Below are 56532 nucleotides of genomic sequence, written 5' to 3' on the forward strand. Positions count from 1 at the left end.
ATCGACGTGCCCGAGCACACCAGATCAAACAACCGCCAGCGCAGCGCCCGCGCAGCCGGATACCCAGTCGGCATTGCAACCTCCAAAATCAGGAAATGTTGCACTGACCGTATGAATCCGCCCGAGTGGGGGCGTCGGTAGTTACAGTCTCGCGGTAGTGAGTCACGATCGGCTCGAGTTCGTCGGGTGTGGCGCCGTGCATGATGACCGCGTCGGCGCCGTAGTCGAATTCCTTGCGGATGCGGTCCACGCACTCACTCGCCGACCCGGTCGCCGAGGGCTCCAGCCATTCGTCGGGAATCAGCGTCGCGATGTGCTCGATCTGCTCGGCCGTGCCCTTGTGGTCGATACCGCCCGCGATCGACATCACCACCGGGTCTTCGCGGAACCGTTGCAGCACGGCGGGATCCCAGTCATTGGTTTCGACCAACAGGTCACCGTAGCCCTGCAGATACGTGGCCAGCCGGGCGACCGTCTTCTTCAGCCGCAGCTCTTCGGGCAGATGGTCACCGACCGTCGCGAAGCACGACCACACCCGCACGCTGTCGGGGTCGCGGCCCGCCTTCTCGGCGGCGGCCTTCACGGTTTTGACGCTGCGCTGCAGGGTCTCGGGAGTGAAGTACGTGTGCAGGATGACGTCGTCGAACACGCGTCCCCCGAGCGCGAGCGTGTTGGGGCCGAACGCCACCAGCGCCAGCCGGATGTCTTCGTCGAAGTCCGGATCGAGAAACAGGATGGGGTACTTGCCCATCGGGCCGTCGTGATTGAAGATCAGCTCGCCGTGCCACAGCCGGCGCATCACCTGGGCCCAATCCTCCATCTGCGCCGTCGTCACCGCCGGTATGCCGAAGGCCCCGTAGATGGCGGCGATGCCCCGGCCGATGCCCAGGGTGAAGCGGCCGCCGGAGAGGCGATGCATCGTGGTCGCCCACGATCCCGTGATCAGCGGGTGGCGGGTGTTGTGATTGGTTGCGGCGGTGGCGATCTGCATCCGGTTGGTCACCGCACATGCCGCCCCGACCAGAGACGACGCCTCCTTGACGTTCCACCGCTCGGAGATGAAGGCGGTGCCGAAGCCGAGTTCCTCGCCGCGGCGGGCCTCGTCCATCAATGTCGCCGGGCCCTCGCCGCCGGCCCCGGCCAGCAGGTAGAAGCCCAATTCATCAAGCGCACGGTCACTCAATTCCAAACCCCTTGCTGGTAGCCGCAGTTCCAAACCTCGGTAATCTTGCCATCGACAACGCGGAACACCTCGATGCTGGCGATGTTGGTTTCGGTGCCGTCCTTGGTCTTTATCGTCGAGTCGTAGACGATCGCCACGTGTTCGCCGTCGTCGCCCTCGATGACGACGTTGAGGTCGAAGTGTAACGATTCGGCCACCTGCCACATGTCCACCACCCGTTGGACCGCTTCGGCGTGCGTCAGGGTGCGCGCCGCACCGACCTCGTGTCGAACGACGGTGTCGCCCAACAACTCCTCGGCCAACTCGATGTTGCGTTCGTTCCACACGACGAGGTTGTAAAGTTCGACCACCGAACGCGCCGTCCACGTCGACGTCATCAGCCGGGTTCCTTATCGTCGGCGGGTTGACCGACCGCGTCGCGCAGGAACCGGTCGGTGATTCGCTGCACGCGCCGGGAGAAAATGTGCCCGACGTGGCTGCCGTCGTACCAGTACAACTGGCCGGCCCAGCGTTCCTGCAACGAATCCGTGGGCTCGCGCATCGCCATCCGGTCGTGCCATGCCCCGACGATGAGCCGGCGCTGCGGCGGCGGCGACGGCGTGACCGCCAAGGGATCGATCACCGAGGTCAGCTGGGTGACCACGGGAGATTCCAGCAACTCGCGGAATCCGTCGCGCGATGGCCCCCAACGCTGTAGGTGTCGCGCAATCATCGCGTTGAGCCCCAGGATGGGCGTGTACAACGCCACCGCATCGATCTGCTTCTCCAGGTGCGAAACCAGCGCGGCCACCGGGGTGCCCATCGAAATCCCGGCCACCACAACGGCGGTGCCTTGCGACCGCGCCCAGCGCACCACGGCGCGCACCTCCGACACGACGCGCATCATTCCCGCGACGTTGCCGAGCGGATCCATGTCGGGATACGCCGGCCATTGCCGGCGCCGAACCCCGTGACCCGGCTGTACCGGCATCGCGATGTTGAACCCCAGCTTGCGGTGTATTCGGCCGATGCCGGACATCAGCAGGTCTTCGGTGCCGCCCTGTCCGGCGCCGTGCACCCAGACCAGCCACGGCCTGGGCCCGCCGCGGTGCCGGCACACGTGCACCACCGCCCGCGCCGGCCCGCCCAGACCCTCGGCCTCCAGGGTCGGCGGCAAGGCCGGGTCGTGTTCGAAAGTCATCCGTTCGTATGCCAGGCCCGCGATACGGCGCCGGCGTATCGAGGTTGCCCGCAACGGGTTCGGCTCGGCATGCGCGCGGTCGATGCCGAGTGTCGAGAGCTCCTCGGCGGCCGCGGTGCACGCATCCGGCGGGCGCATCGCCGCGGGGTTGCCGCCCAGCAACGAAAAGCCACTCAGCACAAGCTCGTCGAGCATGACCTCACCGAACTGGCGCGCACCGCGCGGCGACAGCGGAGTCCAGCCGGTCGACTCCTGCAGGCCGGCCACCGTACGCGGCACCAGCATCCCGAGTTCCCGGGCCACATCCTTGGCCAGGCTCAGCCCGCTCAATGCCTTCGCCATGTCGTTCACCTTCAGCAGCTAAGCCAGTTTGAAACCGGTGTATCCGCCGGCCGCGATTTCGTCGCAGCGGCGCCGGTATTCGGGGATTCCGCCGGTATAGCCCATATACATCCGTTTCTTGCCGGGCACGTTGCCACCGTTGTACCAGGAGTTGCACGACGGGTGGACCAGAACCGTCGGCGCAACCAGCGCCGTAGCGTGGTCGATCCACTCCTGCTGCGCGGTGCTCAGCGCCTCGATGGTACGGATGTCGTTGGCGCGTAAATACGCGAGGCAATCACCGATCCACTCCACGTGCTGTTCGAGAGCGGCGACGAAGTTCGTCGCGGCGCTCGGGCTGCCCGGTCCTTGAACCGTGAACAGGTTCGGGAACCCGGCGACCGCCAGACCCAGATACGACAGCGGACCTTCGGTGGCCCAGAATTCGCCGAGTGAGACGCCCCCGCGGCCGCGGACGTCGATCCGGCTGAGCGCGCCGGTCATGGCGTCAAACCCGGTGGCGTAGACGAGGACATCGAGTTCGTGCGATTGGTCCCCGGTGCGGATACCGGCCGGCGTGATCTCACGGATGGGCGACTTCCGCAGGTCGACCAGGGTGACGTTGTCCCGGTTGAAGGTCTCGTAGTAGCCCTGGTCGATGATCGGGCGCTTACAGGCGAAGGGATGCACGGGCACGAGGGACGCGGCGGTGTCCGGGTTCTTGACGATGCGGGCCACCGCCTCGCCGTACAGTTTGGCGGCCATCCGGTTGGCGTCGATGTCGAAGAAGATGTCGCCCCAGTTCAAGGCGCCCATGACGCCGTTCTCCTCGATGGCGCGCAGCTGTTCCTCGCGCGTCGCCGACTTCAACGGCGGCCGGCCGAGCATCTCGAGCAGGACGGAGAAGGCGCTGAGCCGCGCCGCGCCGATCGGGTGGGCGCGTTGGGCCGCACGGATTTCACCGTAACGGGCCTTCATGTCGTCGAGCTCACCCGGTTCGAACCGGTGCACCCGCCAGGGCAGGGTGTAGGCGGGTGAACGCTGAAACACCGTAAGATGCAGGGCTTCTCGGGCGACCACGGGGATGAGCTGGACGCCGGTCGAGCCGGTACCGATCACGCCGACACGCTTGCCGGCGAGGTCGACGCCGCGCTCGGGCCAGCGGCTGGTGAACAGCGACGCCCCGGCGAAGGTGTCCATGCCCGGGATGTCGGGTTCCAACGGTACCGACAGGATGCCCGAGGCGGCGACCACGAACGGAACCCGGAACGTTTCGCCGGCTTCGGTGCGCACCGACCACATCGCCGCTTCTTCGTCGAACGTCATCGCGACGACCCTGGTGCAGAATTGGATGTCGCGTCGCAGGTCGAGCCGGTCGGCCACGAAGTTCAGGTAGGCCTCGATCTCGGGCTGGGCCGGCATCGACTCCGTCCACTCCCACTCCTGCTGAATCTCCTCGGAGAAGCTGTAGGAGTATTCGATGCTCTCGATGTCGCAGCGGGCGCCCGGGTACCGATTGAAAAGCCAGGTGCCACCCACGTTTTCGGCCATCTCCAGGACTTGGGTGCGTAGCCCGAGTTGCCGCAGCCGGTGCAGCATGTACAGCCCGGAGAATCCGGCGCCGATGACGAGAACGTCGAACGAGGTATCAGCGTCAGCCATCGTCACCGCCGGTCATCTTCAGGATGGTTCGGGTCAGGTGCAGGGACTTGATCTGCCAGCGACCGTCCCGCTTCTCGTAGGTCTCGTGGTAGTGGCCGGCCCCGTACAACTCGCGACCGTCACCGAAGATCAGCAGGTCCTCCATCGCCCAGATGCCGGTCGCGGTGGTGGCCGAGGTGAGCGCGATCTCGGGGGTATGACAGTGATGCTTGGTTGCCACGTTCTCGAGGCCACCCAACACCATCGGAACGAAGCTTTCCACCCCCTCGATCGGTGGCGCGGTCTGAGGGTCGGCACCCGCGGTGGACACCGCCATGTCCAGGGTGACCACGACGTCCGTGGTGAACACGTCGCGCCAGGACTCGAGGACCTTGGTATCCAGGAAACGGCAGTAGCGCGCCTTCAGTTGCCGGATGGCTTCCAGCTCGTCAGCCGCTGTCGTCATGTCACTCCCTTGCCGCGCGCGGGCCGGACTGCTGAAATCTATACTGTAACGGATTTAGTATCAACGATCACGAGAGGCGCTGGCTGTGAAAGTTCCCTTCACCTGGAAGGTCACCGGATGGTTCATGGTCGGCTGGTCCCCGGAGTTTCCCGTCGGCGAGGTCCGGCCGCTGCACTATTTCGGCGAGGACCTGGTGGCCTACCGCGACGAGTCCGGTGAGTTGCACGTCCTGGAAGCGCACTGCAAGCACCTCGGCGCGCACATCGGCCACGGCGGCAAGGTCGTCGGCGACTGCGTGGAGTGCCCGTTCCACGGCTGGCGCTGGGGTCCGGACGGCTGCAACAAGTACATCCCCTACCAGCCGGATCGGCCCAACCGCGCGCTGCGGCTGCGGGTATATCCGGTCCGCGAGCAATACGATTGCGTGTTCATCTGGCACCACCCGGACGGCAAAGAACCGCAGTGGGAGATGCCCGATATTTTCCGCAAGTTCCCGCAAGTCGAAACCGATCCGGCGCAGTACTACCGGGCGTACCCGGAGTTTTCCCGACGGGCGGAGCGCGAGCCGGTGCATCCGCAGATCGTGGCCGAGAACGCCCCCGACAGCGCCCATTTCGAGTACGTGCACCACGCCACCGTGACGCCCCGGGTGTTGGACTGGAAGATCGTCGACCAGGAGTGGCAGTTCATCGCGGGCTGGCCGGACGCGCGCAGCGACAACCCCGACGATCTCGCGTTGCGGTTCCACAGCCACCTGTTCGGGCTCGGCGGGGCGATCAGCGTCTTCGAGGGCGCACAGAATCATCGGCTGATCTTCACCTGCACACCGGTCGACGACGAATGTTCGGACCTGTTCTACTCGATCTGGTGGCCGCGAACCCCCGGCGATGATTCCCCCGTGCCGGAGGGCAAGCTGCGGGAGGTCATCGAGAACCAGTTCTTGTCCACCGTGTTCGACGACCTGCAGATCTGGCGCTACCAGAAATATGTGGAACACCCCGCACTGTCGAAGACCGACGCGAAAGGCTATATGGCGCTGAGGAAGTGGGCGACGCAGTTCTATGACGTCGCGCCGGTGGGCGCCCCCGCATGAGCGACCGATTGGCCGCACTGGCCGCGCCCGAGCACACCGCGATCGTCACCCAAGAGTGCCAGGGCGCGGTGATGGGGCCCGACGCCGGACTGGCGATGCTCGCCGAGGAAGCCCGCCGCGAGGCGCTGCCCAACATCGCGCGGCTGTTGCCCGCAGCTCGGGCGGCCGGAGCGCGCGTCGTGCACTGTCTGGTGCAGCGGCGACCCGACGGGCTCGGCTCCAACCACAACGCGAAGATCTTCGCGATGGGCGGTGGCAACCAGGTGGACATCACGCCCGGCACGCCGGGCGCGGAACTGCTGCCCGAATTGGGGCCGGAGCCTTCGGATTTGGTGCTGCGCCGCTGGCACGGCGTGGGACCGATGGGCGGCACCGATCTGGACGCGGTGTTACGCAATCTCGGTGTGTCGACCGTTGTCGTGGTGGGTGTTTCGCTGAACATCGCGATCCCCAACCTCGTCATGGACGCCGTCAATGCCGCGTACCGGGTGATCCTCCCCCGCGACGCGGTCGCCGGCATACCCGCCGACTATGGTGCAGCGATGATCGCCAACACGCTGTCGCTGCTGGCCACCATCACCAGCACCGACGATCTGCTCGGGGCATGGGGCGAAGGGACGCGATGACCGACACAGCGCCGGAAGTTCGCGGCGGGTTCCCCGACGTCAAACCCGTCGAGGATGCTCCCGCGGAGCTGGGGCCGTTCGTCGCCGCGCTGCGCCGCCTGCAGGACCTGACCGTGTCCACCAAGCCGGACCCCGCGCTGTGGGCCGCCGCGACCGCGCACCTGGAGAACGCCTGCGCGCTGTTGGATGGCCACCAGGTCCCGGAGACCGAGGCGGTGGCCGGCCGGGTGCTGAACCTGCCCGGGTTGGCCCATCCCCTGATGCCGCCCTGGATGGTGACCGAGTCCGGTCCCGACGGCGTCAGGATGGCCGGTCATTTCACCACCTCGCACGTCGGCGGGAACCACGCCGTGCACGGCGGCATGATCCCGCTGTTCTACGACTGGCTGTTCGGCATGGTGGTCTCCACCGCGAACTGTCCACCCACCCGCACGGCGTTTCTGCACGTGGATTACCGCAACATCACCCCGATCGACCAGCCGCTGACGGCCCGCGGCCGCATCACCAAAGCCGACGGCAGGAAGATTTTCATTGACGCTACTATGACAGACGCCGACGGCACGTTGCTCAGCGAAGCCAACGGCCTGATGGTTCGCCTGCTACCCCACCAGCCGTGAGAGGCATGATGTCCGACACCACAACAACATTCACGGTGCCGGCGGTCGCGAAGGCCGTCGCGGCCGCCATCCCCGATCGCGAGCTCATCATCCAAGGGGATCGCCGGTACACCTACGCGCAGGTGATCGACCGCTCGAACCGGCTCGCCGCGTACCTGCACTCGCGGGGGCTGGGATGCCACGCCGAGCGCTCCGCGCTGGCGGGCCACGAAGTGGGCCAAGACCTGCTGGGCCTCTATGCCTACAACGGGAACGAATTCGTCGAGGCGCTGCTGGGCGCCTTCCAGGCGCGGGTCGCCCCATTCAACGTCAACTTCCGCTACGTGAAAAGCGAGCTCCAATATCTGCTGGCGGACTCGGGAGCAACCGCACTGCTCTATCACGCCGCGTTCGCGCCGCGCGTGGCCGAAATCCTCGCGGACCTACCACAGCTGCGCGTGCTGATCCAGATCGCCGACGACTCGGGAAATGAATTGCTGGAGGGCGCAGTCGATTACGAGGCCGCCCTGGCGTCCGTGTCCCCGGAGCCGCCGCCGGTGCAGCACTCCGCCGACGACCTGTACGTCCTGTACACCGGGGGCACCACGGGAATGCCGAAGGGCGTGCTGTGGCGCCAGCACGACATCTTCATGACGTCCTTCGGCGGGCGCAATCTCATGACGGGCGAGCCCTCGGCGTCTCTCGACGAGATCGTGGAACGGGCCGCCGCGGGCCCGGGCACCAATTTGATGATTCTGCCGCCGCTGATCCACGGTGCGGCCCAATGGAGCGTGATGACCGCGATCACGACGGGGCAATCCGTCGTGTTTCCCACGGTCGTCGATCATCTGGACGCCGAGGACGTGGTGCGCACCATCGAGCGGGAAAAAGTCATGGTGGTCACAGTGGTCGGCGATGCGATGGCGCGCCCCTTGGTCGCCGCCATCGAGACGGGGATCGCCGATGTGTCGTCGCTCGCGGTCGTCGCCAACGGCGGTGCCCTGCTGACCCCGTACGTCAAGCAACGCGTGATCGAGGTGTTGCCGAACGCCGTGGTCGTCGACGGTGTCGGCTCGTCGGAGACGGGCGCGCAGATGCATCACATGTCGACCTCGGGGGCGGTGGCGACCGGCACGTTCAACGCCGGACCGGACACGTTCGTGGCCGCCGAGGACCTGACGGCCATCCTGCAACCCGGCCATGACGGGATGGGCTGGCTGGCCCAACGAGGCTACGTTCCACTGGGCTACAAGGGCGATGCGGCCAAGACGGCCAAGACTTTTCCGGTGATCGACGGCGTGAGGTACGCCGTCCCCGGTGACCGCGCACGCCACGGCGCCGACGGCTCCGTCGAGCTGCTCGGCCGCGACTCGGTGACCATCAACTCCGGGGGTGAGAAGATCTTCGTCGAGGAGGTCGAGACGGCCATCGCGTCGCATCCCGCGGTGGCCGACGTGGTGGTCGCCGGGCGGCCCAGCGAACGCTGGGGCCAGGAGGTTGTCGCGGTCGTGGCGCTCGCCGAGGGCGCCACTGTCGAGGTCGACGAGCTGGTCGCCCACGCCTCAAGGTCTTTGGCGCGCTACAAACTTCCCAAGGCGGTCGTCTTCCGTCCGGTCATCGAGCGCAGCCCGTCGGGCAAGGCCGACTACCGGTGGGCGCGCAAGCAAGCGGTGAACGGCTGAGGATGCCTCCGCTCGGAAAAGGCGAGACTCTAACGGCATCGACCGAAGTGCGAGCCTCGGCAGAACGGGTTTACGCGGTCATCTCCGACGTCACTCGAATTCCCGACTGGAGCCCGGAAACCGTACGCGCCGAATGGCTGTCGTCAGAACGCTTCCAGGCCTGGAACCGCAGGGGGCTGGGCCGGTGGCGCACCGTGGCGAACGTCGTCGACGCCGCACCGGGACAGAGATTTTCCTTCGTCGTTCAGGCGATGGGTGGGGACTGGACGCAGTGGACGTACGTCGTCGAGCCCGGTTCGACCGCCGGCACGACGCGTCTCACCGAAGAGTTCCGGATGTGCGTTCGGCTCCCCTTTGGCGTCGTGGTGTTCGAGCACCTGTTCCTGTTCGTCCGGGATCGTCGCCAGGATCTGCAAAAGAACCTTGACCTTTCGGTGGGCCGGATCAAAGCGATTGTGGAAGCAGGGAATTCATGAAGTACCAGCAGCGTATCGCCGTGGTCACCGGCGCGGGCTCCGGCATCGGCCGCGCGTTGACGCGGGCGCTCACCGCGGGCGGGACGCATGTCGCGGCGTCCGACATCGACGAAAATGGCCTGGCCGAGACCCGGCAGTCCTGCGGGCCCGGCCAGGTCACGCCCTACCGGGTCGACGTGGCGGACCGGGACGCGGTGCTGGGCTTCGCCGAGGACGTGCGCGGGCAACTCGGGCCCGCCTCGATGCTGTTCAACAATGCCGGCGTTGACCTGTTCGCGAGCGTGGCAGACATGTCGTGGACCGATTTCGATTGGCTCATCGGCATCAACGTCGGCGGCGTCGTCAATGGGACCAAGGCGTTCCTGCCGCAGCTGATCGAGTCCGGCACTTCGGAGCGCCCCGCGCGATTGGTGAACCTGTCCAGTGCCTTCGGGCTGATCGCGGTGCCGTATCAAGGTGCCTACAGCACGGCGAAGTTCGCGGTCCGAGGTTTCACCGAGGCGCTGCGCCAGGAGATGATCATCGAACGCCATCCGGTGACCGTGCACTGCGTGCACCCCGGTGTCGTGCGAACCAACTTCGGGACCAACATGCGCGCCGCCGACACCGAGGATCCCGACATGGCCGCGAAACTCTTCGCGCGCGCGGCCCTCACCTCGCCCGAGAAGGCGGCGCGCCTCATCCTCCGTGGCGCCGAGAAGAACCGGGCCAGAATCCTCATCGGGCCCGACGGGCGCGCGATGGCGGCGATGCCCCGGCTGCTAGGCGCGCACTACGCCACTTTGCAGGCCTATGCCGCGAGGATGACGAACGCCCGCTCGGGGCGCGCCGGCCGCTGATTACGGCAGCGCCCGCGCCGGGGAGGGTCTTTTCGCCGCCTCCTTCAACCTGCGGTGCGTGCGCGCCCGCGCGATCCGCAGTGCGGTGTTGGCGTAGAACCGCAGCGACCTGCCGAACGGCGGCGCCGCGGTTCCCGTGATGCTGAACGGCAGGTCGTTGCCGACCACGGTGCGGTAATGACTGAAGGTGTCGAAACCGGCCTTGCCGTGGTAGGCGCCCATCCCGCTGCGCCCGACTCCCCCGAACGGTGCCGCGGACGGAATCATCTGGGCAGCAAAATCATTGCGAGCGACGCCGCCACTGCGGGTGTTGCGGACGAAGGTGCGGAAATCGTCGTCTTCTGGGCCGTACCAGTAGGCCACCAGCGGCGCGGGCCGCCGGTTGATGTAGTCGACCGCCTCGCCTAGGCGCGAATACCCCATCACGGCCAGCACGGGGCCGAAGATCTCCTCGTCGGCGATCCGCATGCGGTCGTCGATGTCGCGGACAATGGTGGGCGCGATCTTGCGGCTGCTGCGGTCGGGCAATGACTCCCCCACGGGAGCAACGGTTTCCACGCGGGCACCGTGCGCGCGCGCATCATCGATCAGCCGCACCACCCGATCGAAATTGGCCTGGTTGACGCTGGAGCAGTAGTCCGCGTTGGCGATGACCGTCGGGAACATGCCGCGCAAGGTTTCGCGCGCGGTGTCGACGAATGCGTCGATGTGGTCGTCGGGCACCATCACGTAATCCGGACAGACACACACCTGGCCACCGTTGACCATGCGGCCCCGGGCGATACGGGTCGCCGACCGCGCGATGTCGGCGCTCGGTGCGACGACCACCGGGTTCTTGCCGCCAAGCTCCAGTGTCACCGGTACGAGATTCTGGGCCGCCGCCTGCTGCACCAACGCACCCACCGACGGCGAGCCGGTGAAAAACAGGTGATCGAACGGCAGCGCCGAGAACGCGGCCGCGACGTCGGCGCCACCGGTGACCACGTCGAGCTCGGTCGGGTCGAAGTATTTGGGTGCGGTGGCCTTCATCAATGCGGCGGTGTGCGCGGTGATTTCGGACATCTTGATCATCACCCGGTTTCCGGCCGCGAACGCGGCCGCCGCGGGCAGCACCACAAGATTGACCGGGAAGTTCCACGGACCGATCACGCCGACGACGCCGAGCGGGGTGGGCTGGACTTCGGCCCGCAGGCCGCACAGCCGCGCGGCGGGCATCAGTTTTGTCGGACGCATCCACCGCGCCACATGGGATCTGGTGTGTTCGACCACCGAGGTGATCCCGATAATCTCGGTGAACAGCGATGCCGCCTTGGACCTGGTGCCGTAGTCGACGGCCATGGCGTCGACGAAGGCGTCGCTGTTGTCCAGCAGCAGCGCCATAAGCCGATCGATGCGGCTTCGCCGTACGGCCGCGCCGGGCGGCCCCTCGGCGAGGAATGCCCGTCGCTGACGTTCGAGGATGGTTTGCAGCGCCGCCCGCTGGTCTTCCGCGGCGCCGTCAACTCGTTCGCCGGTTGCGCTCATCGGGATCACCCTACGCGATGTTCCCCGGCCATACTGGCATATCTACTGTTAGTATTACCGGATGGTTTTCCAGGTGGCGGCCTACGGTGGTACCGGCGCGGGCAGGGTGGCACGATGACCGTCGCCGAGCTGGTATTCGACCCGTTTTCGGCGGATTTCTTCAACGGACCGTATGAGACCTATCGCCGGATGCGTGCGGAAGCCCCGGTTTACTACAGCAAGCAGTACGACTTTTATGCGCTCAGTCGTCATGCCGATGTCGCGGCCGCGTTCAAGGACTTCGAGACGTATTCATCGGCGTACGGGGTGGATCTGGGGATGGTGCGGACGGGGCAGAAGGTTCCGGCGAAGATGATCATCTCGCTGGATCCGCCCGAGCATCGGCACATGCGCAGCCTGGTCAACAAGGTGTTCACGCCGCGGGCGATCACGGCGCTCAAGGCGATGGTGACCGAACAGATCGAGCGCTATCTGGCGGCGGTCGATCGCGACGAATTCGATGTCGTTCAAGACTTCTCGGCGTTGTTCCCGGTGGAAGTGATCACCCGGATGTTGGGAGTGCCTGCCGACTACCGACAGAAGGTCAGGCTCTGGATTGACGAGTTGCTGCACCGCGAACCGGGCCAGATCGAGATGTCCGATGCCGGCAACCAGGCGATGGCCAATTCCTGGGTGATGTACTACGAGCTCATCCAGCAGCGGCGCGCGCAGCCGCAAGACGACATGATCTCCAGCCTGATCGCGGCCGAGATCGAACGCGAAGACGGTGAAACGACCCGGCTCAAAGGGTCCGAGATCGCCGGGTTTGCAACGCTGTTGGGCGGTGCGGGCGCTGAAACGGTGACCAAGCTGATCGGCAACGCGGCGACCGTCTTCGCCCGCCACCCCGAGCAATGGCAGAAGCTGCTCGACGACCGCAGCAAGGTCCCCGCCGCCGTCGAAGAGCTGTTGCGTTACGAGGCGCCGGCACAGTACAACGTGCGCCGCTCGATGAAGGACGTACACCTGCACGGGGTAATCATCCCGGCGGGCAGGCCCGTCTTCCTCATCGGCGGTTCGGCGAATCGCGATCCCGACGCATGGACCGACGCCGACGTCTTCGACATCGACCGTGACCGCGCCGAGGCGCAGAACCTCGGCTTCGGCTACGGCATCCACAGCTGCCTCGGGGCGGCGCTGGCCCGGATGGAGAGCGTGATCGCCCTGGAGAAGTTGCTCGAGCACATGCCGCGTTACGAGGTGCTCTGGGATCGCTGCGAACGGGTGGCCATGCAAAACGTGGCCGGGTGGTCCCGTGTCCCGGTGCGGGTGCTGAGATGACTGACGGCGGCGCTACGTGAGCACACCACCGGCGAGCCACGACATCCACGCGGAACCACCGACCGCCCTGGGCGTCGTCGACGGGGCCGACCTCACCGGCAAGAACTGCGTGATTACCGGGGCGTCCTCGGGCCTCGGCCGGGAATCGGCCAGAGCCCTGGCTGCCGCCGGGGCGCGGGTGATATTGGCGGCGCGCAACCGCGACGCGCTGGCCGAGACCCAGACATGGGTTCACACCGCATATCCGGATGCCCGGATCGCCGCCGTCCAACTGGATCTGACTTCGCTGAGCAGCATTCGAGCGGCGGCCGCGGCGATCCAAGACCTTGCCTCGTCGATCCATGTCTTGATGAACAATGCCGGGGTGATGTTCACGCCGTTCGATCGAACGGTAGATGGCTTCGAAATGCAGTTTGGCACTAACCATCTCGGGCACTTCGAACTCACGCGACTGCTCATCCCGCAACTCGTCGCCGCGTCCGGCGCTCGCGTGGTCATCCTGTCGTCCGATGGCCACCGCATGAGTGACCTTGATTTCGACGACCCCAACTGGGAGCGGCGTGACTACGACAAGTTCCTGGCGTACGGCGCCTCGAAGACCGCAAATATCTTGCACATGGTCGAACTCGATCGACGGTTTCGCGACGACGGGATCGGCTCCTACGCCGTGCACCCGGGCATCGTGGCAACCGGCCTGGCCCGACACATGGGCAAGAAGGATTTCGCGCACCTTGCCGATCGCGCCGCGGCAGAACGGAAACGGGACGCACCCGCCGTCGACGTCACGCGCGACTTTGTGCTGCCCGACCGCGGGGCGGCGACCCAGGTATGGGCCGCCGTCGCGCCCGAGCTCGACGATGTCGGGTCGGCGTACCTCGCCGACTGTCGCATCCGCACCGACGTCGCGCCGTACGCCCTCGATGAACAGCGCGCCGCTCGGCTCTGGTCCTTGTCGGAGACGCTTTGCGACGACCGTTGAGGCGAATGCCCCTGCGACGAGCCCACGCGGATGCCTCATCCCGGGCCCGCCTGGATAGTATACTGTAATCTTTACAGTACGACCGTCTACCCGAGCCGGAGAGCAGCCGTGGAAAGTCAGCTTGAGGATGCCGTCACCGCCGCCTTGCCGACCGGCTACCTGCGTGACCCTTACCCCTACTTCGCCCGGATGCGCAGCGAGGGCGGGGTGTTTCGCGGCACGGTCATGGACTACTCCAAGACGCCCGCGTCGCTGCGGCCCGAAGAGTCGTTCGCCGCCATGTCGTTCGACGCGGTGAACAAGGTGTTTCGCGACGGCCAGGTGTTCAGTTCGAAGTTCTATGACAACACCATCGGCCTGTTCATGGGTCCGACCATCCTCGCCATGGAGGGCAAGACCCACCGCGACCATCGCAACCTGGTCTCCGCGGCCTTCAAGTCCAAGAATCTCGCGCTCTGGGAGCCCACGGTCGTGCGGCCGATCTGCGATGCCCTCATCGACGAGTTCATCGACGCCGGCAGCGCCGATCTGGTCCGGCAGTTCACCTTCGAGTTCCCCACCCGGGTGATCGCCACGCTGTTGGGCCTGCCGGCGCAGGACCTGCCGACGTTCCGCCGGCGCGCGGTGCAGTTGATCAGCTACGCGGTCAACTACGAACGCGCCTTCGAGGCGTCGGCGGCGTTGAAGGACTATTTCCTCGAACACATCGAGCAGCGCAGGGCGCAGCCGAAAGAGGACATCATCGGTGATCTGGTCACGGCGGAGATCGATGGCGAAAAGCTCAGCGACGAAGCCATCTATTCGTTTCTCCGGCTGCTGCTGCCCGCGGGGCTGGAAACCACCTACCGGTCGTCGGGCAATCTGCTGTATCTGTTGCTCACCCATCCCGAGCAGTTCGCCGCGGTACAGGCCGATCGCGAGCTGATCCCCAAGGCGATCGAGGAGGGTCTGCGCGTCGAGACGCCGCTGACCACGGTGCAGCGTTTCACCGCCGAGGACACCGAACTGGAAGGCGTCAAGATCCCGGCACGGTCGGTGATCGACGTGTGCATCGGCTCGGCGAACCGCGACGGACACCGCTGGGAGCGCCCGGAAGAGTTCGACATCTTCCGCGCGCACATGCCGCACATCTCGTTTGCCGCCGGCGAGCACACCTGCCTGGGTCTGCACCTCGCGCGCATGGAGACCCGCGTCGCGCTCGAATGTCTGTTGGACCGGGTGACCAACATCGAGCTTGTCACCGATGACGACCCGCATATCCACGGTCAGCCGTTCCGTTCGCCGACCGCACTTCCGGTTACGTTCGACGCGAAGTAGGGTCCCGGGAATGGTGAAGGTAATGCAGGGCTTTCGGGTCCTCGAGGTTGCGCAGTTCACGTTCGTCCCAGCGGCCGGTGCCATCCTCGCCGACTGGGGCGCCGACGTCATCAAGGTCGAACACCCGGCCCGCGGGGACACCCAGCGCGGCTTCATCAACATGGGTGGCTTCCAGCTCGATCCCGACCGGCATCCGCTGATGGAACATCCCAACCGCGGCAAGCGCAGCGTCGGGATCGACGTCTCCACGCCGGGCGGTCAAGAAGTGATCTACGAACTGGCCAAGACCGCCGATGTGTTCCTGACCAACTACATGCCCGCGCAGCGGCAGAAGCACAAGTTCGACGTGGAGCACATTCGCGCGGTGAACCCGAACATCGTGTACGCACGCGGTTCGGCTTACGGCGACAAGGGAGCCGAGCGTGACGTCGGCGGCTACGACGGAACCGCGTTCTGGACGCGCAGCGGCATCGGGTATGCCCTGACCCCTGAGGAGCTGGGCGGCGCACTGGGACAGGGCATTCCCGCTTTCGGCGATTCGATCGGGGGCATGTTCATTGCCGGCGGCATCTCGGCCGCGTTGCTGCATCGTGAGCGCACCGGCGAGGCCGTCGAGCTCGACGTGTCGCTGCTGAGCACGGCCTGGTGGGCGGCGGGTGCGAGCGTGACTCAGGGCATGGAGACCGGCGAGGTCATGCGCACGCCAATGCCGGGTTCGGGCGCACCGTCGGTGAATCCCTTCATGGGCAACTACGAAACCTCCGACGGCGGCACCATCAACCTGTGCATCATCAGCCCGACCGGGTTGATCCGCGACACGTTCGAACACCTCGGCATCCCCGAAGCGGCCGACGACCCTCGCTTCTCCGACGTACTCCCGTTGATCCAGAACGCCGACGCGGCCTCCGAGCTGATCTCAAAGGCATTCGCCGGCAAGCCCTTTGACTACTGGCGCCAGCACCTCAAGACGATGAAGGGCCAGTGGGCGCCGTTCCAGAGTCTCATGGATCTGGTCGACGACGAGCAGGCTCTCGCCAACGACATGATCAGCGAGGTCGAGCTCGCCAGCGGCGGCGCACCGTTCAAGGTCGTCCGCGGTCCGGTGCAGTTCAACCACGAACCGCTCGTCACCTCCCGGGCCCCGCAGGCGTCCGAGCACACCGAAATCGTCCTGATGGAACTCGGGATGGACTGGGACCGCATCGCCGAACTCAAAGAGTCAGGAGCCATCGCTTGACCAGCAGTAATAATGACGTCGCGATCATCGGCGTGGGTCTGCACCCATTCGGTCGTTTCGAGGGCAAGTCCGCGATGGAGATGGGCGTCGACGCCATCCGGCTCGCGGTCAACGACGCGGGCATCGAGTGGAAGGACATCCAGGCCGCCACCGGTGGCAGCTGGACGGTCGCCAATCCCGACGCGATCGTCGCCATGGTCGGGCTCTCTGGCATCCCCTTCACCAACGTGTTCAACGCCTGCGCGACCGCGGCCAGCGCCGCCAAGGCCTGCGCCGACGGAATCCGGCTGGGCGACTACGACATCGGGATCGCCATCGGCCTCGACAAACATCCGCGTGGTGCCTTCACCGAGGACCCGGCTTTGGTGGGGATGCCGCGCTGGTACGCCGAGAACGGGCAGTACCTCACCACCCAATTCTTCGGCATGAAAGCCAACCGTTACCTGCACGAGCATGGCATCTCCCAGCGGACGCTGGCCAAGGTGGCCGCCAAGAACTTCCGCAACGGCGTGCAGAACCCGAACGCGTTTCGGCGCAAACCGATTCCGGAAGACGAGATCCTCAACTCGACGATGCTGAACTATCCGCTCACCCAGTACATGTTCTGCGCACCGGACGAGGGCGCGGCAGCCGTGGTCATGTGCCGCGCCGACATCGCGCACCGCTACGCCGCCAAGCCGATCTTTTTGCGGGCGGTCGAGGTGCGTACTCGCCGCTACGGGGCCTACGAGGTGAACACCACCTTCGCCCCGGTCGACGAGGATGTCGCGCCGACCGTGTATGCGGCCAAAGCCGCGTTCGAAAGGGCCGGTGTGGCACCGGAAGACGTCGACGTCATTCAGCTGCAGGACACCGACGCCGGCGCTGAGATCATCCACATGGCCGAATGCGGCTTCTGCGCCGACGGCGAGCAGGAGAAGCTGCTGGCCGACGGCGCCACCGAGATCAGCGGTTCGATGCCGATCAACACCGACGGCGGGCTGATCGCCAACGGCGAACCGATCGGGGCGTCCGGCCTGCGCCAGATCCATGAGCTGGTGCGCCAGCTCCGCGGCGAAGCGGGCGATCGTCAGGTGGCCGGTGAACCGCGCGTCGGGTTCGCTCAGCTCTACGGTGCGCCCGGCACCGCCGCGGCCACGATCCTCACCACCTGAACTCAGCGAGCAGACGCGACGGCACCAACGAAATGGTGCCAACAGCGCGGGTGCGCCGAGTGTGAATCGATGGCGTTGAGTGGGATTCCTGGGCGACGACACGCCGACAAGCCACGCCGTCAGCTCACACTCAAAGCCCTAGATTCACAGCGGTTTTCGCCAGTGCGGCTCGCACCCGGCGGAGGATGTTGGCCGTCGGTCACGAGGCCTTCTGCGCGACCGGCGCGTAAGCCGGCTTGCCCAGGCCCAGCATGTACTGCGCGATCATGTTGCGGAACACCTCGAGGGTGCCGCCGTAAATCCCGACCAGCGGCGCGAACCGGAATACGTACTCCGACGCACCGTCGTCGGCCGCCCCGTCGGTGCCGATCGGCAACGTGGATGCCGTGCCGAGGATGTCCATCAGCTCCGGAGAGATGTCGCGCATCGTCTGCGCGAGGGCGACGCGCCCGAAAATGCCGGGCGCGCTCAGCGCCGCTTCCATCCGCGCGGCGCTGCGTCCCAATCGGTAGGCCACCGCCGCATCGTCAATGAGTCTGCGCCCATTAGGATCCCGCTGCGATGCTTTGCCCCCGGCCTTGTCTAGGGCGTCGGCCATGAAGCCCGCCTGGTGCATCATGATGGACACGTCCTGCAGCCCGTCGGGGGCGGCCGCCACCGCGCCGTGCTCGACGTTGAGCGGCTCGCGCAGCACCGTCCAGCCGGCGTTCACGTCGCCCAGCCGGTACTTGTCGTCGACGCGCACGTCGCTGTAGTAGACGATGTTGGTGCGGTCGCCGTCGACCGTACGGATGCCCTGGATTTCGATGCCCGGGGAGTCCAGCGGAACCAGGAACATGGTCAGGCTCTTGTGCTTCGGGGCGTTCGGGTCGGTGTTGGTGATCAGGAAGACGTACCGGCAGTTGTGCGCTCCGGTGGTGAACATCTTGGAGCCATTGATAATCCAGCTCGACCCATCCGCCTCCCGCACCGCCCGCGTCTTGCAGGTGGCGATGTCGGATCCGCCCTCGGGTTCGGTGTAGCCCAGGCACAGCCGAACGTGTCCGGTGAAGACACCCGGCAGCACTTCGTCCCGCAATTCGCTCGACCCGAACCTCGCGACCGAACGGGCCACCATGGCGGTGGTGCCCCACGTCACCCAGGGCACGTGCGCGCGCCGCTTCTCGAGTTCCCAGATGCGGCGATGCACCCGGCTGAAGCCGCCATCGGCCTCCGGCTTCCATTCCCGTTCCAGGTAGCCGGCGGCCCCCAGCGCCAGGTGCACCCCTTCGTCGAAGTTGTCGCCCGTTTCGCGGTCGCGGCGCTTGACGTCGTCGGTCACATGGGTGCGCAGAAAATCGCGTGCTTCGTCCAGGAAACGCTGATCGTCGTCGGACAGCGTGACACGTGAGAAATCCACTATGCGCCCTTTCTTGAGTTGCCTTCGCGCGCTGCTACGAGCTCGCCGATGTACTTCGCGCTGGCGCCGGGGTCCCCACCGGCCAGGGCCCAACCGCGGGCACGCACCAGGTATGCCGTCGCGGCCGCCTCCGCCGAAACACCAAGTCCGCCTTGCACATGCACCGCCATGGTCGCGGCCTTCGCCGCTTCCTCCGCCATGAACACGAACGCCGAGGGCGCCAACTCGGGGCGCTCGTCGGGCTCGTTGTCCAGGAACCAGGCCGCGCGCCGCGCCAGATTGCGACCACCCTGCACGGTGATCGCGATGTTGGCCAGCGGATGAGAGATGCCCTGCAGCGTCGAGATCGGCACTCCGAGCGTGTAGCGGGTCTTGGCGAACTCCGCCGCGATCGTCATGGTCTCCTCCACCAGGCCCACCAATGCCGAGGCGTTCAGTACCCGCCACTCATCCAGCGCCCGTTGATATTCCGTCATCGCCTCGGATCCGCTGGCCAGCACGGTACGGGTGTCGGCGGTCGCCGGATCCACCCAGGCCATCGGCAACCGGCCGATGTTGTCGACCTTGGTCGGGCGCGTGCCGAACGTCAGCGCGACGACGTCGTCACCGTCGCGCACGATGATCTGGTCGGCGATCGACCCGGTCGGCAGCAGCCGTGCCCCGGAGACACTGTCGTGCTGCGGATCGAATGCGACGAGTCGCTTGCCCTGGACGACATCGGGTTCCGCCGCGCCGAGTCGAGCCAGCAGACGTGCCGCGCAGACCTGGTCGATCCACGGCACCGGTGCCAGTGACCGGCCGATCTCCTCGACCACCAACGTCAGGTCGACGAGCGTCGCGCCGTCGCCGCCCACGGATTCCGGTAGCGCCATGGTCGTTGCGCCCATGGCGCACAACCGCTCCCACAGGTTCTTGTCGAAGCCGGTTTCCTCCGCGGCGCGCACGGTCTCGATCGGGCAGTGCGTCTTGAAGAAATCGCGGTACGCGGCCTGCAACGCCTCGTGATCCGAGGTCAGACTGTAGTCAAGCCTGCGTAGTTCGTAACGGTCCATACTCAGCGTTCCTCCTGGCCACCGAAGAAGAATTCTTGCGCATTGTTATAGAGATAGTTTTCGAGCACGTCGGCGGGCAGATCCAGCGCTGCCGCCTCGGGCACGACGCGGTGCATTTTCAGTACCGGCCAGTCGGAAGCGAAGATCACCTTGCCCTGTCCGCGGGTCCGCATGTAGTGCAGCAGGCTGTCCGGCAACCGCTTGGGCGACCACGCCGACGTCATCAGGCGCAGGTTGGCGTATTTGATCAACAATCTGATCGCGATGTCCCACCAGGGATCCGCGCCGTGGATCATGCACAATTTCAGCTCCGGGAATCGCACGCAGACCCGGTCGAGGTGGATCGGATTCTGCACCTCCCCGGGGATGGGCGGCCCGGGAATGCCGGTGTTGATACACAGCGGAAGCTCGAGCTCGGCGCATTTGGTGTAGAGCGGGTAATAGACGGCGTCGCTGGCCGGGTACTGGCCGTCGCCCCAAAAGCTGGGCCCCACAGCCGCATACGCGACGGGCAGGTCGTTGACGACGGCAGCGAGTTCCCGCAGGGAGGGCATCGGACGCAGTAGGTTCACCCCGCCCATCGCCAGGGCGAACCGCTCGGGCTTCTCCTCGACGAATTTCCGCGCGGTCACCGACGGCTTGGCGAGGTTGTCCATCAGGATGGCTTTGCGCACACCCTGGGCGTCCATTTCATCGAGCAGCGCGGACAACTCGACGGGCTCGAACATGGACTGGGGGCCCTTGAAGTAGTCGTCCCGCACCTTGAGCATCCAGACCGGTTGCTTCTCGGTCTCGCCGAAGTGCACGTTGACCAGGCAATCGATCGCTTTCATCTGGCGGCCGCCGCCCTTCCGGTAGCGTGACGTTTCGCCCAACGGTAATCGGCCTTGCCGTTGCCCAAACGTTGGACGTGCTCGACGAAAAGGAACTCCTTGGGCGCCTTGAACCGCGCCAATTGCGTGGTGCAGTGCGTGTGCAGTTCATCACCCGTGGCGGCGGCTTCCGCACGGAGTTCGACGAGGGCGACGACTTCTTGTCCCCAGCGCTCGCTGGGGCGCCCGACCACCAGCGCGTCGGCGATCGCCGAGTGGGCGCGCAGCACTTCTTCGACTTCCTCGACGAAGACCTTCTCCCCGCCGGTATTGACCACCAGCGAGTCACGGCCGAACAGCCGCAACGTGCCGTCGGGCTCCAACCTGGCGCGGTCGCCCGATATCACCACCCGCTTGCCGTCGATCTCGGGAAACGTCTTGCGGGTGGCGTCGGGATCGTCGAAGTACCCCAACGGGATCCGCCCTTCCCTGGCGACCCAGCCCACCTCGGGCTCACCGGGAGAGAGGAAATGGCTGTAGTCCTCGGAGAGAATCAGCCCACCCTCCCGCAGGGTGAACGTGTCGGATTGCGTATCGCGCCGGCTATGGCCGAATCCCATGTTTCCGGTCTCCGACGAGCCGTAGCCGTTGATCACCGTGACCTGGGGGATCAACTCAACAAGGGCGCGTTGGTATTTCGGGTTCGTGGCGGCGCCCCCGGTGCCGATGGCGTACAGCGACGACAAATCGTAAGAACCGCGGCGCAGTTCGGCCACCAGCGGCGCGGCGTAGGCGTCGCCGACCATCGTCATCAAGCCGACCTTCTCGCGCTGCGCCGTTTCCAACACCGATCGCGGGTCGAGCTTTTTGCCGGTGTCGTACATCACCACGGGCGTCCCGGCCATGATCGCCGAGAACGCTGTCCACATGCCGGCCGCGTGCATCAGCGGCGACACCGCGAACCACGGTGCCCCGGCCGCGCCTCGCACCTTGTCGTGGATCTCCTGAGCGCAGGCATGGTCTGCCCCCACCATCGACGACACATAGATGTCGGACTGCCGCCACAGCACACCCTTGGGTCGGCCGGTGGTACCGCCGGTGCAGATCATCAGCAGATCATCCGGCGACGGGATCACGTGCTGGTCGGTATCCCCTTGCACCAGAGCATCTTCCAGAGTCACTGCACCCGGTAGCTGCGGGGCATCACTGCCGTCGTCGACCGCAATCAACAAGTCGCCGCCATCACGGTTGAGGACGTCGGCGAACTTCGCGCCCAGCGCGCGGTGGTAGATGACCGCCCGGGGCTTGACGTAATCGAGAAGTTCACCGACCTCGCGCGGCGTGTAGTAATAGTTGATGTTCACCGGGACGGTTCGGGCCTTGAGGCACCCGATGACCATGTCGGGGTACAGGTCGTTGTGCATCACCAGCGCAATCCGGTCCTGCCCGCATTCCCAGTTCTGCAGGTCCGCCCGCTCCCGATGAGCGCCGAATCCCTTGCTCGTCAGGAAGTTCGCCAGCCGCCGGGTGCGGTCCGCCGACTCGGCGAAGGTGCTGCGACGCTCGCCGCACACCGTCATCGTCCGGTCGCCGATGACGCCGGCGATTTCGTCAAGAACCGCCCCGATGGTCCATTCGCTCACGGAAGTAACCGGGTCCCGACCATCAAGCGGCCGAGCCGACTTGGACACCCAAGAGGTCCAGGGCGTTGTCTCGCATGATCTTTCGAATATCGGACTCGCCGAATCCCTTCAGCTCCTCCACAAACGACACCGGCGATTCGAGGCCTTCGCCGTGCGGCCAGTCGGAACCGAACAGGATCTTGTCGACACCGATGACTTCGGCCAGCTCCGGTAGATCGTCCTCGTAGTAGGGCGCGATCCACACGTTGTTGCGCAGCTGCTCCACCGGGTCCTCGGGGAAATGCTGGGGTTGCGTGTTGGCCGCCTTCTTCAGGCGTTTGACCAGCCGATGCACGAAATAAGAACCGTTTTCGATGCTGACCGCCTTGAGCTTCGGATGCCGGGTGAACACCCCATGCACGATCATCGAGGCCATCGTGTCGTGAATGGCACGGTCGTCGAGGAGCACCTGATCCAGCGGATCTTTCGCGCCGAACCCCTCGAACGTCGACTTGCCGCCCCACATCGCCGCGATGTGCAGATAACCGCTGTCGGACAGGTGAAATCCCACCGGCACCCCCGCCTCGGCCAGCCTGGCCCACACCGGGTCGTGGCTGGGATCGCCCAGCGACCGCGGCTTGACGAGGCCGGGCACCGGCGCCGGCCGCACCAGCACCAGTTTGGCGCCGCGCGCCAACACGAACTCGACCTCTTCGATGGCTTTCGCCGGATCGGCCAGCGAGACGATCGGCGCCGCGATGATTCGGCGATCGGGACGGTCGAATCCCCAGTCCTCGTCGAGCCACAGGTTGAACGCATGCACCGACGCCATCGTCGCCTCGATGTCGTGCTTGAGCGCCTCCTCGACGCCGCAGCCGAACGTCGGCAGCATGAACACCGTCTCGATGTCCTGGGTGTCCATCACCGCAATCCGGGCATCGCGGTTCTGATATTCGGGGTGACTGGCCAGCCGTTCGACTTTCATCAGCGAGGCTGGGTCGACGTCTTCGGGAATCTCGCCGCGGAACAACAGGTCGAGGCAACCCGGCACGATGATCGGGTCGAAGGTGGGGTTGGGGATGAAGTGGTTGACGCGGTCCCCGATCACGGCCCAGGTCCGCTTGCCCTCGTTGACCATCTGGACTCCGCGCCGTTTGAACCGCTTGTCCAAGTGACGGGTGAACGAGTCCAGCGGCTCGTAGTAGTGGTTGTCGACGTCGATCGGTCGATAGTTCAGGGTGGTCATGATGATCCTTTCCGGCTGGTTAGGGCGCCAGTGGCGGGAACCGCGGTGGCCGCTTCTCCAGGAAGCTCGTGATGCCTTCGACAACGTCGGGCCGCAGCAGCGACTCGTGCATGAGTGTTTCGGCGCGGGCGCTGACATCGGCGACATCGCGCAGCGCGTCGCCATAGGCCTGCCGCTTGATCACCGCCAGCGACGCCGGTGAACAGTTGCGGGCGATGTCTTCGGCGTACGCCATGGCGCGGGGCATCAACTCGTCGGGTGTGACCGCCTCCTTGACCAGCCCGAGTTCCGCGGCCTCCTCGGCGAAGAACGTGCGCCCGCTCAACAGCAAGTCCATCGCCGCGCCCCAACCGGCGAGCCTCGGCAAAATCCAGGAGATCCCATACTCGGCGATCAATCCCCGGCGGGTGAAGGCGGTGGCGAATTTGGCTCCGGCGGCAGCGAACCGGACGTCACACATCAGGGCGTGCGTCAGGCCGATGCCCACGCACGCCCCGTTGACCGCGGCGATGATCGGCTTGCGCAGCTCGGTAAGGAAGTACGGGTGGCGGTCGCCGACCAGCTTGGTGACGTCGGTGTCGCCATCGCCCAGCTTGTCGTCGATCGATCCCGCGCCACCCAGATCCGCGCCGGCGCAGAACCCCCTGCCGGCACCGGTCAACACGATCACCCGGACCTCGGGGTCGGCTTCGGCACGGTCGATGCTCGCGTAGAAGCACCTCGAGATGTCGGGGCCCCAGGCGTTGAGCCGCTCGGGGCGGTTGAAGGTCACGACCGCAACACCGGTTTCAGTGGTCCCATACAGCACCGCCTCATCGGTGACCACACGGTCGGCGGCGCTCATAAAACCGTCCCCTCATAGCTGATCAACTGGCGAGTTTGTACCCATACTGTATACCTATCGGTACCGCATTCCACAACTGCGGCCACGCCCCCGTGAACCGGGACTTAACTGCGATTTTCGGTCGTCGGCCCGCCGCTGCGAGCACCCCCCGAATCGACGGCCGGCGGCTGTTGTGGTGATCGACACGTCGGCGCCATGTTTGCCTCCACCGCGTGACCGGGAATGCGTAGAAGAGCCAATCATCCACTTGGGGGAAGGAGACGCAATGGTTGACACCAAGAGCGGCCCGGTCGAGTTCGTTCGGGGCATCGTGGAAGAGGTCCTCGGGAAGACCAAACAGGTCGTCGGCATCATCATCGGCCACAATGACCTGATCGAAGAGGGCAAGGCTCAACAGGACAAGGCGGACGCGCAGCGCAGCGCTGGGAAGAAGGAAGCCGCCGCCGAGAAGGCCCGTGGCAAGGCCAAGGCGTACGAGGAGCGTGAGCGGGCCGAGCAACAGTAAACGGCCGGCTGACGGAGCGGGCCCGGTTACCCACCGGGCCCGCTTCGCTATGTAATCCGTTCTACTGCAACACCGTTTGGATCAAACCCAGCCGTTGGTAGGCGTTCTCGATCTGGGCCCTTGCCTCGGCGGGCAGCTCGGCTTGCGGGGGGCGAGAGTGCGGATACGCGCCGATCGGCAGCCCCAGCAACGAGGCGGCGTACTTGAAGGCGCCACCCCAGTGGGTGAAGTAGTCCGCCCGTCCCGGGTAGCACGTCCACCACGATCCGACGTCGAGGTCGAACTGATCGAGCCCGGACTCGCGCCCGTAGTCCATGGCCTCGACGAGCTTGTCGCTGAGCACCAAATCCCAGTACTCGGAGAACAATCGGCGCTCCGGCGTCTCGAACAGGTAGCCCGCGGTACCCAGTTGCGCCGGGCACACGATCCCGTCGCGCAGCCATCCGGCCCGATACACCGTCCTGTCGCATTCCCACACCGCAAGACCGGGTGCCAGCTCATGCAGCATGCGGCTGCTCGCCGGCCGGAAGGCGCCCTCCTTGGTGGCGCACACCGCGGGCACCTCGTTATAGACCCGTGCGCTCTCGGCCGGGGTCAACACGTAGCCCGACGACGGCGAATTGAACATGCCCAAAGCGATGTTCGTGCGCGCAGCCACGTATTGGAAAAAGCGCAGCACGCCTTCGCCGCCGTGGGCCTCCATCATCGGCGTTTGGATGTAAACGATGTCAGCGCCGGCCCCCTGGGCGTGCAACGTCAAATCCACACAGTCCTTCGCCGACATGGCCGCCGTGCATGCCTGCACCACCACACCGGGGTTGATGCCGCGCGCCTCCTCGACCGCCACCTCCAGCAGGCGTTTGCGCTCGTCGAGGGTCAGCGACCAGAACTCGGCGATGCCACTGGTGCACCACAACATCGGGTGCCCGAGATCGCCGACGCAGTAGCGCACCAGCACCCGGTAGGCGTCCCAGTCGATGTCGTCGCCGTCGGTGCCGCAGAACGGGGTGTAGAGGGAATCACCGATCCCCCGCAATGCGCCGGGCGCCCACGCGCGCGCCTCTGCTGCCGTAGCCACAGTCGACTCCTTCTGTCTGCCAATCGATTTCTTCGGCCTGTCCTCAGGTGAAGTCCGAACCGCCGTCGACGTTGATGTTGGCTCCGGTCATGTAGGAGTTGCGCCGCGAGGCGAGGAACGCCGCGACCGGGCCGATTTCTTCCGGAAGGCCCGCGCGCGGCATGTGCGCGGGATGACCGAAATGCTTACCGATGGCCTCCATCAGGGCATAGGGATCGTGGCCGTCGACGCCCACCGAATCCGCCCAGCCGACCAGTGATTCCGACGCAATGCTGCCTGGGGATACCACGTTGACCAAGATCTCGTCCTTGGCCAGCAACAGGGACAGGTTCTTTGAAACGCTCGTCAGCATCGATTTCGCCGCCGTGTAGGCGGGCAGCATGACACTTTGCCGCTGAGTCGAGTGCGCCGAGAAGTTGACGATCCGCGCCCATTGCGCCTTGCGCAGCAGCGGAAGCGCCGCACGCACGCAGCGCACCATGCCCAGCACCCCGTCTTCGACGGATTGACGCCATTGGTCGTCGGTCAGATCCTCGAAAGTGCCCGCAGCGCCCGGCCCCACCGTGATGACCAGAGCGTTGAGTTCGCCGTCCCAGCGCCGGGAAAGCTCGCCGAACACCTCGTCGACCGCGGCGTCGTCCCCGATGTCAGCCGCGAGTCCGAGTGCGTCCGGGCTACCACGCTGGGTGAGATCGGTCACCGCGGAGTCGAGCGCGTCGCGGCTACGGCCGACCACCGCGACTCGGGCGCCCTCATCGGCAAGGCAGCGGGCGGTGGCCAAGCCCATACCGCGACTGCCGCCGACCACCAGCGCGGTGGCATTCGCCAGCCCTAGATCCATTGCGTAATCCGTAGCCCTAACCTGGTCATTTTCGCCTGTCCAGCCGATTTACCAAAAAGCCTACGATAGGTATTACAGTAGCAGAGGGAAAATACGACACGTAAGCGTATACGCAGGTCAGAACAGAAGAGCCGGTAAATTCGACTTTACCGGCAGTAAGGCTGCCAGACCGCATGCACGAAACTGATTTTGATGGAGGTGCCCGTAGTGGCAAAACAGGCAACCGCCGATAAACGCCAGCGACGCGAACGCGGGTCCATCAATCCCGACGACATCATCAGCGGCGCATTCGAACTCGCGGAGCAGGTGTCGATCGACAACTTGAGCATGCCGTTGCTCGGCAAACATCTCGGCGTCGGTGTGACGAGCATCTACTGGTACTTCCGCAAGAAGGACGACCTGCTCAACGCGATGACCGACCGCGCGCTGAGCAAGTACGTGTTCGCCACCCCCTATGTCGAAGCCAGCGACTGGCGAGAGACCCTGCGCAACCACGCGCGCTTGATGCGTAAGACGTTCATGGGTAACCCCATTCTGTGCGACCTGATTCTGATTCGGGCGGCCCTGTCCCCGAAGGCGGCGCGGATGGGCGCACAGGAGATGGAAGCGGCGGTTTCCAATCTGGTGCAGGCCGGCCTGTCGCCGGAGGATGCGTTCGACACCTATTCGGCGGTTTCGGTTCACGTCCGTGGATCCGTGGTGCTGCAACGGCTTTACGAAAAGAACCAATCGTCGGATCTGGGCCCCCGCGCCATCGAGGACGCCGTGGCCATCGATCCCGAAAAGACCCCGCTCCTTGCGCAAGTGACCCGCATAGGACATCGGATCGGGGCGCCGGACGAAACCAACTTCGAGTACGGGCTCACCTGCATCCTCGATCACGCCAGCCGGCTGATCGACGAGAGCAACGGGGCGAAAGGCAAGGCGGGGGCAAGCCGGCAGCGCAAGACGTCGACCGCGCGAGGGCGGTCCAAGGCGCCGGCGAATCGCTAGCCGTATCCGAAACGCTTGTCACACCTCGGGTTCCGGTACGTGGAAGTGCTCATCGCGTAGCCGGAAGGCCTCCTTGGCGCCGTGCTGTGCGCGGGTTTTGACGAAGTTGAACTCACCCGGCCCGAATTGCAGGTTGGTGCCGTAGGCGTGGAACAGATAGCTGGCGACCTCCTCGCCCTGGTACGCCTGGCTCTGCTCGACAAGCCGGAATGCCTCTTTGGCGATGACGACCCCGTCGGCCGGCATCTTCGCCGCCTTCTCGGCCCAGTAGCGCGCCCGAGCCGTCACCGAGCCGGGATCGCAGGTGTCCGTGAAGATTCCGAGGTGTTCGATCTCGCCCGCTTCGATGATGTCACCGGTCAACAGCAGGCGCCGGGCCAGCACCGGCCCGAGCCGGTGAAAGAACATGTGCAAGCTGCCCAGGGCCGGGCCGAGGAAGCGGGTCGCCGGCATGCCGATCCGGGTGTCGCGCGCGATGACCGAGATGTCGGTCATCAACGCCATCTCGAAGCCGCCGCCGAGCGCGTAGCCGGCGATCTCCCCCACCGTCACCTTCGGGAAGCCCATGAGGTTGTGATAGAAGCCAAAAGACTTGCGGTCCACGGTGAGTCGCCGACGCTGACTCGGACGGCGTTTGGCGGCCGCGTCATCGGACGCCGTGGCCCTGTCGCCGTACCACCCGTAGGCATTGTTCATGTCGGCGCCGGTGGAAAAGACCCCCTCGGCTCCGCGCAGTAACACCACCGTGATGTCGTCGTCTTCGGCGACCCGATCCAGACAACGGGCGACGGCCTCGCGCATGGTGGCGTCGTAGGAGTTGCGTTGTTGGGGATTGTTCAGCGTGATGGTCGCGATGCGTCGCTCGGGATCGATGTCAAAAAGCACACGATCGTCAGAGGTGCTCGAAACGCTCATTTATCGGACTCCTTTCGGCGCCTGCCGAACCGCGATCCGGCAAGCTTCTCCGGCCGTGACGCCAACGTGTCGACCTCGCCCGTACACAGCACTTCGTCGTCGAGCAGCAGGCGCGCGGTCGACGTGATGCCCTGTTCGCCCTCGGATCGGGTGATGTCGAATCCCAGCCCCGTCAACAGCGGGGTGGGCCTGCGGAAGGTCACGGCCAAGGATCGGGTTTTGCCGGAAAGACCGGTGACGCAATTGTGGTGCTGGATGACGCAGTCGAAGAAGACGCCCAGGAACCCGCCATGCACCAGTCCCGGCGGCCCTTCGTATATCAGCGGGAAGTCGACGCGTCCCAGGGCTTTCTCGGAGTCGAGTTGGGTGAACCGGTACTCGGGAAAGCACGGGTTGTAGGCGCCGATGTCGGTCGCGTGGTTGAGGTAGACGCGCCGGGGATCGTCGGGCATCTCGCCGATGCGCGGCGCGTTGTCCGCCGGCGCGGCGGCGGACAGCTCGCTCTCCCACTCGGCGAACCTCTCCAGCATCGAGTCCACCGCGCGGTGCGGATGCTCGAGGGACACCAGCAGTGAGCTGATGCGGCGCATGGCGGCGGCGGCGGCCACGGTCTGAGCCAGCGGCGCTTCGCCGAATCTGGCGTCGTCGCTGCGCGTCGACGCGGCGTGCCCCTCCGGCAAGGTCATAGGCGCCACTCCTCCTCATCGCTTCGCTCTGCATCGTCGCCGACGACACGATCGGCGCCGCTCCTCCTCATCGCTTGCGCTCTGCATCGTCGTCGGCGCGGGCCGTGATTTCCTCTTTCACCTGAGATGTTTCGCAGGCAGCGTATCCTTGCTAACTTATACAGCGTATCAATCGTATTGCCTACTGTATGGGTAACCGTATCGGCGGAGAAAGGCCGGGGCGACGGTGAGTCAGGGGGCCGACACGGCCGGAGCCGAGGGTTCGGTAACAGTGCACCGAGACGGTGCGGTGTTACTGATGACGCTCGATCGTCCATCCCGGCGTAACTCGTTGACACAGTTGATGATCGGGGCATTGGTCGAGTCGCTGACCGACGCCGCCTCCGATGATTCGCTACGTGCCGTGCACATCCGGGGCGCCGGAGACGATTTCTGCGCCGGCGCCGACTGGGTGGCCGCCAACGATCCCGGCGGGCAACGCCCCCGCACCGGTGATCTGGTGCGCCGGATTCCCCACGCCGCCCACCGCGTGATCGAACTCGTCGCCAGCATTCAGCTGCCGGTGGTGTGCAGCGTGCGGGGATGGGCCGTGGGATTCGGCTGCAACCTCGCGTTGGCCGCTGACTTCACCGTGGCCGCCGGCGATGCGGTGTTCTGGGAACCTTTCATCGACCGCGGCTTCAGCCCGGACTCGGGATCCACCTGGCTGCTGCCCCGGCTCGTCGGCGTGGCGCGGGCCCGGCGAATGCTGCTGCTCGGTGAGAAGGTGGGCGGGCACGACGCGGCCGACTGGGGACTGATTCACCAGGCGGTAAACGGCCCCGAACTCGACCACACCGCCGAGGAGTTGGTGGGCCGGCTGGCCTCCGGCCCGACGGCGGCGATCGGGCTGGCCAAGCAGGCCCTGAACTTCGGCCAGCATGCATCGCTGAACCAATCGCTGAGCCAGGAGTTGTTCAACCTGGAGTTATCTTGCCGGACAGGTGATTTCAAGGAGGGTCTGGAGGCCTTCCGGCAGCGACGGGATCCGGATTTTCGTGGACGCTAGCTCCTGGGCGCCGAGTGTGGGCGCTACGCACCGGAATTGTCTCAACTCCGTCCATATCCCCCACGCTCGTGGGGTGCACCGGGCGCCATACGAAGGGATGATCGATGCCCACTGATTCGTTCGACACCATCAAGTACGAGGTCGACGGGCACACCGCGACCATCACCCTGAACCGCCCGGATGCGCTCAACGCGCTCAGCCCGCACATGATCACCGAACTGCGGGCCGCCTACGACGAGGCCGAAAACGACGACAGCGTCTGGCTCACCATCGTTACCGGCACCGGCCGCGCGTTCTGTACCGGCGCCGACGTCAAAGAAATTCCCGAAGACGGCAAGGTGATCTACGAGCGGCCATACCTGTCGACATACGACCAATGGGAGGCGCCGCAGGAAGGGACGCCGCCCTTTCGCACGACGGCCAAGCCGGTGCTGACCGCGGTGAACGGCATCTGCTGTGGCGCCGGCATGGATTGGGTCACGACGACAGACATCGTCATCGCGTCCGAGCAGGCGACCTTTTTCGATCCGCACGTCAGCATCGGGCTGGTGGCCGGCCGCGAGTTGGTGCGGGTGTCCCGCGTGTTACCCCGCTCGGTCACGCTGCGGATGGCCTTGATGGGCAAGCACGAGCGGATGAGCGCCGAGCGCGCCTACGAGCTCGGGCTGATCAGTGAAGTCGTCGAGCACGACCGTCTGCTGGACCGCGCCCACGAGATCGCCGACATCGTCAATTCCAATGCGCCGCTGGCTGTCCGGGGCACCCGGCTCGCCATCCTCAAGGGCCTGAATGTGCCGCTGCACGAGGCGGAGATACTCGCCGAAACGTTTCGCGAGCGGGTGCTGCGAACCGAGGATGCGGCCGAGGGCCCCCGGGCGTTTGTCGAAAAGCGCAAACCGAATTGGCAGTGCCGGTGAGCAAGCCGATGAAGTTCGAGACCATCCTGCTCGAGGTCGACGCCGCCGACCACGTCGCCACCATCACACTGAATCGGCCCGAGCGGTTGAACGCGTTCAACCGCACCATGTGTGAGGAGATGGCCCGCGCCTGGCACGCGGTCAAGCTCGACGAGTCGGTGCACGCGGTGGTGCTGCGAGCCGCCGGCGACCGTGCGTTCAGCACCGGACTGGACATCAAGGAGTCCTACGGGCAGCCCGAAAACGTCTGGAACCACGAAGATCCCGGCGAAGCCCTGAGCCCCAAGTGGCAGAAGATGTGGAAACCCGTGGTCTGCGCGGTCCAGGGCATGTGCACGGCCGGCGCGTTCTACTTCATCAACGAATCCGACGTGGTCATCTGTTCGGACGACGCCACATTTTTCGACTCCCACGTATCGGCCGGCCTGGTCTGCGCCCTGGAACCGATCGGGCTGATGCGGCGCGTCGGCCTCGGGGACACGTTGCGTATTGCGCTGATGGGCAACGACGAGCGGGTCAGCGCCGACACCGCGCTGCGGATCGGATTGGTCTCCGAGATCGTCTCTTCCGATCAGCTCTGGAGCCGGGCCCATGAGATCGCGGCGACCATCGCCGCCAAGCCGCCGACGGCGACTCAGGGCACGGTGAAAGCGATTTGGGAATCGCTGGACAAGCCGTACCGCGCGGCCCTGGAACAGGGCCTCATCTACACGCGGCTGGGAAACCCGCTGGGCACCGCGGAACTGGCCGCGCAGCAGGTCCCCGGCGGCGCCACGCGCACACCGACGGTCCGCTGATGGCGCAACATGCGCTCATCCAGCGCGTCGCCGATGTGCTCGACCTACAGCCGGACTCGCACGCCATCGAGTTTGGCGGCCAATGGATCTCGTGGGCTCAGGTCAGCACCCTGGCTCGGCGAATCGCCGGCCTCACCGCGGGCACCGAAGTCGGGATGCTGCTGCGCAACCGGCCGGGGCACGTGGCGGCCTTTCTGGGCGTGCTGCTGGGCGGCGGAACCGTCGTGGTCATCAACCCCTCTCGTGGCGACGAGCGCACCAAGGCCGACATCGCCCGGCTACAGCTTCCCCTGATCGTTGGCGAGCGCGTCGATCTGGCGGCACTGGTGGCCGCGGGCACCCCGACCGCCGCGATTGCGGGCCCGCTTGACGACGTCGACGTGTCTGAACAACCCCGCACCGGACCGGCCCCGCCGACCGGTGTCGCGGTGCGCATGTTGACCAGTGGCACGACAGGGCCGCCCAAGCGAATCGACCTGAGCTACGACATGCTGGCGCGCAGTGTGATGGGCGCCGAACCCGAGCGCACACCGGCACCCACCGAGCTGCGGCGCGGCGTCGCGATCGTGAACTCGCCGCTGGTGCACATCGGTGGCGTATTCCGTGTGCTGCAATGCATCACCGAGGCCAGACCGTTCGTGCTGTTGGAACGATTCGAGCTCAACGCATGGGCCGAGGCGGTGCGCAAGCACCGGCCCCGCGCGGCGTCGCTGGTACCGGCGGCCCTGCGCACCGTCTTGCACTCCGATGTGCCGCGCGCCGATCTGGAAAGTCTGCGCGCCGTCACCTGCGGCACGGCGCCGCTGTCTGCCGACGACGCCGACGCCTTCACCGAGAAGTACGGCATCCCGGTACTGACCTCTTATGCCGCAACCGAGTTCGGTGGCGGCGTGGCGGGCTGGACCCTTCCCGACTACCAGCGGTACTGGGGAACCAAACGGGGCAGCGTCGGCCGGGCCAATCCGGGCGCTCAGCTGCGGGTGGTCGCCGAGGACGGAACACCGCTGGGCCCCGGCGAAGTCGGACTGCTGGAGGTCAAGCCGGGCCAGCTGGGACCGGCCGCGCAATGGATGCGCACCACGGATATGGCGCGCATCGACGCCGACGGCTTCCTGTGGATCGTCGGACGCGCCGACCGGGCGATCATCCGCGGCGGGTTCAAGGTGATGCCCGACGACGTTCGCGCCGCGCTGGAGAGCCACCCCGCGGTGGCGGGCGCGGCGGTGGTCGCCCGGCCCGACGAGCGGCTCGGCGAAACGCCGGTCGCCATGGTCGAACTGCGCGAGCCGTCTGCTGTCGACGCCGATGCGCTGGTGGCGTATCTGCGAGAGCGCCTGGCGCGCTACGAGATTCCCACCGAGATCGCAGTCGTCGACACCATTCCGCGAACACCGTCGGGCAAGGCCGATCTCGGCGCGATCCAGGACTACTTCCGCGAGCCCGCGGCGCCGCGCAACCATGCGCTCTGATTCCTTGACGGTCGCCGCGGCGTTGCGACATCAGGCCCGACTGCGCGGGGATCACCCGCTTCTGGTCTGCGACGGTGACCGCATCGGATATGGCGAAGCCGATCGCCGCTCGGCCGAGCTCGCCCGCGGTCTGATGGCCCTCGGCGCCGGCAAGGGAACCCATGTCGGACTCCTGCATCCGAACGGACCTGACTTCGTCGTCGGCATGCTGGCGGCGGCGCGGATCGGGGCCGTGGTGGTCCCGTTCTCGACTTTCGTCACCGCCCGCGAACTGCGCGAGCAGCTGGTCGACAGCGACGTCGAAATCCTGTTGAGCGCTGAATCTTATCGGTCCCACGACTATGCACAGCGCCTGTCCGAAATTCTTCCGGAGGCCGATTTCGCGTCCGGCGATCGGTTGTTTTGTGCGGCGGCGCCGCAATTGCGCCACGTGGCGTTCACTCACGAGGCGGTGTGCACGCTGGCCGGCACCATCGACCCGACGGTGCCGCCGGCGATGGAAGACGATGTCTGCGACAGCGATCCGCTGGCCATCGTCTACACGTCCGGATCGACCAGCGCGCCCAAAGGGGTGGTGCACACGCATGGCGCGCTGTTGGGACATCAGCGGAACCTCAACGCGATCCGCGGCCTGACCGCTTCGGACAAGCTGTTCTGCAATTCGCCGTTCTTCTGGATCGGCGGGTTCGCGTTCGGCCTGCTCGCCACCCTGATGGCCGGATCGACCCTGGTGTGCTCCAACGCCACCTCCGATACCGACGGGGCCGCGGCGACACTCGACCTGCTGGAGGCCGAAAAACCCACCATGACCAACGGGTTCGCGGCCGGGATCGCTCACCTGGCCGACCACCCGAGCTACGCCGCGCGTGATCTGTCGTCGATGCGGCGCGGCAACCTCTACCCGATCATGTCCCCCGACACCCGACCGGCCGACCCGGAGCTCAGGCACAACATGCTCGGCATGACCGAGGCCGGCGGCGTCGTACTGATCGACGGGGACGAATCCGACCAACCCGAAACGCGGCGGGGATCATTCGGCAAGCCCGCCCCCGGGTTTGAGTCGATGCTCGTCGACACCGACACCGGGAAAGGCGTTGCCGTCGGCGAGGTGGGCGAACTCTGCATCCGCGGGCCGTACCTGATGCAGGGCTATTACAAACGCAGTCGCGAGGAGTGCTTCGACGCCGACGGCTGGTTCCACACAGGTGATTTGGTGCGCACAGATGCCGACGGATTCGTCTATTTCGTTGGCCGGCTGAGCACAATGATCAAAACGGCGGGAGCCAACGTGTCGGCGGCCGAGGTGGAGAGGGCCATCGCCAGGATCACCGGCGCGGAGGCCCACGTGGTGGGCGTCCCCGACACCCAACGAGGAGAGCTGGTTGCCGCGGTGGTCGTCCAACCGGATTTCGACGAAGCCACGGTGCGTGAACGGCTCAAAGGGGAGCTGTCGTCGTACAAGATTCCCAGGCGGTTCGTCGCCCTTGCGCGAGCAGACGTACCACTGCTGTCCAGCGGCAAGGTCGACAGGCAGCGACTGAGAAGGCTCTTCGATGCCTAGCACCATCGATCAATTGGTGAGGTTTCGGGCCAAGAACGACGCGGACACACCGATGGTGATCGATCCCACCTCCCGGGTCACCTACCGCGAACTCGACTCGACCACACGCGAATTGGCTGCGGCATTCGTCGAGGCCGGCGTAAGCAAGGGCACTCGGGTGGGATTGATCATGCCCAACGGCACCCGCTGGGTACAGGTCGCCATCGCGCTGACCCGCATCGGCGCTGTTCTGGTCCCGCTGAGCACGCTGCTGCAGGCCGGCGAGCTCGTCGCGCAGCTGCGTGTCGCCGCCGTCCAGTTCCTGGTAAGCGTCGAGGAATTCCGCGGCCATCGCTATCTCGACGACCTGCAGACGCTGCGACGATCCGAACGTCCGGCGTTACAACAGGTTTGGTCGATCGACCAGCTCGACAACGCCCCCGTGAGTGACCGGGCCCGGCAGATCATCGACGCGATGACCGACACGGTCACCCCCGCCGACCCGCTGGTCATCATGTTCACCTCGGGCAGCAGCGGATCGCCCAAGGGCGTCCTGCACTCCCATGGCAACGCGCTGGGCGCCGTGCAGTCGGGGCTGGCGGCGCGGTGCATCACCGCCGAAACCCGCCTGTATCTGCCGATGCCATTCTTCTGGGTGGGCGGGTTCGGCAGCGGAATCCTGTCGGTTCTGCTGGCCGGCGCCACCCTGGTGACCGAAGAAATCCCCCGTCCCGAAACCACCCTGCGCCTACTGGAGCGCGAACGGGTCACGCTGTTTCGCGGCTGGCCCGATCAGGCCGAGGCACTGGCGCGGCATGCAATCTCGGTCGGCGTGGATCTCTCGGCGCTGCGACCGGGAAGCCTGGAAGCCCTGCTGCCCCCCGAGCAGCGGGCCCAGCCGGGTGCCCGGGCGACGCTGTTCGGCATGACCGAGGCATTCGGGCCCTACAGCGGCTACCCCGCCGACACCGACCTGCCCGCCACGGCCTGGGGCAGTTGCGGAAAGCCGTTTCCAGGCATGGAAGTCCGCATCGTCGATCCCGAAAACGGTGAGCCCGTCGCGGCAGGAACGGCCGGCATGATCCAGATCCGCGGACCGCACACGCTGCGAGGCATCTGCGGGCGCAGCCGCGAAGAGCTGTTCACCGCCGACGGCTTTTACCCCACCGGTGACCTCGGCCAACTCGACGAGAATGGATTCCTGTTCTATCACGGGCGATCCGACGACATGTTCAAAGTCAGCGGTGCGACCGTCTACCCCAGCGAGGTCGAGCGCGCGCTGTGCAGCATCGACGGCGTCGACAATGCCTTCGTCACCAACGTGCCGGGAACCGCGGGCGAACGGGTCGGCGCGGCGGTAGTGTGCGGTGACGCGTTCACCGCCGAGCGACTTCACGCGTCGGCCCGAAAGCTGCTGAGCGCGTTCAAGATACCTACGGTGTGGCTGATGCTGGACTCCGACGACGATGTGCCGCGCGGTGGCACCGGAAAGGTCGACGTGCGCCGGCTGCGGGAGATATTGGCCGACGCGAACTAGCCCTAGGGGACCCTCGTCCAGGGTTGACAGTTCTGCGACTCGAAGGCCTTGACCGCGGAATTGATGTTCGCGTACATCGGACCGATGGAGGTGTTCGTCTGGAGCACATGGTCCTTGTTCGCATCGGGTGTGCTGTAGGTGAACCACGAGCACATCGAGTCCTGGGTCGGCACATTGTTGATCCAGACGCCGAAGGCCGAACCCGAACCGCCCGTGTGGTACAGGCCCGGTGCGATATCAGGCCCCACGACAAAAACACCATTGCCCGGGATCGGGTCGACCTGGTCGGCGAGGGCCGGCGGCGCGAGGACGGTGGCGGTCGCAATCGCAACGAATACGGCCGATGCGCGACGCGTTGCGGGCATCTTGTTCTCTCCGTTCGTTGCCCACCCTGATCGCAGCGTAGGCCCGACCCGGCTGTGCGACAAGAGATGGCTGCTATTCCTCCACCACCACGCCGCGGGCGACGAGGTGATCGATCAGCGGCACCGCGCCGGCAGCGAGATGCTCCGACATCGCGGCGCGCGCCAGCTTGTCGTCGCGCTTTTTCAGCGCGGACAGGATCCGCCGATGGTCCCTCATCGACTGCTCGGGCCAGCCCTCGATGGCCGGAAACACCGATTCGGGTGCATACCGGGTGATTTGCGACATCAGCTGCGCCAGCTTCGGCGAATCGGCGGCAATGTTGATGGCCCGGTGAAATTCGTGATTCAGGCCGACGGTGTGCTCGTGCTCATCACCGGCATACGCATTCTCCAACTGCGCCTGGATCTCCTTGAGCTCGCGTAATTGGTCGTCGGTGATGTTGACCGCGGCCCGCGCGGCCAGCTCACCGCCCACATGCGCCTGCACATTCGCCACGTCGGTGACATCACGTCCGGTGACCGGCAACACCACGAAACCCCGGCGCGGCTGCTGGGCGATCAAGCCTTCGGCGCGCAGCGCGAACAACGCCTCACGCACCGGAGTGACGCTGATCCCGAGTTCCGCGGCCAGCTGATCCAGCCGAACATATGAGTCGGCGGCATAGCTGCCGTCGAAGATCCTGCTGCGGATCAAGCGCGCGACGTCCTCGGAAAGTTGAGGCCGCGCAGCGAAATCCGGAACGCTCATCGTTTCACACCTGGTATTCGGCGAGCAGTCGCTTGCTGATGATGTTCTTCTGGATCTCGCTGGTTCCCTCGCCGATCAGCAGGAACGGCGCGTCACGCATCAACCGCTCGATCTCGTATTCCTTGGAATAACCGTAGCCGCCGTGGATCCGGAAGCTCTGCTGGGTGACCTCGCTGCAATACTCGCTGCACAGGTACTTGGCCATCCCGGCGGCGACGTCGTTGCGCTCCCCCGAGTCCTTCAGCCGCGCCGCATTCACCATCATCAGGTGTGCCGCTTCGACTTTGGTCGCCATCTCAGCCAACTGGAAGGCGATGGCCTGGTGCTCGGCGATCGGCTTGCCGAAGGTCTCGCGTTGTTGCGCGTAGCGCACCGCGAGCTCGAACGCGCGAATCCCGACCCCGCACGCGCGCGCCGACACGTTGACCCGGCCGACCTCGATGCCGTCCATCATCTGGAAAAAGCCCTGCCCCGCCGTCCCGCCGAGAACGTCATCGGCACTGGCCTGGTAGCCGTCGAAAATCAGCTCGGTGGTGTCGATGCCCTTGTAGCCCAGCTTGTCGATCTTGCCCGGAATGCGCAGGCCGGAAACGACTTCGCCGAAGCCCACCGGCTTCTCGACGAGGAACGCGGTCAGGTTGCGGTGCGGCTTGTCCGAGCCCTCGTCCGTGCGCACCAGCGCCGCCACCAGCGTCGAGGTGCCGCCGTTGGTCAGCCACATCTTCTGGCCATCGATGGTGTAGGCGCCATCCGCGTTGCGCCGGGCCCGGGTCCGGATCGCGGCGACGTCCGAGCCCAGCTCGGGCTCCGACATCGAGAAGGCGCCGCGCGTCTCGCCGGTCGCCATGCGGGGCAGGACGCGTTGCTTCTGCTCGTCGGTGCCGTGCTGGCGCAGCATGTACGCCACGATGAAATGGGTGTTGAGCACCCCGGACACGCTCATCCACCCGCGCGAAAGCTCTTCGACGCACAGCGCGTAGGTCAACAGCGATTCGCCCAGGCCGCCATACTCCTCGGGGATCATCAGCCCGAACAGGCCCATGTTGCGCATCTGGTCGACGATGGCCTGCGGGTAGGTGTCGGCGCGTTCCAGCCCGGCCGCGTTGGGGATGACTTCCTTCTCGACGAATTGCCGTACGGTGGCAATGATTTCGGTCTGGACTTCGGTCAATCCGAGCGTCTGGGCGAGTTTGGTCATGGTTCCCTCCGGCTGCTCACCTGGCGATGGTCTTCGCGTTCGCCAGACGCTCGATGTCGACGGCGGTCAGCCCCAAACGCGCAAGGACGTCGGCGGTGTCTTGTCCCAAGGCGGGTGCGGGCGCGCTAGCGGGATGGGTGCCGTCGATCGCGGCCGGCAGGCCGGGCGCGAAGTAGTCCCCGATGCCCGGTTGCCGCAATCGCGAAAACAGCGGATTGTCAGTGACTTTCGGTCCCGAAGCGACCTCGGCGAAGGTGCGGTAGCGCTCGAACAGCACCGTGGTGTTCGACAGCGCGGCGGTGATCTCGTCGGCGCTGTGATCGGTGAACCAGGTGGCGAACAGGCCGGATAGCACGTCCCGGTATCGGTACCGGTCCCCTTCCGACGCGAAGTCGACCCCCAGCGCCTCGGCGAGCACCGACACCGCGGCGTGAGTGCCCGTGACCTCGACCAGATCGCGAAAGTGCCGTTTGGTGAGGGTGACGACCATGAACCGGGCGCCGTCACGACTGGTGAAGTCCTGCCCGTACTGGCCGTAGATGGCATTGCCCAGCCGTTCGCGTTGTGTCCCAGTGACCTGCGGCTCGGTGAGCAACCCCAGATTGGCGGCGGTGGCCAGCGCGACGTCCTCCAACGCCAGGCTGATCCGGCTCCCCGCCCCGGACTGGTCACGGCGACGGACGGCGGTGACGACGGACAGCGCGGCGTACAGTCCGCAGCAGAGGTCCCAGGCCGGCAAGACGTGATTGATCGGACCGGCATGATCGGCCGGGCCCGTGACGAGCGGATAGCCGAGACCGGCGTTGACCGTGTAGTCCACCCCGGTGGAGCCGTCGCCGCGACCGAGCAACTGGACGTGGATCACGTCGGGGCGCGTGGCCGCCAAGAGCTCATGGCTGAGCCAGGGCAGGACGGCGTTGGTGACGACGATGCCGTCGCCCTCGACGATCAGCCGCTGGACGAGTTCTTGGCCGTCGGCGGAGCGCAGATCGATGGTGGCCGAACGCTTTCCCTTGTTCAGGCCGGTCCAATAGATCGAGGTGCCGTCCGCCGCCAGCGGCCACCGTTGCACGTCGGAGGCGCCACCGATCGGGTCGACCCGGATCACCTCCGCGCCAAGCTGACTCAGCGTCATGCCGCACAGGGGCGCGGCGACGAAACTGGACACCTCGATGACGGTGACGCCGTTCAGAGGCAACCCGGGATCGGTCATCGCGATGCGACCCGCTCGAAGACGGCGGCGAGGCCCTGGCCGCCACCGATGCACATGGTCTCCAACCCGTAGCGCGCCTGCCGGCGACCCAGCTCGCGCGCCAGCGTGGCCAGCATCCGTCCGCCCGTTGCGCCGACCGGGTGGCCCAGCGAGATCCCCGACCCGTGCACATTGGTCCGCTCATGGTCGGCGGCCCCGAAATTCCATTCCCGCAGCACCGCAAGCGCTTGCGCGGCAAAGGCTTCGTTGAGCTCGATGAGGTCGATGTCAGAAAGTGCTAAGCCGGCCCTGGACAGCGCCACCTCGGTCGCGGGGACCGGCCCGATGCCCATGACGTTGGGCGCGACCCCCGCCACCCCCCAGGACACCAGGCGCACCAACGGCGTCAGGCCGTATTCGTCGGCTTTCTCCGGGGTGGTCACCACACACATCGAGGCCGCGTCATTCTGCCCGCTGGAGTTACCGGCCGTGACCGTTGCCTCCGGATCCTCCTTCAGCAGAACGGGTTTGAGCTTGCCCAACGACTCCACTGACGTGTCCGCGCGTGGGTGTTCATCAGTGTCGATGACTTCCTCGCCGTTGCGCGTGGGAACGGCGACCGGAATGATCTCCTCAGCGAGGACGCCATCTTTCTGCGCGGCCACCGCGCGCCGGTGCGACCGGACCGCGAGCTCGTCCTGCTCTTGGCGCGAAATGCCGTACTGGCGGCGCAAATTCTCGGCCGTCTCCAGCATGCCACCGGGTACCGGGTAGTGCCGGCCGCCGGCAGTGGTGCGTCCCCGCGCCAGCCCGTCGTGCACCCGGACGCCGCCGCGGGCCCCGCCCCAGCGCATATCGGTGGAGTAGAAGGCGACGTTGCTCATGCTTTCGCAGCCCCCGGCGACGACGAGATCGTGGTCGCCGTTGCCCACTTGCAGGCACGCCTGGATCACCGCTTGCAGGCCCGACCCGCAACGGCGGTCGACCTGCATGCCGGGGACCGTCACCGGCAGGCCGGAATCGAGCGCCACCACACGCCCGATCGCCGGCGCATCGCTGTTGGGATAGCAGTGGCCGAGGATCACGTCGTGCACGGCGTCGGGCGCCAGCCCGGTTCGCTCGAGCAACCCCTTCAGGGCAGTGACACCGAGGTCGACGGCGGAAAGCGCCTTGAACATTCCGCCGTAGCGGCCGATCGGAGTCCGCACCGGCTCACAGATGACGGCTTCACGCATGGCAACTCCTGTCTTGACGCCGAGCGCTGGTTGTCACAGGTGTCGGCCGCCGGTGATCTCCATGACAGTGCCGGTCATGTACGACGACAGGTCGGAGGCCAGGAACAACGCCACGCTGGCGACTTCGCTGGGCTCACCGGCCCGGCCCATCGGCACCTCGGCGACCTTCGAATCCCAAATGCGCTGTGGCATGGCCTCTGTCATGGCGGAGCGGATCAAACCGGGGGCGATCGCGTTGACTCGCACGCCCAAATAGGCCAGCTCTTTGGCGGCCGCCTTGGTCATCCCGACGATGCCGGCCTTGGCCGCCGAGTAGTTGGTCTGGCCGACCATGCCGACCTTCCCCGACACCGAGGACATGTTGATGATGGCGCCGCGCTTGTTTTCCCGCATGATGGCGGCGGCCAGCCGGGTGCCGTTCCAGGTCCCCTTCAGATGGACGTTGATGACCTGATCGAATTGCTCCTCGGTCATCTTGCGCATCGTGGCGTCCCGGGTGATCCCGGCGTTGTTCACCATGATGTCCAGGCCGCCGAAACGCTCGACCGCGGTCTGGATCAGGGCTTCGACGTCGGACGACCGCGTGACATCGCAGCGGACCGCGATCGCGACGTCATCACCACCCAACTGCTTGGCCACCACTTGGGTTTCCTCGAGATTGACGTCGCCGAGCACGACTCTCGCCCCCTCGGCGACGAAGCGCTCCGCGATGGCCAGACCCAGTCCTTGCGCTCCGCCCGTGATTACCGCGGTCTGATCTGCCAACAACGACACCTGGATCACACATCCTTCTCTGTTATCGCCAACATCGGGCACCCACAAAGCAAATATCATATTTGATATAGGATCCTGCCCTGAACCGGGGTGCCCCGGATCGGGAGAGGAGCATGGAGCCAATGGCCGCCGCCGAATTCGCCGAAGTCTCCGAGGAGGACTTCCGCGAGATCCTGGCTCAGACAAGGCAATTCGTCCGCAGCGCGGTCGTACCCCGCGAGCAGGAGATCCTCGACGCCGATCGCGTCCCCGACGATCTACGCGACGAGGCCAAGAGAATGGGCCTGTTCGGCTATGCGATCCCCCAGGATTGGGGCGGTCTCGGCCTCAATCTCGTGCAAGACGTCGAGCTGGCGATGGAGCTGGGCTACACGTCACTGGCGCTGCGCTCGATGTTCGGCACCAACAACGGCATCGCCGGACAGGTTCTGGTCGGGTTCGGCACCGACCAACAGAAGTCGCGCTGGCTCGAGGCGATCGCGTCCGGCGACGTCGTCGCCTCCTTCGCGCTGACCGAACCCGGCGCCGGATCGAACCCGGCAGGCCTGCGCACCAAAGCCGCTCGCGACGGCGATAATTGGGTGATCTCCGGCCAGAAGCGCTTCATCACCAACGCGCCCGTCGCCAACCTTTTCGTGGTGTTCGCCCGCACCCGGCCGGCCGACGACAAGGGACCCGGGATCGCGGTCTTTTTGGTTCCGGCGGATGCGGCCGGGGTGCAGGTGGGCGCCAAGGACGCCAAGATGGGTCAGGAAGGCGCATGGACCGCCGACGTCAGCTTCAACGACGTCCGGGTGGACGGCGGCGCGCTGATCGGCGGCAACGAAGACATCGGTTATCGGGCGGCGATGACCTCGCTGGCTCGGGGGCGGGTGCACATCGCCGCCCTCGCGGTGGGCGCCGCGCAGCGCGCGCTCGATGAATCCGTCGCGTATGCCGCCACCGCGACGCAGGGCGGGGCGCCGATCGGAAGCTTTCAGTTGGTGCAGGCGATGCTCGCCGACCAGCAGGCCGGGGTGATGGCCGGCCGTGCACTGGTGCGCGACGCGGCGCGGCAGTGGGTCACCGATCAAGACCGCAGGATCGCCCCGTCGGCGGCCAAGCTGTTCTGCACGGAAATGGCCGGCAAGGTAGCCGATCTCGCGGTGCAGATACACGGCGGCAGCGGCTACATGCGTGGCGTTCCGGTCGAACGCATCTACCGCGACGTGCGCCTGCTGCGGCTCTACGAGGGCACCAGCGAAATTCAGCGTTTGATCATCGGCTCGAACCTGGTCAAGGCGGCGGGGCGGGCTACCACAACGAAGGAGCGTTAATGAGCGGCAAGCTTGCCGGAAAAGTGGCATTCATCACCGGCGCGGCACGCGGCCAGGGCCGGGCGCATGCGGTGCGCATGGCGCGAGAAGGCGCCGACATCATCGCCGTCGACATCGCCGGCAAGCTTCCGTCCTGCGTTCCCTACGACCCGGCGAGTCCGGACGACCTGAGCGAAACGGTTCGCCTGGTTGAAGAAGCGAACCGCCGCATCATCGCCTCGGTCGTGGATACCCGCGACTTCGACGGCCTGCGAAAGATCGTCGACGCCGGTGTCGCCGCGCTAGGGCGCCTGGACATCATCGTCGCCAACGCCGGGGTCGCGGCACCGCAGGCGTGGGACGACATCACGCCGGAAGACTTTCGCGACGTCATGGACATCAACGTGACCGGCACCTGGAACACCGTGATGGCCGGGGCGGACAAGATCATCGAAGGCGGCCGCGGCGGCTCCATCATCCTGATCAGTTCCGCTGCCGGTATGAAGATGCAGCCGTTCATGATTCACTACACCGCTAGTAAGCACGCCGTCACCGGGCTGGCGCGGGCCTTCGCCGCCGAGCTGGGTAAGCATTCGATCCGGGTGAACAGTGTTCATCCCGGACCGGTGAATACACCGATGGGATCGGGCGACATGGTCACGGCGGTGGGCAAGACGATGGAAACCAACCCGCAGCTCTCCCACGTCCTCACGCCGTTCCTGCCGGACTGGGTCGCCGAGCCGGAGGAGATCGCCGATACCGTGTGCTGGCTGGCCAGCGACGAGTCGCGCAAGGTCACCGCCGCGCAGATCCCGGTCGATCAGGGCTCGACGCAGTACTAGGTGTACTGACCACCCGGGAATAGATCGTCGGGCATCCGCGCTGTCAGGCCACATGAAAGCCTTCACCGAAACCGAGCGTCAGGAGTTCCTGGCCGCCAAGCACGTCGGCGTGCTGTCCGTCGCGGCGACCGACGGCCGGCCGCCGGCCAGTGTCCCGATCTGGTACGACTACACGCCGGGCGGCAACATCCGGATCATGACCGGGCCGTCCAGTCGCAAGGCGCGGCTCATCGAGCGGTCCGGGGTGGTGACGCTGGTCGTCCAGCGCGAGGAGCCGCCGTATCAGTACGTCGTGGTCGAGGGCGCGGTGGTCGACACCACCAACCCTGCCCCGGCCGACGTGCAGGAAGCCATCGCCATTCGCTACCTCGGCGAGGAAGGCGGGCGTGCGTTCGTCCGCAGCATGGAAGGCGCCGAGGAGGCGCTGTTCACCATCCGGCCGGATCGTTGGCTGAGCGCCGACTTCACCGGCGACCTCTGAGGTCTCAGCCGATCAGCTCCAGCGTGCCCAGCTCGCGGATCGCCTGGCAGCCGCGGCTGAGCATGGCCAGCACCATGTCGTCGCCACGCTCGGTCGCGGCGGCGAACGCGAACCCCAGCGCCGAGATCAGTGGCGCTTGCAACACCCCGAGCCGGTAATCACGCCAACATGTTTCGTGGTCGTAGTCGCTGACCCCGCCGGCCGTCAGCGAGCGATGGTAGTCGGTGACCAGCTCTTCTTCGATGCCGGCGCGCAGCTGCGAATTGAGGCTGGTTGCGGTGAAGTAGGCGAGATCTCGGGTCGGCAAACCCACGCCGAGCGTCTGCCAGTCGACCACGCTGACGCTGGTTCGGTCCGGATCGAACAGCAGGTTGTCCAGACGGTAGTCGCCGTGCAGCAACGCGAACCGGTCGTACTCGGACAACAACCACGGTGTGATCAAACCCATTGCCGCGCTGAAGGTATCGCGGTCTTCGGCGCTCATGCGGTCGCCCAGCTTCTCCAACGTGATGTCGGCGCTCATCTTCGCCACTTCGCCCATGCCGCCCGCACCGGCCTCATCCGGCCGGCCAAACGCGATGCCGGGGAAATCAAGCCAGACGGGGTCGCACCAGCTGGGCGCGTGCAGACCGGCCAGCGCGTTAACCGCAAGGCGCGCTTCGGCTTCACCGCAGCCGATGAGCTGATCGCCCTGCACCGCAGGCGCTTGATCAGCGAGCAGCAGGGCGAAATCCATTGCGTCCTCGGTGATCTCGGAGTAGAAACATTGCGGCGTCGGCACCTGTACCCGATCCGCCACCGAGGAATAGAACGCGCATTCGCTGCGATAGCCGATGACCACCCGGTCGCGCACGGTGTCGTCCTGGGCCGGCAGTTTGATCACAAACGTCTGCGGCAGGTCACCGGGATCCGTCGCATAGCGGGCGGTCACCCGGTAGGTGGCCCCGGTCTGCCCGGTGCCGATCGCGACCACGTCCACGTCGGCGACCTCGACGGCCGCGCCGCGCCCACTGAGCGCGGCCGACAACCAGGCCGGGGTCACGTCGCCGGGATAACGCGGTATCGACAGCACAGCACTCATAAGCAGCACGCCTCCTGTACGCAGACAGCTCCGTCCGACTGACCAACTGTAAGGCATACCGCAAGAGTTGCGGTCAGCCGTGGCAATCTACTCGGCCAGAATGCGCCATTCGGCGGCCTCGTGCTGCTGCCGCCAGAATTCGTCGAAACGACCGCCCGCAGCGAGCAATTCGTCGACCGTGCCGTCCTCGACCACCCGCCCGTTGTCGAGAAACAGGACGCGGTCGGCGTGGCTGATGCTGGCCAGACGGTGCGCAACGATCACCTGGGTGCGCGATTGCGGGTCGGCGGTGAGCGCGTCGACCACGGCGGCTTCGTTCTCGGTGTCCAGCGCGCTGGTCGCCTCGTCTACCAGCAGTATCGGTGCGGGTTTGAGCAACGCGCGGGCGATGCTGACGCGCTGCCGTTCACCGCCCGAGAGCGCCGAGCCCGCTTCACCGACGACGCTGTCGGCGCCGTCGGGCAGCCTTGCGACGAGCTCGTCGACGCGCGCGAGCGTCACCGCCCGCCTGAACCGGTCATCGCCGGCGCCGGGATCTCCGGCGAACACGTTGTCGCGGACCGACCCGTGGAACAGATAGGGATGCTGGAACACGACGCTGCTTGCCGCGCGCCGCGCTTCGGCGTCCAGCGTCGCCGCGTCGACGCCGTCGATCAGCACCCGGCCGCGGGTGGGCTCGTGCAGCCCGGCGATCAGCGCCAGGATGGTGCTCTTCCCCGACCCGGACGGCCCGACGATCGCCGTCGTGCTTCCCGCCTCCAAGGAGAAGCTCACCCCGTCGAGCACCAGGTCGGTGGCGCCACCGACAGCTGGGTACCGGAACACGACGTCGTCGAATTCGATACGCGGCGCCGCGGCGCCCGCCAATATCGCGGCTCCCGCGTTCATCAGCGGCGCGGTGAGCACGGCACGGATGTTGTCGAGCGTGCCGCGGGTGCTTTCGAGCGCCGGCGCCAACTCGCTGATGGTGGTGAACGGCTCGAGGTAGCGCACGATGACGACGATCAATGCGATCGCCTCGGCCACCGTGAGCGTTCCGTTCACCGTCAGCGCGGTGGTCGCCCCGGCCAGCAGGATCAGGGCCAGCTGGCTGGCGAGGCTGAACAGCAGCTGACCCGGGACCTGCATGGAGAGCAGGCGCATGGTCGCGCCGTGCTGTGCGGCCAGCGCATCGCCGACCAGGCTTCTGGCCGGCTCGACGCGTCGCGCGGCGCGCAACGCCTGCTGGGTTCGGGCGAACTCGATGATTCGTTCGGTGAGCGCGCTATTGGCCTCGGCCGCAGTGGAATCGGCGCGGCGCGCCAGGCGTGCCGACGCCCACAGCGCGCCCAACATCAGCGGCAGGCCGCCCAGGGCGGCGAGGCCCAGCTGCCAGGAGACCGGCAACAGGACCACCGCGATGGCCGCGGGCAGCAGCACGGCCGAGATCAGCGGCGTGAGCAGATTGACGACGAGACCGACGAGTTCTGGGCCGGTCGCGGCGATCGCCTGGCGCGCCGTCGCGGTGTGCTCGGCGGTGAACCAATCCAGCCGCACGCCGGGCAGGCGGTCCGCCACGTCATGCTGGCTGTGGTCCAGCACGGCGAAACCCAGGTTGAAGCCGATGCGCGCTGTCGCGGTGTCGATCACCCAGCCCAGCATCGTGGCGGCGGTCAGCCAGCCCAGCCAGACCATCGCGCGCTGCGGGACGTCGCCGAACAAGGCGCCCACCAAGGGAACCAGCAGGACGGTGGCCACCGCCCGCACGACGACCGAGATCAAGGCCAGCACCGTGTAGGCGATGACCCGGTTGCGGCGACCCGCCGGGACCAGACTCAACCACGTGCGAATCATCGGGCACCCTCCCCGGCCGCGCCGGCAGCCACCTGGTCGCGGCGGCCGCCCTCCCACAGGCGCCGGTACCGGCCGTCGGCGCCCAGCAACTCGTCGTGGGTTCCGCGTTCGACGATGCGGCCGTGATCGAGCACGACGATCTGGTGGGCCCGGGTGATGGTGTGCAGTCGATGGGCGATCACCAGCACGGTGCGGTCCTGCGTCAAACGGTTGAGCGCTTGCTGCACAAGATATTCCGATTCCGGGTCGGCGAACGCGGTGGCTTCGTCGAGGATCAGAATTTCGGTGTCGGCCAGAATCGCGCGGGCGATGGTGAGGCGTTGGCGCTCCCCGCCGGACAGGCCGGTGCCGGCGCCCAGCATGGTGTCGTAGCCGTCCGGCAGCCGCATGACGCGGTCGTGGATCTGCGCCTCGCGCGCCGCCTGTTCGATGCGTTCCGCGGTGGCATCGGGCACGGCCAGCGCGATATTTTCGGCCACGGTGCCGTGCACCAACTGCGTTTCCTGCAGCACGAATCCGACCTGGGCGTAGAGCTGGTCGGCGGTCATCGACCGAATATCCTGTCCCCCAACGTGTATCGAACCCTGTTCGACGTCGTGGAACCGGGCCAGCAGGGCGGCCAGCGTCGACTTGCCCGATCCAGACGGTCCGACCAGCGCGGTGACCGTGCCGGGCCGCAAGGTCAGCGACACGTCGTGGATCACCGGGACGCCGGGGCGGTAGCCGAAACTGACGTTGTCGAACACCACCGCCTTCGACGATTTCCCGTTGGGTTCGCCTTGGCCGCGCACGGCGAGTTCGGGTTCGTCGAGCGTGTTCTGCAGTCGCCGGGCGGCCAACATGCCGACGCGGATGCCGCCCAGGCCGTACGCAATCCCGAGCAGTCGCGCACCGAAGGTGGTGCCCAGCAACAAGAATGGCAGCAGGTTCACCGGATCCATCCGGCCGCCGACGATCAGCAGGGTGCCGGTGGCCGCGATGAGCCACAGGAACGTCGAGGGGCGGGTGACCAGATCCATGAACGCCTTCTTGCCGGCCAGCGGGCGCTGCCAGGCAACCAGGAAGCCGACGTATTCGTCCAGGCGGCGCCGGAAACTCGACGCGGCGGCACCGCCGAAGACGCGGATCACCGGCTGGCCTTCCAGATAGGCCCCGGCCTCGCCGCTCATCGTCTCCGCCCAGCGCTGCGACTGCGGGATGCGCGGGCCCGACTGAATCGTGAGGGACGACGTCAGCACCAGGTAGACCAGGACGGGCGCGAACAACACCAGCGCCACCCGCCAGTCGACAACGAAGAGATAGACCAGCACCGCAACCGGCGCGACGGCCGCGGCGACCGCATCCGGGATGGCATGGGTGACCAGGTAGTGCAGGGACAGCGTGTCGTCCTGTAGCAGCTGCTTGATCGAACCCGACCCGCGGGCGGTGAACCAGCCCAGCGGTAGCCGAGACAGCTTGCGCAACAAACCCGAACGCAGATCACGGGCGAATCGCGCGTCGATCACATGGAGCCAGAGTGTGAGCGCGGCACCGAGCAACGCCCCCAAACCCAACAGCGACACCGCGGCGATGCCGATGTTCCACAGCCGGGAGGCGGGCGCCCCGGATACCAGGAGCCGGGCCAGCTCGACCAGCAGCACGAACGGCGCCAGTTGCACCAGCGTGATCACCGCCTGCAATGCACCGGAGGCGATCAGCGCCGACCGCAGCGGCGCGAGCAATCGGCCGGCGGCCTGGGCGCGCCAGTTTCCGCGAGACACTGGGGCGGGCGTCGTGCCGGGAATTGGCTGAGCCGACTCCAGCTGCGCCGCAACCTCTTCCGGAGAAACGGTGAGCGCGACACTTTCGGATCCCTCGGGCTCATCACCGCGGCGGGTGCCCATCGCGCGCCCGGCGCTCCAATAGGCCTGGGCGTGTACCTCGGATTTGGGAAAGCCGAACTCGTCACGCAGCCGGGTTCGCACCTGCTTGAGCGTCGTGGCCTCCGGCGTCGCCCACGCATACCAGTCGGACCAATCTCGGCTTTCGATCGCCGCGGCAAGGGATTTCTCGTCGTGGCGGGCAACCCAATGCAGTCGCAGCCGGGGGTGCTGCGCGATCGGGATCAATGTGTCGTTGTCGTCGTGCTTTTCGAGGTACATCTCGATCGGGACGTCGTCGGGGACGACGCCGATGATCCCGTTCATTCCCGGGATGGACGCCGAGTCACCGATGAGCAGATATCCGGCCGGCTGCTCGTCGGGCACGTCGAACCGCGACGAACCCATCAGCGCCATGACGGCGATAGTGGCGCCGGGCGCTACGGTGCGCGCCCAGAGCGACGCCGGTCCGGCGGGATCGTGCAGCACGATGTCGACCGCGAAGCGCCCGGCCGCGATGTCCGCCTCCGAAATCGTGTAGGCGCGCTGGAACTCCGTTTTCGATCCATCCGGATCCGGGAACCAGAACCGCAGCCATGCGGCCGGTTCGGCATCCACGTCTTCGAACAGCGTCGGGCAGGTCATGCGTACCCGCACGAAGTGCGGCGCGATCCGGACGGTTTCGATCACCGTCGCGGTGTGGTCGCGCGCGCCGAAGCTGCGCAACATCGCACCGGAGAATCCGCGTGCCATTGGCGGTCCTTTCCCGCGGCGCTGCGCGCCGCGACGCCCTCACCGGTGTGACGACTCCACGGGATCACCGCCACGAGGCCACGGATCGATGCGGCCGTCGAGGCCGCACGAATTGTGAATCCGGCAGCTGCCGCAACCCCGCGCGGGCGGCACCGTGCCGCGGATCACCGGCCAGCCGGTCACGACTTGGTACGTTACCCCACAAACTAAGGGTTGCCTTACCATAGGTCAACCTCGGCCCCTGTCCACATTCGGCACCGTCGGTAACCTGGGAGATATGAACAGGGAGACAGTGGCCCCGGTGCTGCTGTACGACGGTGTCTGCGGGGTCTGCAACCGGGCGGTGCGCACGATCCTTCGCGTCGACCCCGGCGGTCCGCTGCGCTTTGCGGCCCTGGAGAGCGTCTTCGCCAAAGCGATCATCGAGCGCCACCCGGACATGGGAGACGTCGACTCGGTGGTGTTCGTCGATGATCCCGGCCAGCCATCGGAACGGGTGGCCGTCCGGTCCGAGGCCGCGTTGCGCGTAGTGGACTATCTCGGCGGCCCGTGGAAGGTGCTCAAGGTCGCCCGCCTCGTGCCGACGCCCGTGCGCGACTGGCTCTACGACCGATTCGCCGCGATCCGCTATCGGGTCTTCGGCAAGTACGACAGTTGCCCGCTGCCGGCGCCGGAGGTGCGCGCCCGCTTCCTGTCGTGACCGGCGTCGAAATCAGTGCGGGCGGAGGGACTCGAACCCTCAAGCTCTTTCGAGCAATGGCACCTAAAACCATCGCGTCTGCCAATTTCGCCACGCCCGCGGCGTGCCGATCGTACCGCCGGATGCACCCGGGTCGAGCCATCGTGCGCCTCGTCGAATTCGCCGGGCCCAAATCCTGAGCGGTACGGTCAGGGGGTGTCCACTACACACCGTCGCAGACCCGCGCTGGTCGCCCTGGTGTTCGTCGCGGCATGCGGCTGCCTGGCCCTGGGCTGGTGGCAGTGGACCAGATATCAATCCGTCGCCGGCTCATTTCAGAATCTCGGCTATGCACTGCAATGGCCGCTGTTCGCGTGGTTCTGCGTGTATGCGTACCGCAAATTCGTTCGCTACGAAGAGGAACCACCAGAGCCGCGCGGCACCGACGCCGTGACGGAGATACCCGCCGGACTGCTCCCCGAGCGACCCAAGCCCACACCGCAGTCACCCGACGACCCGGCGCTGCGGGAGTACAACGACTACCTGGCCGAACTCGCCGCCCAAGATGCCGAAAAGCAAAAGAGGACAACCGCATGATCACACCGGAGACGCCCGGATCACCAGTGCCCGCAGTGCCCGTCGACAAGATCCGCACCGCGCTGCTCGGCTACCGGATCATGGCGTGGACGACAGGTCTGTGGCTCATCGCGCTGTGCTACGAGATCGTCTCGCACCTCGCCTTCGGCCACGAGATCCGGTGGATCGAAGTGGTGCACGGCTGGGTGTATTTCGTCTACGTGTTGACCGCGTTCAACCTGGCGATCAAGGTGCGCTGGCCGCTCGGCAAGACGGTCGGCGTGCTGCTGTCCGGGACCATCCCGCTGCTCGGCATCATCGTCGAGCACTTCCAAACCAGGGACGTCAAGGCGCGTTTCGGTCTTTAGGTCGCTTCGCCACGTTTGACCCCTCCCGGGGACGGCACGCGAATGCCCACCTTTGAGCGACAACGCCGCGGAGCAACAATTTGTCGCTCAAAGGCGGGCAAATGGCCCAACCACCCCCGAGCCGGGACTGGTGAGACGCGTGTTGTCGACGTCGGCCCGGCATCGCGAAGTACCGCCGCCTAGCCCCCGGATCGGGCCAGCGTTTCCAGCGCCGGCAACAGCAGCCGCAGCGCGCGACCGCGATGTGAAACGGCGTCCTTCTCCGTCGGACTCAGCTCTGCTGCCGTGCGGTCGTGCCCATCGGGAACGAATACCGGGTCGTAGCCGAAGCCGCCCTCGCCGCGTGGTCCGGCGGCGATGCGGCCGGGCCACTCGCCGCGCACGACGACCTCGCCGGCGGCCGAGACCAGCGCACAGGCGGACACGAACGCCGCGCCGCGGCGCCCGTCGGGCACGTCGCGCAATTGCGCCAACAGCAACGCGGTGTTGCTCGCGTCATCGCCGTGCGTGCCCGCCCAACGCGCCGACAGCACACCGGGCATGCCGCCCAGCGCGGCCACCTCCAGTCCGGAATCGTCGGCCACACTTGCCAACCCGCTCGCGGCGAACGCATCCCGCGCCTTGGCCAGGGCGTTGTCCTCGAAGATCGCGCCCGTCTCCGGCGCTTCCTCGAACGGCGCGACGTCGTCCAGCGACACCAACGTCAATCCCGTCAGGCCGGCGGCGTCGAGCACCCGGCGCAACTCGGCCAGCTTCTTCGGGTTGCGGCTGGCGACCAGCAGGCGGGTCAGCTGCCGAACGCCTTCGGCGCCGGAGTCCCCTCCGGGAGCACACCGGGGTATGGCTGCTGCAGCGCCTCGCGCTGGGCGGCGAACAACTTGTCACAGGCGGCCAGCGCCACGTCGAGCAGTTTGTCCAGCGTCGAACGGGGGAAGGTCGCCCCCTCACCGGTGCCCTGAACCTCGACGAGGGTGCCGGTGTCGGTGGCGACGACGTTCATGTCCACCTCGGCGCGGGCGTCCTCCTCGTAGGGCAGGTCCACCCGGACCCTGCCGTCGACCACGCCGACGCTGACCGCCGCGATGGCGCACGACAACGGCCGGGGGTCCGACAGCTTCCCCAACGCGCCGAGATAGGTCACCGCGTCGGCCAACGCCACAAACGCACCCGTGATGGCCGCGGTGCGGGTGCCCCCGTCGGCTTGCAGCACGTCACAGTCGACCGCGATGGTGTTCTCCCCCAACGCCGCCAGGTCGATGCAGGCCCGCAGCGACCGCCCGATCAGCCGGCTGATCTCCTGGGTGCGTCCCGACAGCCGGCCCTTCACCGATTCGCGATCCGAGCGCGTGTGGGTCGCCGACGGCAACATCGCGTACTCCGCGGTCAGCCACCCCAGGCCCGACCCCTTGCGCCAGCGCGGCACGCCCTCGGTCACGCTGGCGGTGCACATGACCTTGGTGTTGCCGAATTCGACCAGTACCGAACCGGCGGGGTGATCAGTGAAACCGCGGGTAATGACCACGGGCCGAAGCTCGTCGTCAAGGCGGCCGTCTTCTCGTCTCGTCACCCGAGCAACACTAGCCAACCCGGTGTGCTCAGACCCTTTCGGAGCGGCGGATATCGAACGTCTCACCGCACACCACCGCATGCACGGGACCGTCGAACTCGGCCTTGGCCTCGCTGATCACATCCTCACGCGAGGTCCACGGCGGGATATGGGTCAGCAACAGTTCGCGAACACCGGCCTCAGCCGCGGCGCGGCCGGCCTCGGTCCCCGACAGATGCAGCGCGGGCGGACGGTCCTCCGAGTGCGTCCAGGAGGCCTCGCAGAGAAAAACATCGGCACCGCGAGCCAACTCGACAAGCTGATCGCAGACGCCGGTGTCACCGCTATAGACGAACGATGCGCCAGAGGGGTCGGTGATCCGCAGGCCGTAGGACTCGGTCGGATGAGCCACCACCCGCGGCGCCACCGTCAGCGCCCCGATCGTCACCGGCTCGCCGTCGACCCAATGACGAACGTCGAAGATGTCCGAACAATCGTCGATCTCACCGCCGTAGGGTGACGACGCCGCGCCCAACCGCGACCAGGTATCGCCGGGGCCGTACAGCAATGCCTTACCGAGCGGGCGCGTCGGGTGGTAGCGCCGCCATACGAACAGTCCGGGCAAATCCAAACAATGGTCGGCGTGCAAATGCGACAAAAGCACATGCACGGAACCGGGATCGGCATAGCGTTGCAGCGCGCCGAGAACGCCCCCGCCGAAGTCGATGACCAGTGGCGGAGTGTCCGGTGCCCGGAGCAGATAACCCGACGCAGGCGAATCCGGACCCACCACGCTGCCCGAGCAGCCGAGCACGGTTATTCGCACGGACACCACTGTGCCATGCCCGATGGAACCATGCCGAAAACATCGCCGCATTCGTGCGAGGAGAATCCCGCCCGGCCGTCATTCAATGCGCACCCGCTCAACGGGCTGGACTCCGGACACCGCGGGACCGAGGAATCGCGCGGCCAATGTGGTGAATGCCTCGGGGTCGCCGGTGGCTTCAAAGACGCGAGTCGCGGGCGACGCATCATGGGGGCGAAGCAAGTCCCGTTCGGTAAGCACCCGAAGCACTTCCTTGGCGGTTTCCTCGGCGCTGGAAACCAACGTCACGTGCTCTCCCATCGCCAATTGGATGAGCCCGGACAACAGCGGATAGTGCGTGCATCCGAGCACCAGCGTGTCGATCTGCGCCCGCTGCAGCGGCTCCAGGTAGCCCTCGGCCAATCCGAGCACCTGACGCCCGCTGGTCACGCCGCGCTCGACGAAGTCGACGAACCGCGGGCAGGCCACCGCGGTGATCTCGGTGTCGCGGGCGCCGGCGAACGCGTCCTGGTAGGCGTGCGAGTTGATGGTCGCCTGTGTGCCGATGACGCCGATGCGTCCGTTGCGCGTGGTGGCGACCGCGCGGCGCACCGCGGGCAGGATCACCTCGACGACGGGCACGTCGTAGCGTTCACGGGCATCCCGCAGGCAGGCCGCGGATGCCGTGTTGCAGGCGATGACCAACGCTTTGACGTCGCGGCCGACGAGGTCGTCGCCGATGGCCAACGCGTGCGCTCGGACTTCGGGGATGGTCAACGGGCCGTAGGGCCCGTGGCCGGTGTCGCCGACGTAGATGATGTCCTCGTCGGGTAACTGGTCGATGATCGCCCGCGCGACGGTGAGTCCCCCGACACCGGAGTCGAAGACCCCGACCGGGGCAAGCGGTGAGCTCATGTCTTGGGTCGCGGCGACGTGGCGCCGGCCGTCCTTCCCGCGCGTGCCTTGCGTTCCGGTGCAGACAACATATAGGCGGCCGCGACGCCGGCGATCGCTCCGCACAGGTGACCCTGCCAGGACACGCCACCGCACAGGCCGAGCACCGGCATGGCGCCGAGCAGGATGCCGCCGTAGGCGAACATGACGAGCAGCCCGACGATGATATTGGACACCCGGCGGACGAAAATCCCGAACACCAGCAAGAAGGCCAGCCAGCCGAAAATCAGCCCGGAAGCCCCGATGTGGTCGGTGGGACCGCAGCTGCTGCCGACGTCGCCGATGAGCCAGGTGCCGAAGCCACCCAGGATCCACACGATCGCGGTCGCCCAGACGAACCGGGACAGCCCTGCCAGCGTCAAGAGGAATCCCAGGACGAGCAGCGGCACGGTGTTGGCCATCAGGTGTTGCCAGCTCTCGTGCAATACCGGGGCGAAGACGATGCCCCACAGGCCGTCGGTCTCCAGGGGCCTGATGCCGTTGGCGTCCAGCGAATGCCGGGTCATCTGATCGATCAGCTCGACGAGGTAGAGCAACGCGACGAAGGTGAGGATCGTGGCGGCGCCCACCATCGCCGTGGACCGCTTTTTCGTCTGGGCGGCGGGTGCCCTCGGAGCGGTCTTACCCATGGCTGCCCTTCCAGCGTGTTTCCGGCACCGTCAAGGCTACCGGCGCAGCGTTCGACGGATTCCTCATCGGCCGAACGCGCCGGGCAGCACGTCGCGGAAGCTCGGTATACCGGCGATCGATTCAGCGGACAGCACGCCGCCCAGCACCGCTTGTGCCAAGCAATCGGCCGCGGCGACACCGACCTCGGTGACCAGCCGCGTCTCCGGGGAGAACGCGGCCGGCGCATCGGCGGGGGGATCGACCTCGACCGCCCCGGTGGCCAGGACGAACACCGTGTCCCCGTCGACCGGCGTGTGCGCCGGGCGGATGCTGCGCGCCAGGCCGTCGTGGGCGGAGATGGCCACCCGCCGACACGCCGCCGCGCTCAGGGCGGCATCGGTGGC

General features: G+C 66.5%; 56 protein-coding genes and 1 tRNA gene (1 of these 57 only partly in view). 25 read left to right on the forward strand and 32 right to left on the reverse strand.

The features are described from left to right. Positions 1-88 precede the first annotated feature (88 nt). The 5 genes from Q0W90_RS00965 to Q0W90_RS00985 are packed head-to-tail and all read right to left on the reverse strand — an operon-like array spanning position 89 to position 4791. Positions 89-1183, reverse strand: a complete 1095-nt coding sequence (locus Q0W90_RS00965; protein WP_297772718.1) for a TIGR03857 family LLM class F420-dependent oxidoreductase — start codon at positions 1181-1183, stop codon at positions 89-91. Next, positions 1180-1560, reverse strand: a complete 381-nt coding sequence (locus Q0W90_RS00970; RefSeq protein WP_297594668.1) for a nuclear transport factor 2 family protein — start codon at positions 1558-1560, stop codon at positions 1180-1182. The genes Q0W90_RS00965 and Q0W90_RS00970 overlap by 4 nt, the downstream gene beginning before the upstream one ends. Beyond that, positions 1560-2705, reverse strand: a complete 1146-nt coding sequence (locus Q0W90_RS00975; RefSeq protein ID WP_297701141.1) for a PHB depolymerase family esterase — start codon at positions 2703-2705, stop codon at positions 1560-1562. The genes Q0W90_RS00970 and Q0W90_RS00975 overlap by 1 nt, the downstream gene beginning before the upstream one ends. Before the next feature lie 18 nt (positions 2706-2723). Further along, positions 2724-4346 carry an NAD(P)/FAD-dependent oxidoreductase gene (locus Q0W90_RS00980; RefSeq protein WP_297594664.1) on the reverse strand — a complete coding sequence of 541 codons (1623 nt, stop codon included), beginning with the start codon at positions 4344-4346 and terminating at the stop codon, positions 2724-2726. Then, positions 4339-4791, reverse strand: a complete 453-nt coding sequence (locus Q0W90_RS00985; protein WP_297772720.1) for a nuclear transport factor 2 family protein — start codon at positions 4789-4791, stop codon at positions 4339-4341. Before Q0W90_RS00985 ends, Q0W90_RS00980 begins: the two co-directional genes overlap by 8 nt. 85 nt (positions 4792-4876) lie before the next feature. Between Q0W90_RS00985 and Q0W90_RS00990 the strand changes: the two genes are divergently transcribed. The 6 genes from Q0W90_RS00990 to Q0W90_RS01015 are packed head-to-tail and all read left to right on the forward strand — an operon-like array spanning position 4877 to position 10103. Next, positions 4877-5884 carry a Rieske 2Fe-2S domain-containing protein gene (locus Q0W90_RS00990; RefSeq protein WP_297594660.1) on the forward strand — a complete coding sequence of 336 codons (1008 nt, stop codon included), beginning with the start codon at positions 4877-4879 and terminating at the stop codon, positions 5882-5884. After that, complete coding sequence (locus Q0W90_RS00995) at positions 5881-6510, forward strand: isochorismatase family protein (RefSeq protein WP_297594658.1); 630 nt, start codon at positions 5881-5883, stop codon at positions 6508-6510. The genes Q0W90_RS00990 and Q0W90_RS00995 overlap by 4 nt, the downstream gene beginning before the upstream one ends. Continuing rightward, complete coding sequence (locus tag Q0W90_RS01000) at positions 6507-7127, forward strand: PaaI family thioesterase (RefSeq protein ID WP_297594656.1); 621 nt, start codon at positions 6507-6509, stop codon at positions 7125-7127. The genes Q0W90_RS00995 and Q0W90_RS01000 overlap by 4 nt, the downstream gene beginning before the upstream one ends. An 8-nt stretch (positions 7128-7135) precedes the next feature. Then, positions 7136-8788, forward strand: coding sequence for an acyl-CoA synthetase (locus Q0W90_RS01005; RefSeq protein WP_297772761.1), 1653 nt, complete (start codon positions 7136-7138; stop codon positions 8786-8788). A 2-nt stretch (positions 8789-8790) separates the two neighbouring features. Further along, the gene (locus tag Q0W90_RS01010; protein ID WP_297594654.1) at positions 8791-9264 is read left to right on the forward strand and encodes an SRPBCC family protein; all 474 of its coding nucleotides are present in this window, start codon (positions 8791-8793) and stop codon (positions 9262-9264) included. Next, the gene (locus Q0W90_RS01015; protein WP_297594652.1) at positions 9261-10103 is read left to right on the forward strand and encodes an SDR family NAD(P)-dependent oxidoreductase; all 843 of its coding nucleotides are present in this window, start codon (positions 9261-9263) and stop codon (positions 10101-10103) included. Before Q0W90_RS01010 ends, Q0W90_RS01015 begins: the two co-directional genes overlap by 4 nt. On the opposite strand, the gene Q0W90_RS01020 is transcribed toward Q0W90_RS01015, so the two are convergent. Further along, the gene (locus tag Q0W90_RS01020; protein ID WP_297698016.1) at positions 10104-11627 is read right to left on the reverse strand and encodes an aldehyde dehydrogenase family protein; all 1524 of its coding nucleotides are present in this window, start codon (positions 11625-11627) and stop codon (positions 10104-10106) included. A 114-nt stretch (positions 11628-11741) separates the two neighbouring features. Between Q0W90_RS01020 and Q0W90_RS01025 the strand changes: the two genes are divergently transcribed. The 5 genes from Q0W90_RS01025 to Q0W90_RS01045 all read left to right on the forward strand — a co-directional run bounded on the left by Q0W90_RS01025 (position 11742) and on the right by Q0W90_RS01045 (position 17634). Continuing rightward, positions 11742-12947 (forward strand): cytochrome P450, encoded by a 1206-nt coding sequence (locus Q0W90_RS01025; RefSeq protein ID WP_297698013.1) that lies wholly within the window; start codon positions 11742-11744, stop codon positions 12945-12947. Between the two features lie 16 nt (positions 12948-12963). Then, a complete protein-coding gene (locus Q0W90_RS01030) occupies positions 12964-13926 on the forward strand; it encodes an SDR family NAD(P)-dependent oxidoreductase (RefSeq protein WP_297594641.1) in 963 nt (320 codons plus the stop codon). A gap of 108 nt (positions 13927-14034) precedes the next feature. After that, on the forward strand, positions 14035-15243 hold the full coding sequence (locus tag Q0W90_RS01035) for a cytochrome P450 (RefSeq protein WP_297594639.1): 1209 nt from the start codon (positions 14035-14037) through the stop codon (positions 15241-15243). Between the two features lie 22 nt (positions 15244-15265). Then, complete coding sequence (locus Q0W90_RS01040; RefSeq protein WP_297594674.1) at positions 15266-16480, forward strand: CoA transferase; 1215 nt, start codon at positions 15266-15268, stop codon at positions 16478-16480. Then, positions 16477-17634 (forward strand): thiolase family protein, encoded by a 1158-nt coding sequence (locus tag Q0W90_RS01045; RefSeq protein ID WP_297594637.1) that lies wholly within the window; start codon positions 16477-16479, stop codon positions 17632-17634. The genes Q0W90_RS01040 and Q0W90_RS01045 overlap by 4 nt, the downstream gene beginning before the upstream one ends. A 199-nt stretch (positions 17635-17833) precedes the next feature. Here Q0W90_RS01045 and Q0W90_RS01050 read toward each other — a convergent pair whose 3' ends face one another. The 6 genes from Q0W90_RS01050 to Q0W90_RS01075 are packed head-to-tail and all read right to left on the reverse strand — an operon-like array spanning position 17834 to position 24609. Further along, on the reverse strand, positions 17834-19033 hold the full coding sequence (locus Q0W90_RS01050) for an acyl-CoA dehydrogenase family protein (protein WP_297594636.1): 1200 nt from the start codon (positions 19031-19033) through the stop codon (positions 17834-17836). After that, positions 19033-20085, reverse strand: coding sequence for an acyl-CoA dehydrogenase family protein (locus Q0W90_RS01055; protein WP_297698010.1), 1053 nt, complete (start codon positions 20083-20085; stop codon positions 19033-19035). Before Q0W90_RS01055 ends, Q0W90_RS01050 begins: the two co-directional genes overlap by 1 nt. A gap of 2 nt (positions 20086-20087) precedes the next feature. Beyond that, positions 20088-20918, reverse strand: coding sequence for an amidohydrolase family protein (locus Q0W90_RS01060; RefSeq protein ID WP_297594630.1), 831 nt, complete (start codon positions 20916-20918; stop codon positions 20088-20090). Beyond that, positions 20915-22540: an acyl-CoA synthetase gene (locus Q0W90_RS01065; protein ID WP_297772726.1), complete on the reverse strand. Its 1626-nt coding sequence runs from the start codon at positions 22538-22540 to the stop codon at positions 20915-20917. Before Q0W90_RS01065 ends, Q0W90_RS01060 begins: the two co-directional genes overlap by 4 nt. 22 nt (positions 22541-22562) lie before the next feature. Beyond that, complete coding sequence (locus tag Q0W90_RS01070) at positions 22563-23765, reverse strand: amidohydrolase family protein (protein ID WP_297594626.1); 1203 nt, start codon at positions 23763-23765, stop codon at positions 22563-22565. A gap of 19 nt (positions 23766-23784) precedes the next feature. After that, entirely contained in the window at positions 23785-24609 is an 825-nt protein-coding gene (locus Q0W90_RS01075; RefSeq protein ID WP_297698008.1) for an enoyl-CoA hydratase, read from the reverse strand. A 265-nt stretch (positions 24610-24874) separates the two neighbouring features. Here Q0W90_RS01075 and Q0W90_RS01080 point away from each other — a divergent pair, with 265 nt between their 5' ends. Next, positions 24875-25114: a CsbD family protein gene (locus Q0W90_RS01080; RefSeq protein WP_225326652.1), complete on the forward strand. Its 240-nt coding sequence runs from the start codon at positions 24875-24877 to the stop codon at positions 25112-25114. Positions 25115-25175: 61 nt separating this feature from the next. Here the strand turns inward: Q0W90_RS01080 and Q0W90_RS01085 are convergent, their stop codons facing one another. Together Q0W90_RS01085 and Q0W90_RS01090 are read right to left on the reverse strand one after the other, a co-directional pair. Beyond that, positions 25176-26192: a dihydrodipicolinate synthase family protein gene (locus Q0W90_RS01085; protein ID WP_297772729.1), complete on the reverse strand. Its 1017-nt coding sequence runs from the start codon at positions 26190-26192 to the stop codon at positions 25176-25178. A 43-nt stretch (positions 26193-26235) separates the two neighbouring features. Then, positions 26236-27033, reverse strand: a complete 798-nt coding sequence (locus tag Q0W90_RS01090) for an SDR family oxidoreductase (RefSeq protein ID WP_297698007.1) — start codon at positions 27031-27033, stop codon at positions 26236-26238. Positions 27034-27225: 192 nt separating this feature from the next. Here Q0W90_RS01090 and Q0W90_RS01095 point away from each other — a divergent pair, with 192 nt between their 5' ends. Then, complete coding sequence (locus Q0W90_RS01095; RefSeq protein ID WP_297594615.1) at positions 27226-28026, forward strand: TetR family transcriptional regulator; 801 nt, start codon at positions 27226-27228, stop codon at positions 28024-28026. A gap of 18 nt (positions 28027-28044) precedes the next feature. Here the strand turns inward: Q0W90_RS01095 and Q0W90_RS01100 are convergent, their stop codons facing one another. Both Q0W90_RS01100 and Q0W90_RS01105 read right to left on the reverse strand, forming a co-directional pair. Then, on the reverse strand, positions 28045-28941 hold the full coding sequence (locus tag Q0W90_RS01100) for an enoyl-CoA hydratase/isomerase family protein (RefSeq protein WP_297594609.1): 897 nt from the start codon (positions 28939-28941) through the stop codon (positions 28045-28047). Next, positions 28938-29627, reverse strand: coding sequence for a hypothetical protein (locus tag Q0W90_RS01105; RefSeq protein WP_297698006.1), 690 nt, complete (start codon positions 29625-29627; stop codon positions 28938-28940). Before Q0W90_RS01105 ends, Q0W90_RS01100 begins: the two co-directional genes overlap by 4 nt. A 226-nt stretch (positions 29628-29853) precedes the next feature. Here Q0W90_RS01105 and Q0W90_RS01110 point away from each other — a divergent pair, with 226 nt between their 5' ends. The 6 genes from Q0W90_RS01110 (at position 29854) to Q0W90_RS01135 (ending at position 36935) form a co-directional block, all read left to right on the forward strand. Further along, positions 29854-30675, forward strand: a complete 822-nt coding sequence (locus Q0W90_RS01110; protein ID WP_297698004.1) for an enoyl-CoA hydratase-related protein — start codon at positions 29854-29856, stop codon at positions 30673-30675. 104 nt (positions 30676-30779) lie between these two features. Continuing rightward, positions 30780-31592, forward strand: a complete 813-nt coding sequence (locus Q0W90_RS01115; protein WP_297594603.1) for an enoyl-CoA hydratase/isomerase family protein — start codon at positions 30780-30782, stop codon at positions 31590-31592. Beyond that, positions 31583-32389 (forward strand): enoyl-CoA hydratase/isomerase family protein, encoded by an 807-nt coding sequence (locus tag Q0W90_RS01120; RefSeq protein WP_297594672.1) that lies wholly within the window; start codon positions 31583-31585, stop codon positions 32387-32389. The genes Q0W90_RS01115 and Q0W90_RS01120 overlap by 10 nt, the downstream gene beginning before the upstream one ends. Further along, positions 32389-33858, forward strand: coding sequence for an AMP-binding protein (locus Q0W90_RS01125; RefSeq protein WP_297772731.1), 1470 nt, complete (start codon positions 32389-32391; stop codon positions 33856-33858). Before Q0W90_RS01120 ends, Q0W90_RS01125 begins: the two co-directional genes overlap by 1 nt. Next, positions 33848-35419 carry a class I adenylate-forming enzyme family protein gene (locus Q0W90_RS01130; protein WP_297698000.1) on the forward strand — a complete coding sequence of 524 codons (1572 nt, stop codon included), beginning with the start codon at positions 33848-33850 and terminating at the stop codon, positions 35417-35419. Before Q0W90_RS01125 ends, Q0W90_RS01130 begins: the two co-directional genes overlap by 11 nt. Beyond that, positions 35412-36935, forward strand: a complete 1524-nt coding sequence (locus Q0W90_RS01135; RefSeq protein ID WP_297772733.1) for a class I adenylate-forming enzyme family protein — start codon at positions 35412-35414, stop codon at positions 36933-36935. The genes Q0W90_RS01130 and Q0W90_RS01135 overlap by 8 nt, the downstream gene beginning before the upstream one ends. 2 nt (positions 36936-36937) lie before the next feature. On the opposite strand, the gene Q0W90_RS01140 is transcribed toward Q0W90_RS01135, so the two are convergent. The 6 genes from Q0W90_RS01140 to fabG all read right to left on the reverse strand — a co-directional run bounded on the left by Q0W90_RS01140 (position 36938) and on the right by fabG (position 42456). Further along, a complete protein-coding gene (locus Q0W90_RS01140) occupies positions 36938-37300 on the reverse strand; it encodes a hypothetical protein (RefSeq protein ID WP_297594595.1) in 363 nt (120 codons plus the stop codon). Positions 37301-37373: 73 nt separating this feature from the next. Then, positions 37374-38048, reverse strand: coding sequence for a GntR family transcriptional regulator (locus tag Q0W90_RS01145; protein WP_297594593.1), 675 nt, complete (start codon positions 38046-38048; stop codon positions 37374-37376). Between the two features lie 4 nt (positions 38049-38052). Further along, positions 38053-39246, reverse strand: coding sequence for an acyl-CoA dehydrogenase family protein (locus Q0W90_RS01150; RefSeq protein WP_297772735.1), 1194 nt, complete (start codon positions 39244-39246; stop codon positions 38053-38055). 16 nt (positions 39247-39262) lie between these two features. After that, positions 39263-40459: a CoA transferase gene (locus tag Q0W90_RS01155; protein ID WP_297594589.1), complete on the reverse strand. Its 1197-nt coding sequence runs from the start codon at positions 40457-40459 to the stop codon at positions 39263-39265. Beyond that, a complete protein-coding gene (locus tag Q0W90_RS01160; RefSeq protein WP_297594587.1) occupies positions 40456-41673 on the reverse strand; it encodes an acetyl-CoA C-acetyltransferase in 1218 nt (405 codons plus the stop codon). Before Q0W90_RS01160 ends, Q0W90_RS01155 begins: the two co-directional genes overlap by 4 nt. Positions 41674-41706: 33 nt before the next feature. Then, positions 41707-42456 carry a 3-oxoacyl-ACP reductase FabG gene (gene fabG, locus Q0W90_RS01165; protein ID WP_297594585.1) on the reverse strand — a complete coding sequence of 250 codons (750 nt, stop codon included), beginning with the start codon at positions 42454-42456 and terminating at the stop codon, positions 41707-41709. Between the two features lie 113 nt (positions 42457-42569). On the opposite strand from fabG, the gene Q0W90_RS01170 reads away from it, so the two are divergent. From Q0W90_RS01170 to Q0W90_RS01180, 3 genes are read left to right on the forward strand one after another with little or no spacing between them, the layout of a single operon-like run. After that, positions 42570-43763: an acyl-CoA dehydrogenase family protein gene (locus Q0W90_RS01170; RefSeq protein ID WP_297772738.1), complete on the forward strand. Its 1194-nt coding sequence runs from the start codon at positions 42570-42572 to the stop codon at positions 43761-43763. Then, positions 43763-44584, forward strand: coding sequence for a mycofactocin-coupled SDR family oxidoreductase (locus Q0W90_RS01175; RefSeq protein ID WP_297594581.1), 822 nt, complete (start codon positions 43763-43765; stop codon positions 44582-44584). The genes Q0W90_RS01170 and Q0W90_RS01175 overlap by 1 nt, the downstream gene beginning before the upstream one ends. A 52-nt stretch (positions 44585-44636) precedes the next feature. Beyond that, a complete protein-coding gene (locus Q0W90_RS01180; RefSeq protein ID WP_297594579.1) occupies positions 44637-45065 on the forward strand; it encodes a pyridoxamine 5'-phosphate oxidase family protein in 429 nt (142 codons plus the stop codon). A 4-nt stretch (positions 45066-45069) separates the two neighbouring features. Here the strand turns inward: Q0W90_RS01180 and Q0W90_RS01185 are convergent, their stop codons facing one another. The 3 genes from Q0W90_RS01185 to Q0W90_RS01195 all read right to left on the reverse strand — a co-directional run bounded on the left by Q0W90_RS01185 (position 45070) and on the right by Q0W90_RS01195 (position 50591). Continuing rightward, positions 45070-46146 carry a phosphotransferase gene (locus tag Q0W90_RS01185; protein ID WP_297697985.1) on the reverse strand — a complete coding sequence of 359 codons (1077 nt, stop codon included), beginning with the start codon at positions 46144-46146 and terminating at the stop codon, positions 45070-45072. Positions 46147-46233: 87 nt separating this feature from the next. Further along, the gene (locus Q0W90_RS01190) at positions 46234-47979 is read right to left on the reverse strand and encodes an ABC transporter ATP-binding protein (RefSeq protein WP_297772741.1); all 1746 of its coding nucleotides are present in this window, start codon (positions 47977-47979) and stop codon (positions 46234-46236) included. Next, the gene (locus tag Q0W90_RS01195; RefSeq protein ID WP_297772743.1) at positions 47976-50591 is read right to left on the reverse strand and encodes an ABC transporter ATP-binding protein/permease; all 2616 of its coding nucleotides are present in this window, start codon (positions 50589-50591) and stop codon (positions 47976-47978) included. Before Q0W90_RS01195 ends, Q0W90_RS01190 begins: the two co-directional genes overlap by 4 nt. A 277-nt stretch (positions 50592-50868) precedes the next feature. Between Q0W90_RS01195 and Q0W90_RS01200 the strand changes: the two genes are divergently transcribed. After that, the gene (locus Q0W90_RS01200) at positions 50869-51291 is read left to right on the forward strand and encodes a DCC1-like thiol-disulfide oxidoreductase family protein (RefSeq protein ID WP_297772745.1); all 423 of its coding nucleotides are present in this window, start codon (positions 50869-50871) and stop codon (positions 51289-51291) included. 16 nt (positions 51292-51307) lie between these two features. Here Q0W90_RS01200 and Q0W90_RS01205 read toward each other — a convergent pair. Then, positions 51308-51391, reverse strand: a tRNA-Leu gene (locus Q0W90_RS01205). A 95-nt stretch (positions 51392-51486) separates the two neighbouring features. Between Q0W90_RS01205 and Q0W90_RS01210 the strand changes: the two genes are divergently transcribed. Further along, complete coding sequence (locus Q0W90_RS01210; protein ID WP_297772747.1) at positions 51487-51867, forward strand: hypothetical protein; 381 nt, start codon at positions 51487-51489, stop codon at positions 51865-51867. Further along, positions 51864-52214, forward strand: coding sequence for a DUF3817 domain-containing protein (locus tag Q0W90_RS01215; RefSeq protein ID WP_297601714.1), 351 nt, complete (start codon positions 51864-51866; stop codon positions 52212-52214). Before Q0W90_RS01210 ends, Q0W90_RS01215 begins: the two co-directional genes overlap by 4 nt. Before the next feature lie 179 nt (positions 52215-52393). Here the strand turns inward: Q0W90_RS01215 and rdgB are convergent, their stop codons facing one another. From rdgB to Q0W90_RS01245, 6 genes are all read right to left on the reverse strand, one after another. Then, positions 52394-53005, reverse strand: coding sequence for an RdgB/HAM1 family non-canonical purine NTP pyrophosphatase (gene rdgB, locus Q0W90_RS01220; protein WP_297772764.1), 612 nt, complete (start codon positions 53003-53005; stop codon positions 52394-52396). After that, positions 53002-53781 (reverse strand): ribonuclease PH, encoded by a 780-nt coding sequence (rph, locus tag Q0W90_RS01225; protein WP_297601711.1) that lies wholly within the window; start codon positions 53779-53781, stop codon positions 53002-53004. Before rph ends, rdgB begins: the two co-directional genes overlap by 4 nt. Positions 53782-53809: 28 nt before the next feature. Continuing rightward, entirely contained in the window at positions 53810-54592 is a 783-nt protein-coding gene (locus Q0W90_RS01230; protein WP_297601708.1) for a cyclic nucleotide-degrading phosphodiesterase, read from the reverse strand. Between the two features lie 72 nt (positions 54593-54664). Next, positions 54665-55480, reverse strand: coding sequence for a glutamate racemase (gene murI, locus Q0W90_RS01235; protein WP_297601704.1), 816 nt, complete (start codon positions 55478-55480; stop codon positions 54665-54667). Beyond that, on the reverse strand, positions 55477-56148 hold the full coding sequence (locus Q0W90_RS01240; protein ID WP_297601929.1) for a rhomboid family intramembrane serine protease: 672 nt from the start codon (positions 56146-56148) through the stop codon (positions 55477-55479). The genes murI and Q0W90_RS01240 overlap by 4 nt, the downstream gene beginning before the upstream one ends. 63 nt (positions 56149-56211) lie before the next feature. Next, on the reverse strand, positions 56212-56532 hold the final stretch of the coding sequence (locus Q0W90_RS01245; protein WP_297772751.1) for a P1 family peptidase. It continues 729 nt past the right edge of the window; the window shows 321 of its 1050 coding nt (coding positions 730-1050); its start codon lies off the right edge, out of view; its stop codon occupies positions 56212-56214.

Origin of the sequence: Mycobacterium sp. (assembly GCF_025933915.1) — a bacterium.
Taxonomy (GTDB): domain Bacteria; phylum Actinomycetota; class Actinomycetes; order Mycobacteriales; family Mycobacteriaceae; genus Mycobacterium.

Bases quoted from the DNA above. Each gene is read 5' to 3' on its own strand.
- Q0W90_RS00980 (WP_297594664.1), bottom strand. From the start codon at position 4,346: ATGGCTGACGCTGATACCTCGTTCGACGTTCTCGTCATCGGCGCCGGA.
- Q0W90_RS01155 (WP_297594589.1), bottom strand. From the start codon at position 40,459: ATGACCGATCCCGGGTTGCCTCTGAACGGCGTCACCGTCATCGAGGTG.
- Q0W90_RS01055 (WP_297698010.1), bottom strand. From the start codon at position 20,085: ATGGACCGTTACGAACTACGCAGGCTTGACTACAGTCTGACCTCGGAT.
- Q0W90_RS01100 (WP_297594609.1), bottom strand. From the start codon at position 28,941: ATGAGCGTTTCGAGCACCTCTGACGATCGTGTGCTTTTTGACATCGAT.
- Q0W90_RS01200 (WP_297772745.1), top strand. From the start codon at position 50,869: ATGAACAGGGAGACAGTGGCCCCGGTGCTGCTGTACGACGGTGTCTGC.
- Q0W90_RS01160 (WP_297594587.1), bottom strand. From the start codon at position 41,673: ATGCGTGAAGCCGTCATCTGTGAGCCGGTGCGGACTCCGATCGGCCGC.
- Q0W90_RS01180 (WP_297594579.1), top strand. From the start codon at position 44,637: ATGAAAGCCTTCACCGAAACCGAGCGTCAGGAGTTCCTGGCCGCCAAG.
- Q0W90_RS01015 (WP_297594652.1), top strand. From the start codon at position 9,261: ATGAAGTACCAGCAGCGTATCGCCGTGGTCACCGGCGCGGGCTCCGGC.
- Q0W90_RS01020 (WP_297698016.1), bottom strand. From the start codon at position 11,627: ATGAGCGCAACCGGCGAACGAGTTGACGGCGCCGCGGAAGACCAGCGG.
- Q0W90_RS01010 (WP_297594654.1), top strand. From the start codon at position 8,791: ATGCCTCCGCTCGGAAAAGGCGAGACTCTAACGGCATCGACCGAAGTG.
- Q0W90_RS01195 (WP_297772743.1), bottom strand. From the start codon at position 50,591: ATGGCACGCGGATTCTCCGGTGCGATGTTGCGCAGCTTCGGCGCGCGC.
- Q0W90_RS00985 (WP_297772720.1), bottom strand. From the start codon at position 4,791: ATGACGACAGCGGCTGACGAGCTGGAAGCCATCCGGCAACTGAAGGCG.
- Q0W90_RS01135 (WP_297772733.1), top strand. From the start codon at position 35,412: ATGCCTAGCACCATCGATCAATTGGTGAGGTTTCGGGCCAAGAACGAC.
- Q0W90_RS01115 (WP_297594603.1), top strand. From the start codon at position 30,780: ATGCCCACTGATTCGTTCGACACCATCAAGTACGAGGTCGACGGGCAC.
- Q0W90_RS01000 (WP_297594656.1), top strand. From the start codon at position 6,507: ATGACCGACACAGCGCCGGAAGTTCGCGGCGGGTTCCCCGACGTCAAA.
- Q0W90_RS01150 (WP_297772735.1), bottom strand. From the start codon at position 39,246: ATGACCAAACTCGCCCAGACGCTCGGATTGACCGAAGTCCAGACCGAA.
- Q0W90_RS01185 (WP_297697985.1), bottom strand. From the start codon at position 46,146: ATGAGTGCTGTGCTGTCGATACCGCGTTATCCCGGCGACGTGACCCCG.
- Q0W90_RS01125 (WP_297772731.1), top strand. From the start codon at position 32,389: ATGGCGCAACATGCGCTCATCCAGCGCGTCGCCGATGTGCTCGACCTA.
- Q0W90_RS01215 (WP_297601714.1), top strand. From the start codon at position 51,864: ATGATCACACCGGAGACGCCCGGATCACCAGTGCCCGCAGTGCCCGTC.
- Q0W90_RS01240 (WP_297601929.1), bottom strand. From the start codon at position 56,148: ATGGGTAAGACCGCTCCGAGGGCACCCGCCGCCCAGACGAAAAAGCGG.
- Q0W90_RS01095 (WP_297594615.1), top strand. From the start codon at position 27,226: ATGGAGGTGCCCGTAGTGGCAAAACAGGCAACCGCCGATAAACGCCAG.
- Q0W90_RS01170 (WP_297772738.1), top strand. From the start codon at position 42,570: ATGGCCGCCGCCGAATTCGCCGAAGTCTCCGAGGAGGACTTCCGCGAG.
- Q0W90_RS01090 (WP_297698007.1), bottom strand. From the start codon at position 27,033: ATGGATCTAGGGCTGGCGAATGCCACCGCGCTGGTGGTCGGCGGCAGT.
- Q0W90_RS01105 (WP_297698006.1), bottom strand. From the start codon at position 29,627: ATGACCTTGCCGGAGGGGCACGCCGCGTCGACGCGCAGCGACGACGCC.
- Q0W90_RS01060 (WP_297594630.1), bottom strand. From the start codon at position 20,918: ATGAAAGCGATCGATTGCCTGGTCAACGTGCACTTCGGCGAGACCGAG.
- Q0W90_RS01070 (WP_297594626.1), bottom strand. From the start codon at position 23,765: ATGACCACCCTGAACTATCGACCGATCGACGTCGACAACCACTACTAC.
- Q0W90_RS00975 (WP_297701141.1), bottom strand. From the start codon at position 2,705: ATGGCGAAGGCATTGAGCGGGCTGAGCCTGGCCAAGGATGTGGCCCGG.
- Q0W90_RS01025 (WP_297698013.1), top strand. From the start codon at position 11,742: ATGACCGTCGCCGAGCTGGTATTCGACCCGTTTTCGGCGGATTTCTTC.
- Q0W90_RS01175 (WP_297594581.1), top strand. From the start codon at position 43,763: ATGAGCGGCAAGCTTGCCGGAAAAGTGGCATTCATCACCGGCGCGGCA.
- Q0W90_RS01190 (WP_297772741.1), bottom strand. From the start codon at position 47,979: ATGATTCGCACGTGGTTGAGTCTGGTCCCGGCGGGTCGCCGCAACCGG.
- Q0W90_RS01005 (WP_297772761.1), top strand. From the start codon at position 7,136: ATGTCCGACACCACAACAACATTCACGGTGCCGGCGGTCGCGAAGGCC.
- Q0W90_RS00970 (WP_297594668.1), bottom strand. From the start codon at position 1,560: ATGACGTCGACGTGGACGGCGCGTTCGGTGGTCGAACTTTACAACCTC.
- Q0W90_RS01140 (WP_297594595.1), bottom strand. From the start codon at position 37,300: ATGCCCGCAACGCGTCGCGCATCGGCCGTATTCGTTGCGATTGCGACC.
- Q0W90_RS01075 (WP_297698008.1), bottom strand. From the start codon at position 24,609: ATGAGCGCCGCCGACCGTGTGGTCACCGATGAGGCGGTGCTGTATGGG.
- Q0W90_RS00995 (WP_297594658.1), top strand. From the start codon at position 5,881: ATGAGCGACCGATTGGCCGCACTGGCCGCGCCCGAGCACACCGCGATC.
- murI (WP_297601704.1), bottom strand. From the start codon at position 55,480: ATGAGCTCACCGCTTGCCCCGGTCGGGGTCTTCGACTCCGGTGTCGGG.
- Q0W90_RS01040 (WP_297594674.1), top strand. From the start codon at position 15,266: ATGCAGGGCTTTCGGGTCCTCGAGGTTGCGCAGTTCACGTTCGTCCCA.
- Q0W90_RS01080 (WP_225326652.1), top strand. From the start codon at position 24,875: ATGGTTGACACCAAGAGCGGCCCGGTCGAGTTCGTTCGGGGCATCGTG.
- Q0W90_RS01130 (WP_297698000.1), top strand. From the start codon at position 33,848: ATGCGCTCTGATTCCTTGACGGTCGCCGCGGCGTTGCGACATCAGGCC.
- Q0W90_RS01145 (WP_297594593.1), bottom strand. From the start codon at position 38,048: ATGAGCGTTCCGGATTTCGCTGCGCGGCCTCAACTTTCCGAGGACGTC.